Source organism: Enterobacter cloacae complex sp. SYL001 (assembly GCF_049237025.1).
GTDB classification, from domain to species: domain Bacteria; phylum Pseudomonadota; class Gammaproteobacteria; order Enterobacterales; family Enterobacteriaceae; genus Enterobacter; species Enterobacter intestinihominis.
In genome coordinates, this window is record NZ_JBMKJI010000008.1 from 57,672 (window position 1) to 112,879 (window position 55,208).

At 56.8% G+C, this 55,208-nt stretch carries 57 protein-coding genes, 5 tRNA genes and 1 riboswitch (2 of these 63 cut by a window edge); of the genes, 39 read left to right on the forward strand and 23 right to left on the reverse strand.

What is annotated here, in order from left to right; all coding sequences use genetic code 11:
- From cydX to pnuC, 16 genes are all read left to right on the forward strand, one after another.
- Window positions 1–36, forward strand: the final stretch of a protein-coding gene (gene cydX, locus ACOTZP_RS10240; RefSeq protein WP_014169181.1) for a cytochrome bd-I oxidase subunit CydX. Its footprint begins 78 nt before the window's first position; the window shows 36 of its 114 coding nt (coding positions 79–114); its start codon lies off the left edge, out of view; it ends in the stop codon at window positions 34–36.
- Entirely contained in the window at window positions 36–326 is a 291-nt protein-coding gene (gene ybgE, locus ACOTZP_RS10245) for a cyd operon protein YbgE (protein WP_003858596.1), read from the forward strand. The genes cydX and ybgE overlap by 1 nt, the downstream gene beginning before the upstream one ends.
- A 148-nt stretch (window positions 327–474) precedes the next feature.
- On the forward strand, window positions 475–879 hold the full coding sequence (ybgC, locus tag ACOTZP_RS10250) for a tol-pal system-associated acyl-CoA thioesterase (RefSeq protein ID WP_003858593.1): 405 nt from the start codon (window positions 475–477) through the stop codon (window positions 877–879).
- On the forward strand, window positions 876–1,568 hold the full coding sequence (gene tolQ / locus ACOTZP_RS10255; protein ID WP_022647470.1) for a Tol-Pal system protein TolQ: 693 nt from the start codon (window positions 876–878) through the stop codon (window positions 1,566–1,568). Before ybgC ends, tolQ begins: the two co-directional genes overlap by 4 nt.
- A gap of 3 nt (window positions 1,569–1,571) precedes the next feature.
- Complete coding sequence (gene tolR, locus ACOTZP_RS10260) at window positions 1,572–2,000, forward strand: colicin uptake protein TolR (protein WP_003858589.1); 429 nt, start codon at window positions 1,572–1,574, stop codon at window positions 1,998–2,000.
- 28 nt (window positions 2,001–2,028) lie between these two features.
- Window positions 2,029–3,378, forward strand: coding sequence for a cell envelope integrity protein TolA (gene tolA / locus ACOTZP_RS10265; RefSeq protein WP_421633704.1), 1,350 nt, complete (start codon window positions 2,029–2,031; stop codon window positions 3,376–3,378).
- 129 nt (window positions 3,379–3,507) lie between these two features.
- Window positions 3,508–4,800, forward strand: coding sequence for a Tol-Pal system beta propeller repeat protein TolB (gene tolB, locus ACOTZP_RS10270; protein ID WP_022647472.1), 1,293 nt, complete (start codon window positions 3,508–3,510; stop codon window positions 4,798–4,800).
- Between the two features lie 34 nt (window positions 4,801–4,834).
- Window positions 4,835–5,356 (forward strand): peptidoglycan-associated lipoprotein Pal, encoded by a 522-nt coding sequence (gene pal / locus ACOTZP_RS10275; RefSeq protein WP_003858578.1) that lies wholly within the window; start codon window positions 4,835–4,837, stop codon window positions 5,354–5,356.
- A 9-nt stretch (window positions 5,357–5,365) separates the two neighbouring features.
- Window positions 5,366–6,154, forward strand: coding sequence for a cell division protein CpoB (gene cpoB, locus ACOTZP_RS10280; RefSeq protein ID WP_271075268.1), 789 nt, complete (start codon window positions 5,366–5,368; stop codon window positions 6,152–6,154).
- 161 nt (window positions 6,155–6,315) lie between these two features.
- Window positions 6,316–6,391, forward strand: a tRNA-Lys gene (locus ACOTZP_RS10285).
- Between the two features lie 27 nt (window positions 6,392–6,418).
- A tRNA-Val gene (locus ACOTZP_RS10290) sits at window positions 6,419–6,494 on the forward strand.
- A gap of 3 nt (window positions 6,495–6,497) precedes the next feature.
- Window positions 6,498–6,573: transfer RNA gene (locus ACOTZP_RS10295), tRNA-Lys, on the forward strand.
- Between the two features lie 41 nt (window positions 6,574–6,614).
- Window positions 6,615–6,690, forward strand: a tRNA-Lys gene (locus tag ACOTZP_RS10300).
- Window positions 6,691–6,721: 31 nt separating this feature from the next.
- A tRNA-Lys gene (locus ACOTZP_RS10305) sits at window positions 6,722–6,797 on the forward strand.
- A 330-nt stretch (window positions 6,798–7,127) separates the two neighbouring features.
- The gene (nadA, locus tag ACOTZP_RS10310) at window positions 7,128–8,171 is read left to right on the forward strand and encodes a quinolinate synthase NadA (RefSeq protein WP_032676358.1); all 1,044 of its coding nucleotides are present in this window, start codon (window positions 7,128–7,130) and stop codon (window positions 8,169–8,171) included.
- Between the two features lie 22 nt (window positions 8,172–8,193).
- Window positions 8,194–8,913 (forward strand): nicotinamide riboside transporter PnuC, encoded by a 720-nt coding sequence (gene pnuC / locus ACOTZP_RS10315; RefSeq protein WP_022647475.1) that lies wholly within the window; start codon window positions 8,194–8,196, stop codon window positions 8,911–8,913.
- Here the strand turns inward: pnuC and zitB are convergent.
- Together zitB and ACOTZP_RS10325 are read right to left on the reverse strand one after the other, a co-directional pair.
- Window positions 8,910–9,848 carry a CDF family zinc transporter ZitB gene (gene zitB, locus ACOTZP_RS10320; protein WP_271075267.1) on the reverse strand — a complete coding sequence of 313 codons (939 nt, stop codon included), beginning with the start codon at window positions 9,846–9,848 and terminating at the stop codon, window positions 8,910–8,912. The genes pnuC and zitB overlap by 4 nt on opposite strands.
- 100 nt (window positions 9,849–9,948) lie before the next feature.
- A complete protein-coding gene (locus ACOTZP_RS10325) occupies window positions 9,949–10,308 on the reverse strand; it encodes a protein YbgS (RefSeq protein ID WP_022647477.1) in 360 nt (119 codons plus the stop codon).
- 304 nt (window positions 10,309–10,612) lie between these two features.
- Here ACOTZP_RS10325 and aroG point away from each other — a divergent pair, with 304 nt between their 5' ends.
- Window positions 10,613–11,665: a 3-deoxy-7-phosphoheptulonate synthase AroG gene (gene aroG / locus ACOTZP_RS10330; protein WP_022647478.1), complete on the forward strand. Its 1,053-nt coding sequence runs from the start codon at window positions 10,613–10,615 to the stop codon at window positions 11,663–11,665.
- A gap of 61 nt (window positions 11,666–11,726) precedes the next feature.
- Here aroG and gpmA read toward each other — a convergent pair whose 3' ends face one another.
- The 7 genes from gpmA to modE form a co-directional block, all read right to left on the reverse strand.
- On the reverse strand, window positions 11,727–12,479 hold the full coding sequence (gene gpmA / locus ACOTZP_RS10335) for a 2,3-diphosphoglycerate-dependent phosphoglycerate mutase (RefSeq protein WP_003858562.1): 753 nt from the start codon (window positions 12,477–12,479) through the stop codon (window positions 11,727–11,729).
- Between the two features lie 273 nt (window positions 12,480–12,752).
- Complete coding sequence (galM, locus tag ACOTZP_RS10340; protein ID WP_271075266.1) at window positions 12,753–13,796, reverse strand: galactose-1-epimerase; 1,044 nt, start codon at window positions 13,794–13,796, stop codon at window positions 12,753–12,755.
- A complete protein-coding gene (gene galK, locus ACOTZP_RS10345) occupies window positions 13,790–14,938 on the reverse strand; it encodes a galactokinase (protein ID WP_045309135.1) in 1,149 nt (382 codons plus the stop codon). The genes galM and galK overlap by 7 nt, the downstream gene beginning before the upstream one ends.
- Window positions 14,939–14,940: 2 nt before the next feature.
- Window positions 14,941–15,987 (reverse strand): galactose-1-phosphate uridylyltransferase, encoded by a 1,047-nt coding sequence (gene galT / locus ACOTZP_RS10350; RefSeq protein WP_271075265.1) that lies wholly within the window; start codon window positions 15,985–15,987, stop codon window positions 14,941–14,943.
- A gap of 9 nt (window positions 15,988–15,996) precedes the next feature.
- The gene (gene galE, locus ACOTZP_RS10355; RefSeq protein WP_022647482.1) at window positions 15,997–17,013 is read right to left on the reverse strand and encodes a UDP-glucose 4-epimerase GalE; all 1,017 of its coding nucleotides are present in this window, start codon (window positions 17,011–17,013) and stop codon (window positions 15,997–15,999) included.
- Between the two features lie 201 nt (window positions 17,014–17,214).
- Window positions 17,215–18,687 (reverse strand): molybdate ABC transporter ATP-binding protein ModF, encoded by a 1,473-nt coding sequence (modF, locus tag ACOTZP_RS10360; RefSeq protein WP_271075264.1) that lies wholly within the window; start codon window positions 18,685–18,687, stop codon window positions 17,215–17,217.
- A 67-nt stretch (window positions 18,688–18,754) separates the two neighbouring features.
- The gene (modE, locus tag ACOTZP_RS10365; protein ID WP_022647484.1) at window positions 18,755–19,543 is read right to left on the reverse strand and encodes a molybdenum-dependent transcriptional regulator; all 789 of its coding nucleotides are present in this window, start codon (window positions 19,541–19,543) and stop codon (window positions 18,755–18,757) included.
- Between the two features lie 127 nt (window positions 19,544–19,670).
- On the opposite strand from modE, the gene ACOTZP_RS10370 reads away from it, so the two are divergent.
- From ACOTZP_RS10370 to modC, 4 genes are all read left to right on the forward strand, one after another.
- Window positions 19,671–19,823 carry an AcrZ family multidrug efflux pump-associated protein gene (locus tag ACOTZP_RS10370; protein WP_003858549.1) on the forward strand — a complete coding sequence of 51 codons (153 nt, stop codon included), beginning with the start codon at window positions 19,671–19,673 and terminating at the stop codon, window positions 19,821–19,823.
- A 178-nt stretch (window positions 19,824–20,001) separates the two neighbouring features.
- Entirely contained in the window at window positions 20,002–20,778 is a 777-nt protein-coding gene (modA, locus tag ACOTZP_RS10375; protein WP_271075263.1) for a molybdate ABC transporter substrate-binding protein, read from the forward strand.
- Entirely contained in the window at window positions 20,775–21,467 is a 693-nt protein-coding gene (gene modB, locus ACOTZP_RS10380) for a molybdate ABC transporter permease subunit (protein WP_271075262.1), read from the forward strand. Before modA ends, modB begins: the two co-directional genes overlap by 4 nt.
- The gene (gene modC / locus ACOTZP_RS10385; protein WP_017384950.1) at window positions 21,467–22,525 is read left to right on the forward strand and encodes a molybdenum ABC transporter ATP-binding protein ModC; all 1,059 of its coding nucleotides are present in this window, start codon (window positions 21,467–21,469) and stop codon (window positions 22,523–22,525) included. The genes modB and modC overlap by 1 nt, the downstream gene beginning before the upstream one ends.
- On the opposite strand, the gene ACOTZP_RS10390 is transcribed toward modC, so the two are convergent.
- A complete protein-coding gene (locus tag ACOTZP_RS10390; RefSeq protein ID WP_022647486.1) occupies window positions 22,526–23,344 on the reverse strand; it encodes a pyridoxal phosphatase in 819 nt (272 codons plus the stop codon). It abuts the gene before it with no gap.
- 119 nt (window positions 23,345–23,463) lie between these two features.
- Between ACOTZP_RS10390 and pgl the strand changes: the two genes are divergently transcribed.
- Window positions 23,464–24,459 (forward strand): 6-phosphogluconolactonase, encoded by a 996-nt coding sequence (gene pgl / locus ACOTZP_RS10395; RefSeq protein ID WP_022647487.1) that lies wholly within the window; start codon window positions 23,464–23,466, stop codon window positions 24,457–24,459.
- A gap of 103 nt (window positions 24,460–24,562) precedes the next feature.
- On the opposite strand, the gene ACOTZP_RS10400 is transcribed toward pgl, so the two are convergent.
- On the reverse strand, window positions 24,563–25,846 hold the full coding sequence (locus tag ACOTZP_RS10400; RefSeq protein ID WP_017384948.1) for a putative acyl-CoA thioester hydrolase: 1,284 nt from the start codon (window positions 25,844–25,846) through the stop codon (window positions 24,563–24,565).
- 223 nt (window positions 25,847–26,069) lie between these two features.
- Between ACOTZP_RS10400 and hutI the strand changes: the two genes are divergently transcribed.
- The 5 genes from hutI (at window position 26,070) to hutH (ending at window position 32,315) form a co-directional block, all read left to right on the forward strand.
- Entirely contained in the window at window positions 26,070–27,293 is a 1,224-nt protein-coding gene (gene hutI, locus ACOTZP_RS10405) for an imidazolonepropionase (RefSeq protein ID WP_271086604.1), read from the forward strand.
- On the forward strand, window positions 27,290–28,228 hold the full coding sequence (gene hutG / locus ACOTZP_RS10410) for a formimidoylglutamase (protein ID WP_063150796.1): 939 nt from the start codon (window positions 27,290–27,292) through the stop codon (window positions 28,226–28,228). The genes hutI and hutG overlap by 4 nt, the downstream gene beginning before the upstream one ends.
- Before the next feature lie 19 nt (window positions 28,229–28,247).
- Complete coding sequence (locus tag ACOTZP_RS10415) at window positions 28,248–28,982, forward strand: histidine utilization repressor (RefSeq protein ID WP_271075259.1); 735 nt, start codon at window positions 28,248–28,250, stop codon at window positions 28,980–28,982.
- Window positions 28,983–29,109: 127 nt separating this feature from the next.
- The gene (hutU, locus tag ACOTZP_RS10420; RefSeq protein ID WP_271075258.1) at window positions 29,110–30,798 is read left to right on the forward strand and encodes a urocanate hydratase; all 1,689 of its coding nucleotides are present in this window, start codon (window positions 29,110–29,112) and stop codon (window positions 30,796–30,798) included.
- Window positions 30,795–32,315 (forward strand): histidine ammonia-lyase, encoded by a 1,521-nt coding sequence (hutH, locus tag ACOTZP_RS10425; RefSeq protein ID WP_199159609.1) that lies wholly within the window; start codon window positions 30,795–30,797, stop codon window positions 32,313–32,315. Before hutU ends, hutH begins: the two co-directional genes overlap by 4 nt.
- A 91-nt stretch (window positions 32,316–32,406) precedes the next feature.
- Here the strand turns inward: hutH and ACOTZP_RS10430 are convergent, their stop codons facing one another.
- Both ACOTZP_RS10430 and bioA read right to left on the reverse strand, forming a co-directional pair.
- Window positions 32,407–32,883: a kinase inhibitor gene (locus tag ACOTZP_RS10430; RefSeq protein ID WP_003858531.1), complete on the reverse strand. Its 477-nt coding sequence runs from the start codon at window positions 32,881–32,883 to the stop codon at window positions 32,407–32,409.
- Between the two features lie 47 nt (window positions 32,884–32,930).
- Complete coding sequence (gene bioA, locus ACOTZP_RS10435) at window positions 32,931–34,220, reverse strand: adenosylmethionine--8-amino-7-oxononanoate transaminase (protein ID WP_074134790.1); 1,290 nt, start codon at window positions 34,218–34,220, stop codon at window positions 32,931–32,933.
- Window positions 34,221–34,306: 86 nt separating this feature from the next.
- Between bioA and bioB the strand changes: the two genes are divergently transcribed.
- Genes bioB through bioD form a run of 4 tightly spaced genes read left to right on the forward strand, consistent with a single transcriptional unit; the run spans window position 34,307 to window position 37,934 of the window.
- On the forward strand, window positions 34,307–35,347 hold the full coding sequence (gene bioB / locus ACOTZP_RS10440; protein WP_199008377.1) for a biotin synthase BioB: 1,041 nt from the start codon (window positions 34,307–34,309) through the stop codon (window positions 35,345–35,347).
- The gene (bioF, locus tag ACOTZP_RS10445) at window positions 35,344–36,501 is read left to right on the forward strand and encodes an 8-amino-7-oxononanoate synthase (RefSeq protein ID WP_069596375.1); all 1,158 of its coding nucleotides are present in this window, start codon (window positions 35,344–35,346) and stop codon (window positions 36,499–36,501) included. The genes bioB and bioF overlap by 4 nt, the downstream gene beginning before the upstream one ends.
- A complete protein-coding gene (gene bioC / locus ACOTZP_RS10450) occupies window positions 36,485–37,240 on the forward strand; it encodes a malonyl-ACP O-methyltransferase BioC (RefSeq protein WP_023299633.1) in 756 nt (251 codons plus the stop codon). The genes bioF and bioC overlap by 17 nt, the downstream gene beginning before the upstream one ends.
- A complete protein-coding gene (bioD, locus tag ACOTZP_RS10455; protein WP_169819291.1) occupies window positions 37,233–37,934 on the forward strand; it encodes a dethiobiotin synthase in 702 nt (233 codons plus the stop codon). Before bioC ends, bioD begins: the two co-directional genes overlap by 8 nt.
- On the opposite strand, the gene ACOTZP_RS10460 is transcribed toward bioD, so the two are convergent.
- Window positions 37,897–38,619 carry an ABC transporter ATP-binding protein gene (locus ACOTZP_RS10460; protein ID WP_022647498.1) on the reverse strand — a complete coding sequence of 241 codons (723 nt, stop codon included), beginning with the start codon at window positions 38,617–38,619 and terminating at the stop codon, window positions 37,897–37,899. The genes bioD and ACOTZP_RS10460 overlap by 38 nt on opposite strands.
- 748 nt (window positions 38,620–39,367) lie before the next feature.
- On the opposite strand from ACOTZP_RS10460, the gene uvrB reads away from it, so the two are divergent.
- Complete coding sequence (gene uvrB / locus ACOTZP_RS10465) at window positions 39,368–41,383, forward strand: excinuclease ABC subunit UvrB (protein ID WP_003858519.1); 2,016 nt, start codon at window positions 39,368–39,370, stop codon at window positions 41,381–41,383.
- Between the two features lie 78 nt (window positions 41,384–41,461).
- Here the strand turns inward: uvrB and yvcK are convergent, their stop codons facing one another.
- A complete protein-coding gene (yvcK, locus tag ACOTZP_RS10470; RefSeq protein ID WP_023299636.1) occupies window positions 41,462–42,370 on the reverse strand; it encodes a uridine diphosphate-N-acetylglucosamine-binding protein YvcK in 909 nt (302 codons plus the stop codon).
- A gap of 226 nt (window positions 42,371–42,596) precedes the next feature.
- Window positions 42,597–42,730: riboswitch (molybdenum cofactor riboswitch) on the forward strand.
- On the opposite strand from yvcK, the gene moaA reads away from it, so the two are divergent.
- From moaA to ACOTZP_RS10500, 6 genes are all read left to right on the forward strand, one after another.
- Window positions 42,718–43,707: a GTP 3',8-cyclase MoaA gene (moaA, locus tag ACOTZP_RS10475; protein ID WP_165716002.1), complete on the forward strand. Its 990-nt coding sequence runs from the start codon at window positions 42,718–42,720 to the stop codon at window positions 43,705–43,707. (Overlaps the previous riboswitch by 13 nt.)
- A 24-nt stretch (window positions 43,708–43,731) precedes the next feature.
- Window positions 43,732–44,244: a molybdenum cofactor biosynthesis protein B gene (moaB, locus tag ACOTZP_RS10480; protein WP_022647501.1), complete on the forward strand. Its 513-nt coding sequence runs from the start codon at window positions 43,732–43,734 to the stop codon at window positions 44,242–44,244.
- A 3-nt stretch (window positions 44,245–44,247) separates the two neighbouring features.
- Window positions 44,248–44,733 (forward strand): cyclic pyranopterin monophosphate synthase MoaC, encoded by a 486-nt coding sequence (gene moaC, locus ACOTZP_RS10485; protein ID WP_006809528.1) that lies wholly within the window; start codon window positions 44,248–44,250, stop codon window positions 44,731–44,733.
- Window positions 44,726–44,971 (forward strand): molybdopterin synthase sulfur carrier subunit, encoded by a 246-nt coding sequence (gene moaD, locus ACOTZP_RS10490; protein ID WP_022647502.1) that lies wholly within the window; start codon window positions 44,726–44,728, stop codon window positions 44,969–44,971. The genes moaC and moaD overlap by 8 nt, the downstream gene beginning before the upstream one ends.
- 1 nt (window position 44,972) lies before the next feature.
- Window positions 44,973–45,425, forward strand: coding sequence for a molybdopterin synthase catalytic subunit MoaE (moaE, locus tag ACOTZP_RS10495; RefSeq protein ID WP_022647503.1), 453 nt, complete (start codon window positions 44,973–44,975; stop codon window positions 45,423–45,425).
- Between the two features lie 58 nt (window positions 45,426–45,483).
- On the forward strand, window positions 45,484–46,191 hold the full coding sequence (locus ACOTZP_RS10500; RefSeq protein ID WP_015571081.1) for a Bax inhibitor-1/YccA family protein: 708 nt from the start codon (window positions 45,484–45,486) through the stop codon (window positions 46,189–46,191).
- Window positions 46,192–46,722: 531 nt separating this feature from the next.
- Here the strand turns inward: ACOTZP_RS10500 and ACOTZP_RS10505 are convergent.
- The 3 genes from ACOTZP_RS10505 to ACOTZP_RS10515 are packed head-to-tail and all read right to left on the reverse strand — an operon-like array spanning window position 46,723 to window position 49,681.
- The gene (locus ACOTZP_RS10505; protein ID WP_023299637.1) at window positions 46,723–47,685 is read right to left on the reverse strand and encodes a lysylphosphatidylglycerol synthase domain-containing protein; all 963 of its coding nucleotides are present in this window, start codon (window positions 47,683–47,685) and stop codon (window positions 46,723–46,725) included.
- Entirely contained in the window at window positions 47,685–48,923 is a 1,239-nt protein-coding gene (clsB, locus tag ACOTZP_RS10510) for a cardiolipin synthase ClsB (protein WP_022647504.1), read from the reverse strand. The genes ACOTZP_RS10505 and clsB overlap by 1 nt, the downstream gene beginning before the upstream one ends.
- Window positions 48,920–49,681, reverse strand: a complete 762-nt coding sequence (locus ACOTZP_RS10515; protein WP_232934294.1) for an endonuclease/exonuclease/phosphatase family protein — start codon at window positions 49,679–49,681, stop codon at window positions 48,920–48,922. The genes clsB and ACOTZP_RS10515 overlap by 4 nt, the downstream gene beginning before the upstream one ends.
- Window positions 49,682–49,814: 133 nt before the next feature.
- Here ACOTZP_RS10515 and ACOTZP_RS10520 point away from each other — a divergent pair, with 133 nt between their 5' ends.
- On the forward strand, window positions 49,815–50,225 hold the full coding sequence (locus ACOTZP_RS10520; protein WP_003858499.1) for a YbhQ family protein: 411 nt from the start codon (window positions 49,815–49,817) through the stop codon (window positions 50,223–50,225).
- On the opposite strand, the gene ACOTZP_RS10525 is transcribed toward ACOTZP_RS10520, so the two are convergent.
- The 5 genes in view from ACOTZP_RS10525 to cecR are tightly spaced (at most 57 nt apart) and all read right to left on the reverse strand, a layout consistent with a single transcriptional unit that may run on beyond the window.
- Window positions 50,187–51,293 (reverse strand): ABC transporter permease, encoded by a 1,107-nt coding sequence (locus ACOTZP_RS10525; RefSeq protein WP_022647506.1) that lies wholly within the window; start codon window positions 51,291–51,293, stop codon window positions 50,187–50,189. The two genes, ACOTZP_RS10520 and ACOTZP_RS10525, sit on opposite strands and share 39 nt — an antisense overlap.
- Window positions 51,294–51,350: 57 nt before the next feature.
- Window positions 51,351–52,484, reverse strand: a complete 1,134-nt coding sequence (locus tag ACOTZP_RS10530) for an ABC transporter permease (RefSeq protein WP_022647507.1) — start codon at window positions 52,482–52,484, stop codon at window positions 51,351–51,353.
- Window positions 52,474–54,213, reverse strand: coding sequence for an ATP-binding cassette domain-containing protein (locus ACOTZP_RS10535; RefSeq protein ID WP_022647508.1), 1,740 nt, complete (start codon window positions 54,211–54,213; stop codon window positions 52,474–52,476). The genes ACOTZP_RS10530 and ACOTZP_RS10535 overlap by 11 nt, the downstream gene beginning before the upstream one ends.
- The gene (gene hlyD / locus ACOTZP_RS10540; RefSeq protein WP_038415716.1) at window positions 54,206–55,201 is read right to left on the reverse strand and encodes a secretion protein HlyD; all 996 of its coding nucleotides are present in this window, start codon (window positions 55,199–55,201) and stop codon (window positions 54,206–54,208) included. The genes ACOTZP_RS10535 and hlyD overlap by 8 nt, the downstream gene beginning before the upstream one ends.
- On the reverse strand, window positions 55,198–55,208 hold the end of the coding sequence (gene cecR, locus ACOTZP_RS10545) for a transcriptional regulator CecR (RefSeq protein WP_271074928.1). 667 nt of this gene lie beyond the right edge of the window; only the last 11 of its 678 coding nucleotides appear in the window; the start codon falls outside the window, past its right edge; the stop codon is at window positions 55,198–55,200. The genes hlyD and cecR overlap by 4 nt, the downstream gene beginning before the upstream one ends.

The window sequence follows — 55,208 nt, forward strand, 5'->3', positions numbered from 1 at the left end:
GTAGAAGCGTCTAAAGCAGGTGAAGATAAGCACTAATGAATATTATCGCAACGTTATATGCGGTAATGGACAAGCGCCCCCTGCGGGCGCTTTCCCTCATTATGGCATTACTGCTGGCGGGCTGTATCTTCTGGGACCCGTCGCGCTTCGCGGCTAAAACCAGCGAGCTTGAGATCTGGCACGGCTTCCTGATTATGTGGGCGGTGTGTGCAGGTGTGATTCACGGTGTCGGCTTTCGTCCGAAAGCGCTTCACTGGCAGGGCATCTTCTGCCCGCTGATTGCCGATCTGGTTCTTCTCGCCGGTTTGATTTTCTTCTTCTTCTGAATAAGAAATGTCCGTTAATGATATGGGCTTACCCGAGCCCATAAAAATTTACTCTCCGTTTACTTTCCCCCATTCCAAACCATCATTCCCGCGCGTATAGTAGCGAAGTTTGAAAGCTCCAACTTTTCTTGTATTACCGGGATGTAAAGTGAATACAACGCTGTTTCGATGGCCGGTACGTGTCTATTACGAAGATACCGATGCCGGTGGTGTGGTCTACCACGCCAGCTACGTTGCTTTTTATGAACGGGCACGCACAGAGATGCTGCGCCATCATCACTTTAGTCAACAGGTGCTGTTGGCTGAGCGAGTTGCCTTCGTGGTACGCAAGATGACGCTTGAGTATTTTGCGCCTGCCAGACTCGACGATATGCTCGAAGTCCAAACAGAAATTACATCAATGCGCGGAACTTCACTGGTTTTCACGCAGCGGATAGTCAATGCAGAGAACACGGTACTGAACTCAGCTGAAGTCCTGATTGTCTGTGTTGATCCAACCATAATGAAGCCTCGTGCGCTTCCTAAGTCTATTGTCGCGGAGTTTAAGCAGTGACTGACATGAATATCCTTGATTTGTTCCTGAAGGCAAGCCTTCTGGTTAAACTTATCATGTTGATTTTGATTGGTTTTTCAATCGCATCCTGGGCCATCATCATCCAGAGAACGCGTATCCTCAATGCCGCTGGCCGCGAAGCCGAAGCGTTTGAAGATAAGTTCTGGTCGGGTATAGAGCTTTCTCGTCTCTATCAGGAAAGCCAGGGACGCCGTGATAACCTTTCAGGCTCCGAACAAATTTTTTATAGTGGTTTCAAAGAGTTCGCTCGCTTACACCGTGCTAACAACCATGCGCCGGAAGCCGTGGTAGAAGGTGCGTCGCGTGCGATGCGCATTTCCATGAATCGCGAACTGGAAAATCTTGAAACGCATATTCCTTTCCTCGGAACCGTTGGCTCCATCAGCCCGTATATCGGCCTGTTTGGTACGGTGTGGGGGATCATGCACGCCTTTATCGCCCTGGGGGCGGTGAAGCAGGCAACCTTGCAGATGGTGGCACCGGGTATCGCAGAAGCACTGATCGCGACCGCAATCGGTCTGTTCGCGGCAATTCCGGCGGTAATGGCGTACAACCGTCTGAACCAGCGCGTGAATAAACTGGAACTGAACTACGACAACTTTATGGAAGAGTTCACCGCGATTCTGCATCGTCAGGCGTTTACCAGCACCGAGAGCAACAAGGGGTAAACCATGGCCAGATCGCGTGGACGAGGTCGTCGCGAGCTCAAGTCCGAAATCAATATCGTTCCGTTACTGGACGTGCTGCTGGTGCTGCTGCTGATCTTTATGGCGACAGCGCCCATCATCACCCAGAGCGTAGAAGTTGATCTGCCGGATGCGACAGAATCACAGGCGGTAAGCACCAATGACGATCCTCCGGTCATCATTGAGGTTTCCGGCGTAGGGCAGTACAGCGTGGTGGTCGAGAAGGATCGTATGGATCAGCTCCCCCCAGAGCAGGTTATTGCTGAAGCGCAACGACGCCTGGAGTCAAATCCGAAGACGGTCTTCTTAATCGGTGGTGCGAAAGACGTACCATATGATGAAATTATCAAAGCGCTGAACTTGCTACATAGCGCGGGCGTTAAGTCAGTTGGCTTAATGACTCAGCCTATTTGATCATCTGCGTAGTTTTTGGGAACCGATAGTGTCAAAGGCAACCGAACAGAACGACAAGCTTAAGCGAGCGATAATCGTCTCCGCAGTGCTGCACGTGATTCTTTTTGCAGCGCTGATCTGGAGTTCGTTCGATGAGCACATTGATGCATCGGGCGGTGGTGGAGGCTCATCCATCGACGCCGTCATGGTAGATCCCGGTGCGGTAGTGCAGAACTATAATCGTCAGCAACAGCAGCAGGCGAGCGCAAAACGCGCTGAAGAGCAGCGTGAAAAACAGGCGCAACAGCAGGCGGAAGAGCTGCGTGAAAAGCAGGCCGCCGAGCAGGAACGTTTGAAGCAGCTTGAGAAAGAGCGTTTGCAGGCGCAGGAAGCCGCGAAAGAGCAGGCGGAGCAGCAGAAACAGGCTGAAGCCGCAGCGAAGAAAGCGCAGGAACAGCAGAAGCAGGCGGAGGAGGCGGCAGCCAAAGCCGCAGCAGACGCTAAGGCGCAGGCAGATGCTCAGGCGAAAGTAGCCGCAGAAGCAGCGAAAAAAGCCGCTGCTGACGCGCAGAAGAAGGCCGAAGCAGAAGCCGCGAAGAAAGCCGCTGCTGATGCGAAGAAGAAAGCGGAAGCCGAAGCCGCGAAAAAAGCCGCTGCTGACGCACAGAAGAAAGCCGAAGCAGAAGCCGCGAAGAAAGCCGCTGCTGATGCGAAGAAGAAAGCGGAAGCCGAAGCCGCGAAAAAAGCCGCTGCTGACGCACAGAAGAAAGCCGAAGCAGAAGCCGCGAAGAAAGCCGCCCAGGAAGCAGAGAAAAAAGCGGCCGCCGAAGCGGCGAAGAAAGCGGCTGCCGCTGAGAAAGCTGCGGCAGAAAAAGCCGCCGCTGCGGAAAAAGCCGCTGCTGATAAAAAAGCTGCAGCTGAGAAAGCCGCTGCCGATAAGAAAGCAGCAGCCGAAAAAGCCGCTGCTAAAAAGGCCGCTGCCGCTGAGAAAGCTGCTGCAGCCGCAGGAGTTGACGATCTGCTGGGCGACCTGAGTTCCGGTAAGAATGCACCGAAAACGGGCGGTGGGGCGAAAGGAAATGGACAGCCGTCAAAAGACAGCGGTACCTCCGGAGCCAACGGTGGGGCAACAGGTGCAGATATCAGTGCTTATGCCAAACAGATCCAGGTTGCGATTCAGAGCCGACTCTTTGATGCAGGCCTGTATCAGGGCAAGCAATGCGTACTGCACATCAATCTTGCGCCAGACGGCAGGTTGAAAAGCGTGACGTCTGAAGGGGGCGATCCTGCGCTCTGTCAGGCTGCGCTGGCCGCAGCCAGATCGGCGAACATTCCTAAACCGCCTAGCGAGGCTGTTTATGAAAGGATAAAAGATGCCAAACTGGACTTTAAGCTGTAATCAACTCTTCTAACGGAAGTATGAAAAACAGTCTATGGTCGTAAACAGGATAAGTAGTTTTGTCTATTTGGGTTTGTTAACATTCTGCTAAATTATCGTGGGTAAGGTTACCCAGATAAGGGAGATATGATGAAGCAGGCATTACGTGTAGCAGTTAGTTTTTTAATGCTGTGGGCAGCTGTACTGCACGCAGAAGTACGTATCGAAATCACCCAAGGGGTGGACTCGGCGCGTCCGATTGGTGTCGTTCCGTTCCAGTGGGCAGGCCCGGGCGCTGCGCCTGAAGATATTGGCGGCATCGTTGCCGCTGACCTGCGTAACAGCGGTAAATTTAACCCATTAGATCGTTCCCGCCTGCCTCAGCAGCCGGGTACTGCGCAGGACGTTCAGCCTGCTGCATGGTCTGCGCTGGGTATTGATGCGGTAGTTGTCGGTCAGGTTACGCCTGCACCAGACGGCGGCTATAACGTTGCGTATCAGCTGGTTGATACCGGCGGTGCGCCGGGTACCGTTCTGGCTCAAAACACCTATAAAGTGAACAAGCAGTGGCTGCGCTACGCTGGCCATACGGCGAGTGACGAAGTGTTTGAGAAGCTGACCGGTATTAAAGGTGCGTTCCGTACCCGTATCGCGTACGTGGTACAGACCAACGGCGGCCAGTTCCCTTATGAGCTGCGCGTCTCTGACTACGATGGTTACAACCAGTTCACCGTACACCGTTCACCGCAGCCGCTGATGTCTCCGGCATGGTCTCCGGACGGCTCTAAGCTGGCGTATGTCACCTTCGAAAGCGGCCGCTCCGCGCTGGTCATCCAGACGCTCTCTAACGGTGCTGTTCGTCAGGTTGCGTCATTCCCACGTCACAACGGTGCACCTGCGTTCTCTCCGGACGGTACCAAACTGGCGTTTGCCCTGTCTAAAACCGGTAGCCTGAACCTGTACGTAATGGATATTGGTTCTGGTCAGATCCGTCAGGTCACGGATGGTCGTAGCAATAACACTGAGCCAACCTGGTTCCCGGACAGCCAGAATCTGGCCTTTACGTCCGACCAGGCAGGTCGTCCACAAGTTTATAAAGTGAATATCAACGGCGGAGCAGCGCAGCGTATTACCTGGGAAGGTTCTCAGAACCAGGATGCTGACGTCAGTGCCGATGGTAAAACAATGGTAATGGTCAGCACTGCGGGTGGTCAGCAGCACATTGCCAAACAAGATCTGGTAACGGGAGGCGTACAAATACTGTCGTCAACGTTCCTGGATGAAACGCCAAGTCTGGCACCTAACGGCACCATGGTAATCTACAGCTCTTCTCAGGGGATGGGATCCGTGCTGAATCTGGTTTCTACAGATGGGCGTTTCAAAGCGCGTCTTCCGGCAACTGATGGACAGGTAAAATCACCTGCCTGGTCGCCGTATCTGTAATAATAATTAATTGATTACTAAAGGAATCTTAGAAATGCAACTGAACAAAGTGCTGAAGGGGCTGATGATCGCTCTGCCTGTTATGGCAATCGCAGCGTGTTCTTCTAACAAGAACGCAAGCAATGACCAGAGCGGCGAAGGCATGATGGGTGCCGGCACCGGTATGGACGCTAACGGCAATGGCAATATGTCTTCTGAAGAGCAAGCGCGTCTTCAGATGCAGCAGTTACAGCAGAACAACATCGTTTACTTCGATCTGGATAAATACGACATCCGTTCTGACTTCGCTGCGATGCTGGATGCGCACGCAAACTTCCTGCGTAGCAACCCGTCTTACAAAGTCACCGTAGAAGGTCACGCGGACGAACGTGGTACTCCGGAGTACAACATCTCCCTGGGTGAACGTCGTGCAAACGCTGTTAAAATGTATTTGCAGGGTAAAGGCGTTTCTGCTGACCAGATCTCCATCGTTTCTTACGGTAAAGAAAAACCAGCAGTACTGGGTCACGACGAAGCAGCTTACTCCAAAAACCGTCGTGCCGTACTCGTTTACTAAGAGAATTGCATGAGCAGTAACTTCAGACATCATCTGATGAGTCTGTCGTTACTGGTTGGAATAGCGGCCCCCTGGGCCGCTTTTGCTCAGGCACCAATCAGTAGTGTCGGCTCAGGCTCGGTAGAAGACCGGGTTACACAACTCGAGCGTATTTCTAACGCTCACAGCCAACTTTTAACTCAACTCCAGCAGCAGCTTTCCGATAACCAGAATGATATTGATTCCCTTCGTGGTCAGATTCAGGAGAGCCAGTATCAGCTTAATCAGGTTGTGGAGCGCCAGAAGCAAATTTTGTTGCAGATGGATAGCCTGAACAGCGGCGGAGCAACAGCACAGCCAGCAGCAGGCGATCAAAGCGGTGCGGCGACGCCTGCACCTGCGGCAGATGCCTCCGCGTCGTCTGGAGCGCCTGTACAAAGCGGTGACGCGAATACGGACTATAACGCGGCCATTGCCCTGGTACAGGACAAATCGCGCCAGGACGATGCTATCGTTGCGTTTCAGAACTTCGTTAAGAAGTACCCTGATTCTACTTACCAGCCAAATGCGAACTACTGGCTGGGTCAGTTGAATTACAACAAGGGTAAAAAGGATGATGCGGCGTTTTATTTTGCCTCTGTGGTGAAAAATTACCCGAAATCACCGAAAGCGCCGGATGCGATGTATAAAGTCGGCGTGATCATGCAGGACAAAGGCGACACTGCAAAAGCCAAAGCGGTTTATCAGCAGGTGGTTGCGAAATTCCCGGGTACAGACGGCGCCAAACAAGCGCAAAAACGTTTGAGTTCGATGGGTTGATTATCGCATGACCAGAAATCGCGTTATTTCTGGTCGTGCAGCATGATTCCTAAGCAGTTAAGTGATCTTCATCGAAATTTTTGTTGCGCAGAATTCTTAAATCAGTAATATATGCCGCCGTTGCCACGGGATATCAAACAACGTGAAAGCAGCGCAAAAGTGGGTCGTTAGCTCAGTTGGTAGAGCAGTTGACTTTTAATCAATTGGTCGCAGGTTCGAATCCTGCACGACCCACCACTTAAAGCAGTTCCGGCAGTACAGAGTGGGTGATTAGCTCAGTTGGTAGAGCATCTCCTTTACACGGAGGGGGTCGGCGGTTCGAGCCCGTCATCACCCACCACTCGGGTCGTTAGCTCAGTTGGTAGAGCAGTTGACTTTTAATCAATTGGTCGCAGGTTCGAATCCTGCACGACCCACCAATTTTATTGGTTCCGAGTGATAATTCAGGCAACACCCGAATGGGTCGTTAGCTCAGTTGGTAGAGCAGTTGACTTTTAATCAATTGGTCGCAGGTTCGAATCCTGCACGACCCACCAGCCTGAATAGATTTGAAGTACATCCCGCAAGGGGTCGTTAGCTCAGTTGGTAGAGCAGTTGACTTTTAATCAATTGGTCGCAGGTTCGAATCCTGCACGACCCACCAATTTTAATGTCTTACTCAGATATTACACGTGAAGGATAACGTTGCTTTAGCAACGGCCCGAAGGGCGAGGCGAAGCCGAGTCATCCTGCACGACCCACCAGTGTAGAAAGGCGCCCTAAAGGCGCCTTTTTGCTATCTGTCGTTCGCCAGTGCCTTGTAGGTCGGGTAAGGCGAAGCCACCAGCCGACAAATGCTACCGGCATCAATTCCCGATGACATTCCCCCTCAAATTCGCTATCTTGTTTAGTATATAAAACACCATTGCCTCATTTTTGTTATCTCATGCAAAACAAAGGCAATATTGTTAAGCCAGTAAAACGAGAAGCCATAATGAGTGTAATGTTTGATCCCGAAACCGCAATCTATCCCTTCCCGCCGAAGCCAGCTCCGCTAAGCCGGGATGAGAAGCAGTTCTATCGTGAAAAAATCAAGCGCCTCCTTAAAGAGCGTGATGCGGTGATGGTGGCGCATTACTACACCGACCCTGAAATTCAGCAGCTGGCGGAAGAGACGGGTGGTTGTATCTCAGACTCCCTGGAGATGGCGCGTTTCGGTGCTAAGCATTCAGCCTCCACGCTGCTGGTCGCGGGGGTTCGTTTTATGGGTGAAACGGCAAAAATCCTCAGCCCGGAAAAAACGATTCTGATGCCTACGCTGAATGCCGAATGTTCTCTTGACCTCGGTTGCCCGATTGATGAGTTCACCGCCTTCTGTGATGCCCACCCTGACCGTACCGTGGTGGTCTATGCCAATACGTCTGCGGCGGTGAAAGCCCGGGCAGACTGGGTAGTAACGTCCAGTATTGCCGTTGAGCTGATTGAACATCTGGACAGCCTGGGGGAGAAAATCATCTGGGCGCCCGATCGTCACCTGGGAAACTACGTACAAAAACAGACCGGTGCGGATGTGCTGTGCTGGCAGGGCGCCTGTATCGTTCACGACGAGTTTAAGACCCAGGCACTGACCAGGATGAAACGCTTATACCCGCAGGCCGCAATTCTGGTGCATCCGGAGTCGCCGCAGTCGATTGTTGAGATGGCGGACGCAGTCGGCTCAACCAGCCAGTTGATAAACGCGGCAAAAACCCTGCCGCACAAGCAGCTCATCGTGGCGACCGATCGCGGTATCTTCTATAAAATGCAGCAGGCCGTACCAGAAAAAGAGCTGCTCGAAGCGCCAACCGCCGGAGAAGGGGCGACCTGTCGAAGCTGCGCGCACTGCCCGTGGATGGCGATGAATGGACTTAAGGCGATAGCGGAGGGGCTGGAGATCGGTGGCGCAGCGCATGAGATCCACGTAGACGCCGCCCTGCGCGAAGGCGCGTTAATTCCGCTTAACCGTATGCTGGATTTTGCGGCTACACTACGTACTTAACTTATTACGCCCCGGAGAAAAAATGGATTTTTTTAGCACACAGAACATCCTGGTTCATATCCCGATTGGTGCGGGCGGCTATGACCTGTCGTGGATTGAAGCGGTAGGTACGCTGGCCGGTTTACTCTGTATCTGGCTGGCCAGCCTTGAGAAGATCAGTAACTATGCGTTCGGGCTGATAAACGTCACGCTGTTTGCGATCATCTTCTTCCAGATCCAGCTCTACGCCAGCCTGCTTCTGCAGCTGTTCTTCTTCGCGGCCAATATCTATGGCTGGTACGCCTGGTCGCGGCAAAACAGTCAGCAGGAGGCGGAGCTGCAAATCCGCTGGCTGCCGTTGCCAAAAGCCATTGCCTGGCTCGCGGCCTGCGTGGTGGCAATCGGCTTTATGACCGTCTTTATTGACCCGGTATTTGCCTTCCTGACGCGCGTGGCGGTCTCGGTCATGTCGGGTCTGGGATTAAACGTGACGATGCCTGAGCTTCAGCCTGATGCCTTCCCGTTCTGGGATTCCTGCATGATGGTGCTGTCGATTGCCGCAATGATCCTGATGACCCGTAAATACGTTGAAAACTGGCTGCTGTGGGTGGTCATCAACGTGATTAGCGTGGTGATTTTTGCCCGTCAGGGCGTTTATGCCATGTCGCTGGAGTATATGCTGCTGACCGTCATTGCCCTGAACGGTAGCCGCATGTGGATCAACAGCGCGCGTGAGCGTGGCTCTCGCGCGCTTTCCCGCTAATGATGATGCTCGTGTGAGTGGCCGGACTGCGCCTCGTTCAGGTGACAGTCTGGCCCGTTACAGGGCTGATACTCCATCTGGATGGTGGAGTGCGCAATTTCGTAGTGATGCTCAAGGAAGTGCCGAATACGTTCAAGCAACGCATCGTGATCGTGGGGCGGAATAACCTGAACGTGCAGCGTCATAAGCGGTTTCTCACCCACCAGCCAGACGTGAACGTGGTGAACGTTACGGACTTCAGGAATGGAACGACACAGATTGCGTTTTAGCTCGCCAATATCCAGCGAAGTGGGAGCGCCTTCCAGCAGTTCATTCACGCTCTCTTTCAACAGCCGCCAGGCACTGCGTAATACAAGGCACGATACCAGCACGGAAAGAATCGGGTCGATGGGGGTCCAGCCCGTACCCATAATGATCAGCGCGGCGACGATGGCACCTACGGAACCCAGCAGATCGCCCAGCACGTGAAGCGCCGCGGCCCGTACGTTCAGATTTTTTTCGCTGCTGCCGCGGTGCAATATCCAGAATGCCAGAATATTGGCGACCAACCCGGCAATAGCAATCACCATCATCGTCGTTCCGGCTACCGGTTGTGGATGACGAAAGCGCTGAAACGCCTCCCAGACGATTAGAATGGTAATAACCACCAGTGCAATCGCATTCACGAACGCAGCAAGTGTGGTGAGTCTGAGCCAGCCAAAGGTGTGGCGGGCATTGGGAGGGCGACGGGCAAACTGCACGGCCAGCAGAGCAAACAGGAGCGCGGCAGCGTCGGTCAGCATATGCCCGGCATCGGCCAGCAGCGCCAGCGATCCGGAGATCAGTCCGCCTGTCACCTCAATAATCATAAAGGTGGCAGTGATGCCAAAAGCCAGCAGAAGCCGTTTGGCATTTTCATCGCCAGTGGAGTGGGAATGGGAGTGGGAGTGCGCCATGGTATCGTTCCTGATTTATTATTATTTTTAGTGTAGCGTTTTTAAGAGCTTAAATAAAAAAAGGAGAGCATTCGCTCTCCCTCTTTTACCTTACGGAAGGTTACTGGGTAGTACCGTCCGTTTTGGTATTGGCATCGCTGCCCACTTTGTCATTCGGGTCCGGGCATTTCCCGTCTTTACACATTGAGTTTTTGTGAACTTCGTCAGTGCTCATACCGTCATGGTTCATCGTGCCGGTATTCGTACCGCCGGTGTTGGTATTGCCCGTGTTGATATTACTGTTATCAACATTATTTGGCGCGATATTCTGTTTTGCATCCGGCGCAACCTGGCCCGCTTCGGCAGCGGCATTCGCGTCGCCGTTGCTGCCGGAGGAGCCTGTATCGGCTGCCAGTACGCTACCGCTTGCCAGGGTAAGGGTTGCCGTCAGGAAAAGCGTAGTCAGTTTCGTCATTTTCATCATGGTGCTCCTGTTCTTATCGTTACGCTGGATAACATTCTCCAACAGTGCATCTTGTTCAGTGGCGAAAGATCCCAGATTCCTGAATTATGTCAGGATGGAATCGCGTATAAATATTTAAAAACAGTCGTTACAAGTAAAAAGCTTAGGCGAGATCTCATTTTTCGCTATTTTGTTGCGTATTTTAGGCGAATTCCAGGAATTATCTGCGCGAAGTGTAAAAGCCCGTTTACACTTCGTGACCGACAAGTTAGATTGAAAGCATTGCTTTCATTACTAAAGATATGGCAGAGCCGGAAAGAAGATGAATTATCAGAACGACGATTTACGCATTAAAGAGATCAATGAGTTATTACCTCCCGTAGCGCTCCTTGAAAAATTCCCCGCCACCGAAAATGCCGCCAACACGGTGTCTCATGCCCGCAAGGCGATCCACAAGATCCTGAAAGGTAGCGACGATCGTCTTCTGGTGGTCATCGGACCGTGCTCCATTCACGATCCTGCTGCGGCCAAAGAGTACGCGTCACGTCTGCTCACCCTGCGCGAAGAGCTGAAGGGCGAACTGGAAATTGTGATGCGCGTTTATTTCGAAAAACCGCGTACCACCGTGGGCTGGAAAGGGTTGATCAACGATCCGCACATGGACAACAGTTTCCAGATCAACGACGGCCTGCGTATTGCGCGTAAGCTGCTGCTGGAGATTAACGACAGCGGGCTGCCTGCTGCCGGAGAATTCCTCGATATGATCACCCCGCAGTATCTGGCTGACCTGATGAGCTGGGGCGCTATTGGTGCGCGTACGACTGAATCGCAGGTTCACCGTGAGCTGGCGTCTGGCCTGTCATGCCCGGTGGGTTTCAAAAACGGCACTGATGGCACCATCAAAGTCGCTATTGATGCCATCAATGCGGCTGGCGCGCCGCACTGCTTCCTGTCGGTGACTAAGTGGGGCCACTCGGCTATCGTGAATACCAGCGGTAATGGCGATTGCCATATCATTCTGCGCGGCGGTAAAGAGCCTAACTACAGCGCAAAACACGTGGCGGAAGTGAAGGCGGGTCTGGAGAAAGCGGGACTGGCGCCGCAGATCATGATCGATTTCAGCCATGCGAACTCAAGCAAACAGTTCAAAAAGCAGATGGAAGTTGGTGCAGACGTTTGTCAGCAAATCGCCAACGGTGAACGCGCAGTGATTGGGGTGATGATTGAGAGCCATCTGGTGGAAGGCAATCAGAACCTGGAGGGCAGCGAGCCGCTGGTCTACGGTAAGAGCGTGACGGATGCCTGCATTGGCTGGGATGATACCGATGCGATCCTGCGTCAGCTGGCGGATGCGGTAAAAGCGCGTCGCGGTTAAGTTTATCGCGGGCAATAAAAAAGCGTGGATTGCTCCACGCTTTTTTTATGTCCGGCGAAAATTACTTCGCTTTACCCTGGTTCGCCACGGCCGCCGCTTTTGCAGCGATTTCGTCGGCGTTACCCAGGTAGTAATGTTTAACTGGCTTGAAGTTTTCGTCGAACTCGTACACCAGCGGCACGCCGGTAGGGATGTTCAGCTCGAGAATTTCATCTTCACCCATGTTGTCCAGGTATTTCACCAGCGCACGCAGGGAGTTACCGTGAGCAGCGATAATGACACGCTCGCCGCTTTTCAGGCGTGGCAGAATGGTTTCGTTCCAGTAAGGCACAACACGGTCGATGGTCAGCGCCAGGCTTTCGGTCTGCGGCAGTTCAGCCTCAGTCAGCTTCGCGTAACGCGGATCGTGGCCCGGGTAGCGCTCGTCATCTTTGCTCAGCTCTGGAGGCGTGACCGCAAAACCACGACGCCACTGCTTAACCTGCTCGTCACCGTATTTTTCTGCGGTTTCTGCTTTGTTCAGACCTTGCAGCGCACCGTAGTGACGCTCGTTCAGTTTCCAGGATTTCTCAACCGGCAGCCAGGCCTGATCCAGCTCGTCCAGAATGTTCCACAGGGTATGGATGGCACGTTTCAGCACAGAGGTGTAAGCAAAGTCAAAGGTGAAGCCTTCTTCTTTCAGCAGCTTACCTGCCGCTTTTGCTTCGCTCACGCCTTTCTCGGACAGATCAACGTCATACCAACCGGTGAAGCGGTTTTCGTTGTTCCACTGGCTTTCGCCGTGGCGCACCAGGACAAGCTTAGTATTAGCCATTTCTTACTCCTCAAGCATTTTGAATGATAACAATTCTCATTATATTGCCGTGACTGTGCCAGCAGCAACGCTTAACCCTAACCATAGCGAAAATAGTTCGAGAGTGTAAGATGCATGTGAATCCAGGGTTATGATTTTGTCTGCGATCGCCGCTATTTTCAGCAAGCTGAGCGGAAAAAAGCCCTCGCGGTGAAGGCCAGGCTTTTTGCCGGATGGCGCTTCGCTTATCCGGCCTACATTCGTAGGCCCGTGCACGCGTAGCGCCGCCGGACATTATGCGCGCGGAATGAAATGATACTCTGTGACGCTTACGTACTCTTCACCCGGACGCAGCACGCAGTCAGGCTGCGGCCATTCAGGATGGTTAGGACTGTCCGGCAGGAACTCGCTCTCCAGCGCCAGACCTTGCCAGGCGGCGTAGTCGTTATGTTCACGCGCCGTGGTCCCCTCCAGGTAGTTACCGGAGTAGAACTGCAGGGCAGGGGCGGTGGTGTAGACCGTCATCTGTAACTTCTCATCCGCAGACCAGACCTGTGCGGCAGGTTGAGAAAGATCGCCTTTCGCCTGCAACAGGAAAGCGTGGTCGTAGCCTTTCACCTTGCGCTGATCGTCATCACTCAGGAAATCCTGGGCGATGGTTTTCGGCTGACGGAAATCAAAGCTATTTCCGCTTACCGGTTTCAGCCCCTGATAAGGGATACCCATCTCATCGACCGGGAGATACTCGTCCGCCAGGATCTGGAGTTTGTGGCTGCGGACATCGGTCTGATTACCGTCAAGGTTGAAATAGGCGTGGTTAGTCAGGTTGACCGGGCACGACTTATCGACGGTCGCGCGATACTCAATGGCGATGCGATTATCTTCGGTCAGGGTGAAGCGCGCGGTTGCGGTGAGATTGCCCGGGAAGCCCTGGTCTCCATCGAGGGAGTCCAGAGAGAACCAGACCTCACCGTCATTTTGCTGCACAATCTTCCAGCGACGTTTATCAAACCCTTCCGGGCCGCCGTGTAGCTGATTTTCGCCCTGGCTGGCAAGCAGGGAATACGTTACGCCGTCCAGCGTAAACTGGCTTCTGGCGATGCGGTTAGCGTAGCGGCCTATGGATGCGCCCAGAAAAGCGGTCTGCTCGATATACTGCTCCGGCGATGCGCAGCCAAGCAGGGTTTCGCGCACGCTGCCGTCAGGCATCGGTACGCGGGCAGAAAGTAACGTTGCGCCCCAGTCCATCAGCGTAACCACCATCCCGGCACTGTTGCGCAGGGTTAACAGGCGATACGGCAGACCATCCGGTGCGAGTGTTGGTGTTTCGTTTAGCACTGTCCGGCTCCTTGTGATGCTTTGCAGACATAGAAAGTTTCTTTGATGCCCGTTTTGGCTTCGTACTGTTTAGCCACCGCGTCCTGAATGGCAGGGACCAGCTCTTCCGGCACCAGGGCGACGACGCACCCGCCGAATCCGCCGCCGGTCATACGCACGCCGCCTTTGTCGCCAATCGTGGCTTTCACGATTTCAACCAGGGTGTCGATTTGCGGCACGGTGATTTCGAAATCGTCACGCATGGAGGCATGCGATTCGGCCATCAGCTCGCCCATCCGCTTCAGGTCACCTTTTGCCAGCGCGGAGGCGGCTTCTACGGTACGGGCATTTTCCGTCAGCACGTGACGCACGCGCTTCGTGACAACCGGATCCAGTTCGTGGGCAACCTTGTTAAATTCGTCAAGTGAGACATCACGTAGGGCTGGCTGCTGGAAGAAGCGCGCGCCGGTTTCACACTGCTCGCGGCGGGTGTTGTACTCGCTCCCCACCAGGGTGCGTTTGAAGTTGCTGTTGATGATCACCACAGCCGCACCTTTTGGCAGTGGAACCGCTTTGGTCCCGAGGGAGCGGCAGTCAATCAGCAAAGCATGTTCTTTCTTGCCCAGCGCGGAAATCAGCTGATCCATAATGCCGCAGTTGCAGCCCACGAACTGGTTTTCCGCTTCCTGACCGTTGAGGGCGATCTGCGCCCCGTCCAGCGGCAGATGATAAAGCTGCTGGAACACGGTGCCGACCGCCACTTCCAGCGATGCGGAAGAGCTTAATCCCGCCCCTTGCGGCACGTTGCCGCTGATCACCAGATCGGCCCCGCCGAAATTCTTGTTACGCTTCAGAAGATGCTTCACCACGCCGCGAACATAGTTCGACCACTGCTGGCTGTCGTGGGTCACGATCGGCGCATCAAGGGAAAATTCGTCAATTTCGTTGCCGTAATCCGCGGCGATCACTCGCACGTTACGATCTGAACGTTTCGTGCAGGCGATCACCGTCTGGTAGTCGATGGCACACGGCAGGACAAAACCGTCGTTATAGTCGGTGTGCTCGCCGATCAGATTAACGCGGCCTGGCGCCTGGATAATATGGGTGGCAGGGTAGCCAAATTTTTCAGCAAACAGGGATTGTGTTTTATCTTTCAGACTCATTTTTAGACTCCTGATTCGCGGTAATGGACGTCGCTAACGGCACGCAGGCGTTCTGCCGCCTGTTCCGCCGTCAGGTCGCGCTGGGTTTCCGCCAGCATTTCATAGCCCACCATGAATTTACGTACCGTCGCAGAACGCAGCAGCGGCGGATAGAAGTGTGCATGTAACTGCCAGTGTTGATTCTCTTCGCCGTTAAACGGCGCACCGTGCCAGCCCATGGAGTAGGGGAAGGAACACTGGAACAGGTTGTCGTAGCGGCTGGTCAGTTTTTTCAGCGCCAGGGCAAGGTCGTCTCGCTGGGCGTCGCTGAGGTCCGTAATACGCTGAACATGGGCCTTTGGCAGCAGCAGCGTTTCAAACGGCCACGCCGCCCAGTAAGGGACTACCGCAAGCCAGTGCTCGGTTTCCACCACAGTGCGGCTGCCGTCCGCCAGTTCACGCTGGGTGTAATCCACCAGCATCGGCGAACCGTTCTGTGCGAAATAGGCTTTTTGCAGCCGGTCTTCACGTTCGGCTTCGTTCGGCAGGAAGCTGTTCGCCCAGATCTGGCCGTGCGGATGCGGGTTAGAGCAGCCCATCGCCGCGCCTTTATTTTCAAATACCTGCACCCACGGATAGGTCTGGCCCAGCTCCGCCGTTTGCGCCTGCCAGGTGCTGACCACCTCTTTCAGCGCCTCAACGCTCAGCTCCGGCAGCGTTTTGCTGTGATCGGGAGAGAAGCAGATCACGCGGCTGGTGCCGCGGGCGCTTTCACAGCGCATCAGCGTGTCGTGGTTTTCCGGCGCGTCCGGCGTGTCGGTCATCAGCGCCGCAAAATCGTTAGTGAAAACGAAGGTGCCCTTGTAGTTCGGGTTTGTATCGCCCGTCACGCGCGTGTTGCCCGGACAGAGGAAGCAGTCCGGATCGTGCTGCGGCAGCGACTGTTTGGCAGGCGTCTCTTGCGCCCCCTGCCAGGGGCGCTTGGCGCGATGCGGTGAAACTAAAATCCATTGCCCGCTGAGCGGGTTAAAACGACGATGCGGGTGATCGACGGGATTGAATTGCGTCATGACAAATCCTTAATCCGGATAACCCTGCGGATGGCGTGACTGCCAGTGCCAGGTATCCTGTGCCATTTCATCAAGCGTGCGGGTAACACGCCAGTTAAGCTCTTTATCCGCTTTGGTGGCATCGGCCCAGTAAGCCGGGAGGTCGCCATCACGACGCGGCGCGAAGTGATACTTCACTGGCTTGCCGCAGGCTTTACTGAAGGCATTCACCACATCCAGCACGCTGCTGCCGACGCCGGCGCCGAGGTTGTAAATATGCACGCCCGGTTTATCCGCCAGCTGCTGCATCGCCGCCACGTGGCCGTCGGCCAGATCCATCACGTGAATGTAATCGCGCACGCCGGTGCCGTCTTCGGTGGGATAATCGTTACCAAAAATCGCCAGGGAGTCGCGACGCCCTACGGCAACCTGCGCGATATACGGCATCAGGTTATTTGGGATGCCCTGCGGATCTTCACCCATGTCGCCTGACGGATGCGCGCCAACCGGGTTGAAGTAGCGCAGCAGCGCGATGCTCCACTCAGGCTGGGCTTTTTGCAGGTCGGTCAGGATCTGCTCTACCATCAGCTTGCTTTTGCCATACGGGCTTTGCGGCGTACCGGTCGGGAAGCTTTCAACGTAAGGAATTTTTGGCTGATCGCCGTAGACGGTCGCGGAAGAGCTGAAGATAAAGTTTTTAACGTTCGCCGCACGCATGGCGGAGATCAGACGCAGGGTACCGTTGACGTTGTTGTCGTAGTACTCAAGCGGTTTTGCTACCGATTCGCCCACCGCTTTCAGGCCCGCGAAGTGGATAACGGTTTCAATCGCGTGATCGTGAAGGATTTCAGTCATCAATGCTTCATTGCGGATATCGCCTTCCACGAAAGTCGGCTGTTTACCCGCAAGGCGTTCAATGACCGGCAGCACGCTGCGCTTACTGTTGCACAGGTTATCAAGAATGACGACATCGTGGCCGCTTTGCAGAAGTTGTACGCAGGTATGACTTCCTATGTAACCGCTACCACCTGTTACCAGAACTCGCATATTTCGCTCCATTAGGCTTATGGTATGAATTAACCATAGCATATCAGAGACGCGAAAAGTGTGACATGGGATAAAATAGTGGTATCGTTTACACTGGTTTTCACAGGCGCTTTTTCACAGACTGAGTGCATTGTAGATCAAAGAGATAGAGATGTATTGTTGCAGGTTGTCTGAAAAGCGGAGGGCAGCGCCCTCCACGCGTTAATCGATTTTGCTCAGCAGGTAGCGGTAATGCTCGCCGTCAGGCACAAATTCCAGCCGATGGGTGATGCAGGACGGGGCATCCTCAGCATGGTGGGAGACAAACAGCAGCTGGGTTTCACCTTCGCTAATCAGGACATCCACAAAGCGGCGGATCAGCTGACGGTTGAGGGGATCCAGCCCCTGCAACGGTTCATCCAGAATCAGCAGCGTAGGATGCTTAACCAGCGCGCGGACGATCAATGCCAGCCGCTGCTGCCCCCACGACAGGCTGTGGAATGGCGCATCGGCTACCCGGTTGTCCATACCCAGAATATCCAGCCACTGCTGCGCCAGCTTGTGCTGCTTGTCGGATACCGCCTGATAAATACCAATGGAGTCGAAGAAGCCAGAGAGGATCACGTTTCGCACCGTAGTGCTCACCCGGTAGTCCAGATGCAGGCTGCTGCTGACATAACCGATATGCTTTTTGATATCCCAGATGGTTTCCCCGCTGCCGCGGCGGCGGCCGAAGAGGGTCAAATCGTTGCTGTAACCCTGCGGGTGATCGCCAGTGATCAGGCTTAGCAGCGTGGATTTACCCGCCCCGTTGGGGCCGACGATCTGCCAGTGCTCACCAGGATTAACCGTCCAGCTGAGATGATTCAGAATAGGGCGATCGTCGTAAGCAACCACCCCATCGCGCAGCACAATGCGCGGCTGGTCAGGATCCAGCCCGTGGCGTGCCGAAGGGGCATCCGGCTCCGGCAGCGCAATACCGTCCAGTTTCTCGCTGTGGGCCAGCTGTGCAATTAGCGCCTGCCGGAGCAGTACGGCTTTCTCGCCGGTTTTGGTCAGGCTACAGTCCGCCAGCACGCCCGCGTAATGTACGAAATCCGGGATCTCATCAAAGCGGTTAAGGACCAGCACAAGGGTGTATCCCTGCTGGTTAAGCGACGCCAGCAACGCTGCCAGCTGCGCGCGGGACTGCACATCCAGTCCGTCAAACGGTTCATCCAGAATCAGGAGTTCCGGCTCGCTCATCAGCGCCTGACACAGCAGCGTTTTGCGCGTCTCGCCGGTAGAGAGATATTTAAAGCGGAGGTTAAGCAGGGCGGTAATGCCAAATTGCTCCGCCAGCTGCTGACAGCGGGCAGGATCTTTTATCTCATCCTGGATAATGTCCGCCGTCGTGCGGCCGGTATCTTCTTCGCCGGGGCTGAGCAAATCGGTATTGTTACGCTGCCACTCATCGCTGACCAGCTTTTGCAGCTGTTCGAAGGAAAGGCGCGTCAGCCGGGTAAAGGTGCACTGTCGCTCACCCTTCAGCTGGGTTAATTCGCCTGCCAGAGCGCGGGCCAGCGCGGATTTTCCGCTGCCATTCGTGCCCACAAACGCCCAGCTTTCTCCGGCGCGAAGGGTTAACTCTGGCAGCGATAAGGTACGGGTATCGCTAAGACGAAACGTGCCTTGCGAAATATGCAATGATGACATGTGTTATCCCATTTTTTGCAGCAACAGATGTCAGGGATACTCAGTGTTGGTGGGGTTGTCAATGCGCTTAGCACAATGTGGCGATAATTACCCGGTCTGCATTGAAATATGCGGTCACCACAGCACCTTCATCTAATTCGGTCGCGTCGTTCACCGGAACGGTGGCGCAGAGCGACTGTCCATCCGGCAGGGTCATCAGCACTTCACACTGTTCTGCGCCGCGCTCGATGTGGCTGATACGCCCGCGTAGCTGGTTGTCGGCCTCGGCGGCCTGCTCAGGGTTAAGCGTGATGCTGATCCAGGGCGCTTTGAGTAACACCAGCACCTCCTGACCTTCGTTCAGCCCAAGGCGTTGACCGCTTTGCGCGGTGATGGCGGCTTTCAGGCGCGTTGTGCCGTCCGCGAGCAGGATCTCAATATGCTCCTGCACCTGCGAATGATCGCGCCCCGTCACCGTACCAAACCATTGGTTGCGGGCGCTGGTCTGCAAAGAGAAGCGGGAGATGGCGCCCAGCAGGCTGTCCAGCGGCAGGTTGTCGTCATCGCTCAGCACATCAAATGCTTTTTGCTGGATCTGCGCCAGTAAGTCATAGAGCTGGATCAGGCGTTGCCCGTAACGCGTCAACACGGCGCCGCCGCCGCCTTTTCCGCCGGTGGCGCGCTCTACCAGCGTTTGTTCGCTCAGGGTGTTCATGTCGTTAATCGCATCCCAGGCGCTTTTATAGCTGATGCCGGCGTTTTTGGCTCCCTGGCTAATCGAGCCAGTTTGTTCTATTTGTTTTAACAGGGCGATGCGTCGCGGATCGGCGAAAAGCTTCTGCTGAAGTCGTAGGGTGAGGAGAATTTCGGCCTGCATAACAATGTCCCGGCAAAAAGGTTATTGTGACCCAAATGTCCGGGTGCGGAAAGCGCACCGCACAAAAGGGGATGTTTTTCTTACTTTTCAGGGTAGAATAAGCCGTTCACAAGATCTGGAGAAAACCATGTTAGAGTTGTTGAAAAGTCTGGTATTCGCGGTAATCATGGTGCCAGTAGTGATGGCTATCATCCTCGGTGCCATCTACGGCCTGGGTGAAGTGTTCAACGTCTTTTCGAACATTGGTCATCGTCGTGACCAGCCTAAAAAGCAGCAATGATTTCCTCCAAAACGCCCGGCCAGCCCGGGCGTTTTGCTCTCAAGTTTATTCCTCTCCCGCCGATATCTTTTACAACGTTCCTTGAGTTTACGCATTAATGGGTACGATTTAGCGCTAGGAACGCCTGCGATATGTCGTTATATTTGTTTGTATATAACGATACGCACAGGAGCTTCAAATGGCACGTTCATGGGTACGCCTTTTCGCAGGGGCAACGCTGACTCTCTCACTCACCGGCCACGCGCTGGCGGATGAAGGAAAAATCACGGTCTTTGCGGCGGCGTCGCTGACTAACGCGATGCAGGATATTGCTGCGGTATACAAAAAAGAGAAAAACGTCGAGGTCGTTTCGTCGTTTGCCTCCTCGTCGACGCTGGCCCGCCAGATCGAAGCGGGGGCTCCGGCTGATCTGTTCATCTCTGCCGATCAGAAATGGATGGACTACGCGGTGGAGAAAAAATCTGTTGATACGGCTAGCCGCGAAACCCTGCTGGGAAATAGCCTGGTGGTGGTCGCGCCCGCAAACAGCAAGCAGGGCGACATCGCCATCAACAAACAGACGGACTGGACCAGTCTGCTCAACGGTGGCCGTCTGGCGGTGGGCGATCCGGAGCATGTTCCTGCCGGGATTTATGCGAAAGAAGCGCTGCAAAAACTGGGCGCATGGGAGACCTTATCACCGAAGCTGGCTCCCGCAGAAGATGTGCGCGGCGCGCTGGCGCTGGTAGAGCGTAACGAAGCCCCACTCGGGATCGTTTACGGCTCCGATGCCGTCGCCAGTAAAGGTGTGAAGGTGGTCGGTACCTTCCCGGAAGACTCGCATAAGAAAGTAGAATATCCTGTTGCGATAGTTGATGGACATAAAAATGCGACCGTGACGGCCTTCGTTGACTACCTGAAGGGGCCTGAAGCGTCCGCTATCTTTAAACGTTACGGATTTACGACTCACGAATGATATTGACCGAACCTGAATGGCAGGCCGTGCTGCTGAGCCTGAAAGTCTCTTCCCTGGCGGTTGCGCTGAGTTTGCCCTTTGGGGTGTTCTTTGCCTGGTTACTGGTTCGCGTGAAGTTTCCAGGCAAAGCCCTGCTCGACAGTGTTCTCCATCTTCCGCTCGTGTTACCGCCTGTGGTGGTCGGCTATCTGCTGCTGATCTCCATGGGGCGACGCGGTTTTATCGGCGAATGGCTGTACGAGTGGTTCGGCCTGACCTTTGCTTTCAGCTGGCGCGGCGCGGTTCTGGCCGCGGCAGTAATGTCCTTCCCGCTAATGGTGCGCGCTATCCGCCTGGCGCTGGAAGGGGTGGATATCCGGCTAGAGCAGGCCGCCCGCACGCTGGGCGCAGGCCGCTGGCGGGTATTCCTGACCATTACGCTTCCGCTCACCTTACCGGGCATTATCGTCGGTACGGTGTTAGCCTTCGCCCGCTCACTGGGTGAGTTCGGCGCGACCATCACCTTTGTGTCCAACATTCCCGGCGAGACGCGGACCATCCCGTCGGCCATGTATACCCTGATTCAAACCCCGGGTGGCGAAAGTGCGGCGTCCCGGCTGTGTATTATTTCGATTGTACTCGCCCTGGTCTCGCTGCTGGTGTCTGAATGGCTGGCGCGCCTCAGCCGTGAACGGATGGGGAAACCGTGATGCTGGAACTCAACTTTACGCAAACCCTGGGCAGCCACACTCTGACGCTTAACGAAACGCTGCCTGCCAGCGGTATCACCGCCATTTTTGGCGTTTCCGGGGCAGGGAAAACGTCGCTGATTAATGCGATTAGCGGCCTGACGCGTCCCCAGTCTGGCAGAATTGTGTTAAATAACCGCGTCTTAAACGACGCGGAGAAGAAGGTCTGCCTGTCACCGGATAAGCGCCGCATCGGCTATGTGTTTCAGGATGCGCGCCTGTTTCCGCACTACAGCGTGCGCGGAAATCTGCGCTATGGCATGGCAAAAAGCATGGCCGGACAGTTCGATAAGCTGGTGGCGCTGCTGGGCATCGAACCGCTGCTCGATCGTCTCCCGTCTTCGCTGTCGGGTGGTGAAAAACAGCGCGTGGCGATTGGCCGCGCCCTGTTAACCGCGCCGGAATTGTTGCTGCTGGATGAGCCGCTGGCCTCGCTGGATATTCCGCGCAAGCGCGAGTTGCTGCCGTATCTGCAACGTCTGGCGCGGGAAATCAACGTGCCCATGCTGTACGTCAGCCATTCGCTGGATGAGATCTTACATCTGGCCGACAAAGTGCTGGTGCTGGAGGCGGGCAGGGTGAAGGCATTCGGCAATCTGGAAGAGGTATGGGGCAGCAGCGTTATGCATCCGTGGCTGCCAAAGGAGCAGCAGAGCAGCATTCTGAAGGTGAGCGTGCTGGAGCACCATCCACATTATGCGATGACCGCGCTGGCGCTGGGTGACCAGCATTTGTGGGTGAATAAAATCGATACGCCGATTCAGTCCACGTTACGGATCCGCATTCAGGCGTCGGATGTCTCCCTGGTGCTGCAACCGCCGCTGCAAACCAGTATCCGCAATATTTTGCGCGCAAAAGTGGCGCAGTGTTTTGATGATAACGGCCAGGTGGAAGTGCAACTGGAAGTGGGCAACAGAACGCTGTGGGCGCGCATCAGCCCGTGGGCCAGGGATGAGTTAGGCATCAAGCCTGGCCTGTGGCTTTACGCGCAAATCAAGAGCGTCTCTATCACCGCCTGATTACAGCAGGTGGGTATAAATATACTGCGCGATGCTGTCGGTGGTGTTATCGCCAATCACCACGTTAGCACGCGCTTTCACCGCATCATCGGCGTTGCCCATCGCCACGCCCGTTCCGGCCGCTTCCAGCATGCTGATGTCGTTATAGTTATCGCCGAAGGCAATCACGTCCTGCATTGACCAGCCCTGTGACTCAACGAACTGGGTCAGACGCTTTCCTTTGCTGTTGCCTTTGCGGGCGATATCCACCTGATCGTGCCAGGACCATTCACATTCCAGACCCAGCGTATGCTCGACATGTTTTGCGAAGGTGTTCAGTTTGGCGGTGTCTTCATCGGTCAGGGCAAATTTCCAGATTGCCTGGACGTCTTCCGCCGCCTGGCGCAGGGAGGAAACCTGAGTGAACACCGGACGCTGCGCTTCCGGCAGAGACAGGGCCCAGTTGCTGGTGCGGATCACATGGCCGGTAGGGCGTTCATACAGCATGGCGTTATCCACATACATCAGGCCGTGAATCGCGTGCTCATCCAGTAAATCAATCAATTGCAGCGCCTGCGGAACGGGAAGCGGATCAGAGGTTAAAACCTTTTTTGCCTGATAATCATACAAATAAGTGCCATTACAACAAATTGCAGGTGTATCTAAGCCCAGTGCCTGATAAAAAGGATGAATGGCTACGTGATGTCGACCCGTTACGATGAGAAGTTGATACCCCGCTTCCCGGGCTCGTTTGAGGGCCTCAAGAGAAGAGGGGAGCAGAGTTTTCTGAGGGGTAAGCAGTGTTCCGTCTAAATCCAGGGCAATCACTCGCGAGGTCATTTTTTCTTCCGGGTTAATGTTGAATTTAAGGTCTGTCGGGATGGTACACCGAGAGCGGAACCCTGCAAAATCCCGGACTACAATTCAGCATTCACCGTTAAAAATAATCAGGAGTATTCATGAAACAAACCGTTTATACCGCCAGTCCTGAAAGTCAGCAGATCCATGTCTGGCGTTTGAATACAGAAGGTTCGCTTACGCTGGTTCAGGTTGTTGATGTGCCAGGCCAGGTGCAGCCGATGGTCGTCAGCCCGGATAAACGTTTTCTTTATGTCGGGGTACGCCCGGAATTCCGCGTACTCGCATACCGTATCTCCCCGGATGACGGCGCGCTGACCTATACCGCAGAAGCGCCGCTGCCGGGCAGCCCGACCCATATTTCTACCGACCATAAAGGCAACTTTATCTTCAGCGGCTCCTACAATGCAGGCTGCGTGAGCGTCACCCGCCTGGAAGACGGTATTCCCGTTGAAACCGTCGACGTGGTAGAAGGGCTTGAGGGTTGCCACTCCGCCAACATTTCGCCGGATAACCGCACGCTGTGGGTGCCAGCGCTGAAGCAGGATCGCATCTGCCTGTTTACCCTGAGCGATGACGGTCATCTGGTCGCGCAGAGCCCGGCGGAAGTCACCACCGTGGAAGGCGCAGGCCCGCGCCATATGGTCTTCCACCCGAATCAGCAGTATGCCTATGTCGTTAACGAGCTGAACAGCTCGGTAGATGTCTGGGAGCTGAACGATCCTAACGGGCAGATCGAGTGCGTACAGACGCTGGACATGATGCCAGCTGATTTCTCCGACACACGCTGGGCGGCAGACATTCACATCACGCCGGATGGCCGCCACCTGTATGCCTGTGACCGTACCTCCAGTCTGATCACAATCTTCAGCGTCTCTGAAGACGGCAGCGTTCTGGCAGTTGAGGGCTTCCAGCCGACAGAAACCCAGCCGCGCGGCTTTAATGTCGACCACAGCGGCAAATACCTGATTGCGGCGGGGCAGAAATCCCACCACATCGCGCTCTATGAAATCAAAGGCGTGCAGGGTCTACTGGAAGAGAAAGGACGCTATGCGGTCGGACAAGGGCCGATGTGGGTTGTGATTAACGCTCACTGATCCGTAGAGGAAAAAAAACCTCGCACATGCGAGGTTTTTTTATGCGTGGTTAATGCATGAGGTAGGCCGGGTAAGGCGTAGCCGCCACCCGGCAGCAGGCATTTTACTGCTTCGGTTCAGCAACCACTTTGCTACCCAGACCGCGGTTGTTGTATTCCCACATGCGGTTGAAGTTAGCGTCGTTCAGGTTACGCTGCACGTTGTCTTTATCATCCACCGTGCCGGTGTTGCCGGAGAAAGGACGTTTCGAGATCGCCGCATCCGCCCACGGTTTCGCCATGTTAAAGCCTTCGTTAATCACGCTGTCGCGGATCACGACCTGGCCGTTAGTGGCGGAGTCCACGTCCAGAGAGCGGCCAAGCTGCGCCACGCCATCGCCAGCAGCAGTAAAGCGGCTATTCACGGCCAGGAAGCCATAGAACAGATTGGACTGCGTGGCCGGGGCAAAGACGTAACCTTCCTGCTGCGTACGTGAATTCACCACGCGGAAGTCGGTGTTATCAAACACCACCGCGCCGCGACCGGAGACCATATCCACGTCGCCTTCAATGTAGCTGTTGGTGACCAGAGTACGCGTCAGACGATTGTTCTGAAGGGTATTCTGCACGCCGCTGTTGGTCACGAAGAAGGTATTCTGGCGGCCCAGGATATTGACGTTGTTAATCTGTACCTTGTCGCCATCGCTACGCAGCGCCACGGCCTGGTGATTACCTGCGTCAACGCTGTCGCCCAGGGTGTTTTGAATGGTCAGGTTCTGCAATTGCAGGCCGTTGTTCTGTGACCAGAATACTGCCGAGCACATCACGCCAATGGTGGCGGCACGTTTGCGCTGGCAGTTATCAAACATATACCACGCCGGTTTACCTGGCATGTATTTACCGGCCGGGTTCACCAGATGGCGCCAGGTGGTGCTGTCGATCTCTGAATCAATCGCCAGGCCAATTTTCACGTCGACCGCTTTTTCGCCAAGTCCGTAAAGCGTAATGCTTCCCGGTGCCGCTGGAACATAAACGGTTCCTTCGTATTCACCCGGCAGGATGGCAATGTACTGACGAGATGCGCTGTGTTTGGTGATTGCGGCATCAACAGCTGCCTGAATTGAGGTGTGCGTAACGCCCTCTGCCCCGGCCGGGCCGACAACGAAGTCTGGCTGTTTCGGCAGGTTAATAGAAGAAGGCGTCCATGGGGCTGCATTGGGATCCATCGCCGAGAAATAGTGCGCACGGGTGAAGTTCTTCGCTTCAGCCGCTGACAGGATCGGACGGGAAGCGGTGCCCGGAGCAACCTGCTCAGAAGGTTGCTGATCCGGTGGTGTTGAACTGCAAGCGGATAAAGTCACGCCAAAGGCGAGTGCCAACGCCAGACGGGAAATCCTGGAAATATTCAAGGTAATGCTCCTGGGTATGCAAGTCTTATCTGAATAGACGAAATAGCCTGCTTTTTTATACTAAGTTGAGCGAAACGGGAAGATAAAAACGGGAAAAGTTGCATTTTTGCCCGCAGGCGACGGGAAAGTCATCACAAATAAATAACATTTTCCTGCAATGCGGTTGACAGCAGGTGACAGATGAAAATAAATGACTATACAACCCATGACAAGCGGAAGGCACATGCAGCAGCTTCATCCCGATGATGTGATATGGCGAAATGCGCGACTGGCGACCCTGGCGACAGGTGAGCCGGAACCCTACGGCCTGAAAGAACAACATGCCCTCGTCGTGCGCGGCCAGACGATTGCGGCCGTTATTCCTGAAGCCGAGATCCCCTCCGGGCATCGTCAGTGTGTCGATCTCGACGGGCGTCTGGTTACTCCCGGCCTGATCGATTGCCACACCCATCTGGTGTTCGGCGGCGATCGCGCAGCGGAATGGGAGCAACGGCTTAACGGCGTGTCGTATCAGACCATTAGCGCGCAGGGCGGCGGTATTAACGCCACGGTCACGGCGACCCACAACAGTTCGCCGGAAATGCTCCTGACGGTGGCACAGCAGCGGCTCCAGCGGCTGATGAATGAAGGCGTAACGACCATTGAAATCAAATCGGGATACGGACTGAACGTCCAGGCCGAAGAGAAAATGCTGCTGGTTGCCCGCCAGCTCAGCCTGAACAATCTGGTCGATATCAGCCCGACGCTGCTGGCCGCGCACGCCGTTCCTGCCGAGTACCGACAGGATCCGGATGCCTATCTCACGCTGGTCTGTGAGCAGATCATGCCCACGCTGTGGCAAAAAGAGTTATTTGAAGCGGTGGACGTATTTTGTGAAAACGTCGGCTTTACCCCGGCGCAAACCGAGCGCCTGTTCCAGGCCGCCGCCGCGCTCGGGATACCGGTTAAAGGGCATGTAGAGCAACTGTCGAATCTGGGCGGCGCGGCGCTGGTCAGCCAGTATAAGGGGCTGTCGGCCGATCATATTGAGTATCTCGATGATGCAGGTATTCAGGCGATGGCGCAAAGCGGCACGGTGGCGGTATTGCTCCCCGGCGCGTTCTATTTTCTTCAGGAGCGCCAGCGTCCACCGGTGGCGCAGCTCAGAGAGCAGGGCGTGCCGATGGCGGTGGCTACCGACTACAACCCGGGCACCAGCCCGTTTGCCAGCCTGCATCTGGCAATGAACATGGCCTGCGTCCAGTTTGGCCTCACGCCGGAAGAGGCCTGGGCTGGCGTGACGCGGCATGCGGCGCAGGCGCTAGGACGTGGCGCGACGCACGGGCAGTTAAAGCCCGGTTATGTGGCTGATTTCGTCGTCTGGGAGGCGAATCATCCGGTTGAGATGGTTTACGAGCCGGGGCGGAATCCTTTATATCAACGCGTGTTTCGGGGGCAGGTAGCATGAAATTGTGGCATCCCGTTTCCCCGCAGGTCTGGCAGGGTCGTGACGACAGCGCCGAATCCAGCACCGCGAAACGTCTCTTCCAGACCATACAGCAGCGCGAACACTTTGCACCCGTGCCGTCAGGCATCGCCCTGCTGGGCTTTGAATGTGATGAAGGGGTTAAGCGTAACCAGGGCAGGCCCGGTGCTGCACAGGCTCCCGATGTGCTGCGCGGCGCGCTGGCGAATATGGCGAGCCATCAGGGGCATGCGCGCCTCGTGGATATGGGCTCCATTTTTGTTGAAGGCAATGCGCTGGAGGCGGCACAGCAGGCGCTGAGCGAGGCCATTACCGCGTGCCAGCAATCCGGGATGCGTACTCTGGTTTTCGGCGGTGGACATGAAACCGCCTGGGCGCACGGGCGCGGCGTGCTGGATGCCTTTCCGAACGATCGCATTGCGGTGATCAACCTGGATGCGCACCTCGATTTACGTAAGGCTGAACGGGCTACGTCCGGCACGCCGTTCCGCCAGCTGGCGCACTACTGCGCGTCGCAGTCGCGGGCGTTTCACTATGCCTGCCTGGGGGTAAGCCGTGCGGCGAATACCCAGGCGCTGTGGGAGGAAGCTGAACGGTTGAACGTGATGCTGGTTGAAGATCTCGATTTTCGCCGGGATGCGCTATCCGCGCTGGATAGCGTGCTTGCGCAGGCAGACCGGGTTTATCTCACCATTGACCTTGATGTGCTGCCCGCCGCAGAAATGCCCGCCGTATCCGCCCCTGCGGCGTTGGGGATCCCGGCGCTGGATCTGTTCCCGGTGATTGAGCGTATCTGCCGAAGCGGTAAACTACAGGCGGCGGATCTGGTGGAATATAATCCGCACTACGACCGGGACGGTCAGGGGGCGAAGCTTGCCGCCCGACTGGCCTGGCAAATTGCTCACTGGTGGGCATAACCACATTACAGGAGTCAGCATGTTTTCACGCTCACCGCAGCAACCCTCCAGCCCACCCGCACCTTTTTATGAGAAGGTGAAAAAGGCGATCAGCGAAAAAATTGCTGCCGGCGTCTGGCGTCCGCACGACCGTATTCCCTCCGAAGCTGAACTGGTCGCGCAGTATGGCTTTAGTCGAATGACCATTAACCGGGCGCTGCGGGAACTGACCGATGAAGGGTTGCTGGTGCGTTTGCAGGGTGTCGGAACCTTTGTCGCCGAGCCAAAAGGACAGTCGGCGCTGTTTGAAATCCGCAGCATTGCCGATGAAATTGCCGCCCGCAACCATCAGCACCACTGCGAAGTGCTGGTGCTTGAAGAGACGCAGGCCAGCGCCGAACAGGCCATCGAGCTGAACGTTAAAGAGGGCACCCGGATCTTCCATTCGGTGATGGTGCATTATGAGAACGATATTCCGGTCCAGATTGAAGATCGCTGCGTCAACGCGGAGCGGATCCTGGACTACCTGAACCAGGATTACACCCAAACCACACCGCATGCGTATCTCTCGCTCGTCGCCCCGCTGACGGAAGGGGAGCATATCGTGGAGGCCGTGCGCGCCACGCCTCAGGAGTGCGAGTTGTTGCGTATTAAAGAGCACGAACCCTGCCTGCTGATCCGCCGTCGTACCTGGTCATCCTCGCAGATCGTGTCGCATGCGAAGCTGCTGTTCCCGGGGAATCGTTACCGGTTGCAGGGCCACTTTATGTCATAAGTTTTATAAGCGTGATCGCTAACGCAATATAGCAAAATTGTATCTTTTTTGTTAAATCCGACCTTGTGTGTGCTTGTCTATACAAGTATATCTAAATGCATCACCTGTCCCTTGTGAGGAACACACAATGTCGTCAGATAAATACCGCAAGCAGGATGTCCGCGCTGCGCGCGGCACCACGCTCACCGCAAAAAGCTGGCTCACCGAAGCACCGCTGCGCATGTTAATGAATAACCTTGATCCTGAGGTAGCAGAGAATCCCCATGAGCTGGTGGTCTACGGCGGCATTGGCCGCGCCGCGCGCAACTGGGCGTGCTATGACGCGATTGTTGAGTCTTTGACGAATCTCGAAAACGACGAAACGCTGCTGGTGCAATCCGGCAAACCGGTTGGCGTATTCAAAACCCATAAAAATGCGCCCCGTGTGCTGATTGCCAACTCCAACCTGGTGCCGCATTGGGCGACGTGGGAACACTTCAACGAGCTGGACGCAAAAGGGCTGGCCATGTACGGCCAGATGACCGCGGGTAGCTGGATCTACATCGGCAGCCAGGGGATTGTGCAGGGCACGTATGAAACCTTCGTGGAAGCGGGCCGTCAGCACTATAACGGATCACTGAAAGGCCGCTGGGTGCTCACCGCCGGACTGGGCGGCATGGGCGGCGCGCAGCCGCTGGCCGCGACGCTGGCGGGCGCGTGCTCCCTGAACATTGAGTGCCAGCAGAGCCGCATCGATTTCCGTCTGCGTACCCGCTATGTTGATGAACAGGCCGACAACCTCGATGACGCGCTGGCGCGCATCAAAAAGTACACCGCTGAAGGCAAAGCCGTGTCGGTTGCCCTGTGCGGCAACGCGGCGGATATTCTGCCGGAACTGGTGGCGCGCGGCGTGCGTCCGGATCTGGTCACCGACCAGACCAGCGCTCACGATCCGCTCCACGGCTATCTGCCAAAAGGCTGGACGTGGGAAGACTACCAGCAAAAAGCGGAAACCGATCCTGAGGGCACGGTACTGGCGGCTAAACGCGCCATGGCGGAACACGTCTCCGCGATGGTGGCCTTCAGTAAGATGGGGATTCCGACCTTTGATTACGGGAATAACATCCGCCAGATGGCGAAAGAGATGGGGGTGAATAACGCCTTTGACTTCCCCGGCTTCGTGCCCGCCTATATTCGTCCGCTGTTCTGCCGCGGCATCGGGCCGTTCCGCTGGGTTGCCCTGTCCGGCGACCCGGAGGATATCTACAAAACCGACGCCAGAGTGAAGGAAATTGTCGCCGACGACGAGCACCTGCACCGCTGGCTGGACATGGCGCGCGAGCGCATTAATTTCCAGGGCCTGCCAGCGCGTATCTGCTGGGTCGGGCTGGAGTGGCGGCAAAAACTCGGCCTCGCCTTTAACGAAATGGTGCGCAGCGGCGAAGTCTCCGCGCCGATCGTCATTGGCCGCGACCACCTGGACTCCGGCTCTGTCGCCAGTCCGAACCGTGAAACCGAAGCCATGCGCGACGGCTCGGATGCGGTCTCCGACTGGCCGCTGCTGAATGCCCTGCTGAACACCGCCAGCGGCGCAACCTGGGTGTCGCTGCACCACGGCGGCGGCGTCGGGATGGGCTTCTCCCAGCACTCCGGGATGGTCATCGTCTGTGACGGTACCGACGAAGCGGCGGCACGTATTGCTCGCGTGCTGCATAACGACCCGGCAACCGGCGTGATGCGCCACGCGGATGCGGGTTACGAGATTGCCATTGATTGTGCCAAAGAGCAGGGCCTGAACCTGCCGATGATCCCCGCCACACAAGGAAAGCCTGCATGAACGCGTTAACACTTACTCCCGGCTCTTTGTCGCTCAAACAGCTGCGTCACGTCTGGCGTCAGCCGGTGACACTCGCCCTTGATGAAAGCGCCCACCGTGCCATTAACGACAGCGTGGCCTGCGTGGAGGCGATTGTAGCGGAGGGGCGCACCGCCTACGGCATCAATACCGGGTTTGGCCTGCTGGCACAGACCCGCATTGCCACGCACGATCTGGAGAATTTACAACGTTCGCTGGTGTTGTCGCACGCGGCGGGGGTTGGCCAGCCGCTGGACGATGAGATCGTCCGCCTGATGATGGTGTTGAAAATCAACAGCCTGGCGCGTGGGTTTTCCGGCATTCGTCTGAGCGTGATCCAGGCGCTGATGGCGCTGGTCAATGCGGAAGTTTATCCGTGGATACCGGCAAAAGGCTCCGTTGGAGCTTCCGGCGATCTGGCGCCGCTGGCGCATATGTCACTGCTCCTGCTGGGTGAAGGCCAGGCGCGCTGGCAAGGGGAGTGGCTGCCTGCGAAAGAGGCGCTAAAAAAAGCCGGCTTAGCGCCGATTACTCTTGCAGCAAAAGAAGGGCTGGCGCTGCTCAACGGCACGCAGGCGTCGACGGCCTTTGCGCTGCGCGGCCTGTTTGAAGCGGAAGATCTGTTCGCCTCCGCGGTGGTGTGTGGTGCGCTGACCACTGAAGCGGTGCTCGGCTCGCGTCGTCCGTTCGATGCCCGCATCCACGAGGTGCGCGGCCAGCGTGGTCAGATTGATGCCGCAGCCATGTACCGCCACGTACTTACCGATACCAGCGACATTGCCGATTCGCATCACAACTGCGAGAAGGTGCAGGATCCGTATTCTCTGCGCTGCCAGCCGCAGGTGATGGGCGCATGCCTGACACAGCTTCGCCAGGCGGCAGAAGTGCTGCTGGTGGAGGCCAATGCGGTGTCCGACAACCCACTGGTGTTTGCTCAGGAAAACGAGGTGGTCTCCGGCGGCAACTTCCACGCCGAGCCGGTGGCGATGGCCGCAGATAATATCGCGCTGGCGATTGCCGAAATCGGAGCCTTGTCCGAGCGTCGAATCGCACTAATGATGGATAAACACATGTCCCAGCTGCCGCCATTCCTGGTGCGCAACGGCGGCGTGAACTCGGGCTTTATGATCGCCCAGGTCACCGCCGCAGCACTGGCAAGCGAAAACAAAGCCCTGTCGCATCCGCACAGCGTGGACAGCCTGCCAACGTCAGCAAATCAGGAAGATCACGTTTCGATGGCCCCGGCTGCCGGGCGTCGACTGTGGGAGATGGCCTCCAACACCCGCGGCGTGCTGGCGGTGGAATGGCTGGCGGCGTGTCAGGGTATTGATTTGCGCGAAGGGCTAAAATCCAGCCCGCTGCTGGAGCAGGCGCGTCATACGCTGCGCGAGCACGTTACGCACTACGATGAGGACCGCTTCTTTGCGCCGGATATTGATAAGGCGATACAGCTTCTGGAAGAAGAAACCCTTGCAGGACTGCTACCTTCCGTGCTGTGATTTTTACCCTCTCCCACAGGGAGAGGGAATTGTTAGGTTTTCTCCCTCTCCCTGTGGGAGAGGGCCGGGGTGAGGGCATCAGCCCGCACGATTATGAATACATCGCCGTAATCGACGCGCTGCCCAGCGAATGGAAATGGACGTTAAAGCCTACCATTGCCCCGCTCGCCCCTTCGTCAACCTCAATCTTGTCCACATCCAGCGCGTGCACCGTGAAGATATAGCGGTGCGTTTCCCCTTTTGGCGGCGCCGCGCCGCCGTAGCCCGCTTTGCCAAAGTCCGTGCGGGTCTGAATCGCACCGTCGGGCAGGGCAACCAGATCGGAACCGGAACCCTGCGGCAGCACGCGGGTGTCGGCGGGCAGGTTTGCCACGATCCAGTGCCACCAGCCCGAGCCGGTTGGCGCATCCGGATCGTAGCAGGTTACGACAAAACTTTTAGTTCCCGCGGGTACATCGTCCCACGCCAGATGGGGAGAGATATTATCTCCCTGATAACCCATCCCGTTAAACACGTGACGTTCCGGCAGCTTTTCGCCGTCGCGCAAATCTTTACTGATGATTTTCATCCTATTTCCCTCGTTACTCACTCATTCAGAAAGTGTAACGCATGGGGTTAAATCGTGAAATGCGCTGATATGTTAACGGCTTTAACCACTGCCCCGGTCAGCTTGTGGAGCTGATCCGGAGAAATGCTGTACGGCGGCATGAGGTAAATCAGCTTACCGAAAGGTCGCACCCAAACGCCCTGGTCAACGAAGAAGCGCTGCAACGCGGCCATGTTCACCGGATGCGTTGTCTCGATCACCCCGATGGCGCCCAGCACGCGGACGTCCGCGACGTATTCCGCATCCGCCGCCGCGCTTAGCTGCTGCTTCAGCTGCGCCTCAATCGCCGCCACCTGCGTCTGCCACTCGCCGCTCTCCAGAATGGCGAGGCTTTCGCTTGCCACAGCGCAGGCCAGCGGGTTGCCCATAAACGTCGGGCCGTGCATAAAGCAGCCCGCGTCGCCGTCGCTGATGGTGTCGGCAACCTGGCGGGTGGTGAGCGTGGCGGAGAGCGTCATGGTGCCGCCGGTGAGCGCTTTCCCCAGGCACAGAATATCCGGCGCGATCCCCGCATGCTCGCAGGCAAACAGCTTCCCGGTACGGCCAAAGCCGGTGGCGATCTCATCGGCAATCAGCAAAATCCCTTCGCGGTCGCACATCTTCCGAATGCGCTTCAGCCACTCGGGGTGATACATCCGCATTCCGCCCGCGCCCTGCACAATCGGTTCGAGAATAACGGCGGCAATCTCGTGGCGATGGGCCGCCATCAACCGCGCGAAGCCCACCATGTCCATCTCGTCCCATTCGCCGTCGAAGCGGCTCTGCGGGGCTGGCGCAAACAGGTTTTCCGGCAGGTAGCCTTTCCACAGGCTGTGCATGGAGTTGTCCGGATCGCACACCGACATCGCCCCGAAGGTGTCGCCGTGATAGCCGTTGCGGAAGGTGAGGAACCGCTGGCGCGTTTCGCCCTTCGCATGCCAGTACTGCAACGCCATTTTCATCGCCACTTCCACGGCCACCGAGCCGGAATCAGCCAGGAAAACACACTCCAGCGATTCAGGCGTCATCGCTACCAGGCGACGGCATAAATCCACCGCGGGCTGATGCGTGATCCCGCCAAACATCACGTGTGACATCTGGTCAATCTGCGCTTTCATCGCCGCGTTCAGACGCGGGTGGTTGTAGCCATGGATCGCCGCCCACCAGGAGGACATCCCGTCAACAAGCCGCTCGCCGCTGGCGAGATGCAGCTCGCAGCCGTGGGCCGAGGCTACCGGATAGACGGGAAGGGGGCGGGTCGTGGAGGTGTAAGGGTGCCAAATATGCTGCTTGTCGAAGGCGAGATCGTCCTGGGTCATAATCGACTTGTAAACCATTTTGAAAAGTTTTAGGTTTACAAGTATAAACCGAACCGACAATTAACAAAACCCTTTGGAGAAGCCCGATGGCTCACCACGCACGCTGGACGATGTCGCAAGTCACTGAATTATTCAACAAACCTTTCCTGGATCTGATGTTTGAGGCGCAACAGGTGCACCGCCAGCACTTCGATCCGCGTCATGTTCAGGTCAGCACGCTGCTGTCGATTAAAACCGGGGCTTGCCCGGAAGACTGCAAATATTGCCCGCAAAGCGCGCGCTATAAAACCGGTCTCGAATCCGAGCGCCTGATGGAAGTCGAGCAGGTGCTCGACTCCGCGCGCAAGGCCAAAAACGCTGGCTCAACCCGCTTCTGCATGGGCGCGGCGTGGAAAAACCCCCATGACCGCGACATGCCCTATCTGGAGCAGATGGTGAAGGGCGTGAAGGAGATGGGGCTTGAAGCCTGCATGACCCTGGGTACGCTTAACGAGGAGCAGGCGCAGCGCCTCTCGGCGGCAGGGCTGGATTACTACAATCACAACCTCGATACCTCGCCGGAATTCTACGGCAACATCATCACCACGCGCACCTATCAGGAGCGTCTGGATACGCTGGATAAAGTGCGTGATGCGGGGATCAAGGTCTGTTCCGGCGGGATCGTGGGACTGGGCGAAACGGTAAAAGATCGTGCCGGCCTGCTGTTACAGCTGGCGAACCTGCCGACCCCTCCGGAAAGCGTGCCCATCAACATGCTGGTGAAGGTAAAAGGTACGCCGCTGGCGGATAATGAGGACGTGGATGCCTTCGATTTCATCCGCACCATCGCGGTGGCGCGCATCATGATGCCAACCTCTTACGTTCGCCTCTCTGCCGGTCGCGAGCAGATGAGCGAGCAGACTCAGGCGATGTGCTTTATGGCCGGGGCCAACTCCATCTTCTACGGTTGCAAACTGCTGACCACACCAAACCCGGAAGAGGACAAAGACGTTCAGCTGTTCCGCAAGCTGGGGCTGAACCCACACCAGACCGGGGTACAGGCGGGGGATAACGAGCAACAGCAGCAGCTGGAGCAGCAGATTTTCAACGCCGACACTGACCAGTTCTACAACGCGGCAGCCGTATGACCTGGCAGGCACGTATCAGGACCGCGCTCGACGAGCGGCGGGCGGCGGATGCGTTTCGGGTACGCAGGGTAGTGGAAAACGGTGCAGGCCGTTTTCTCACCCGGGAAGGAGAGCGGTTCTGTAATTTCTCCAGCAACGATTATCTGGGCCTGAGCCAGCACCCGCAAATCGTTCGTGCCTGGCAGCAGGGCGCGGATCGTTACGGCGTGGGCAGCGGTGGCTCCGGGCACGTCAGCGGCTACACCACGGCGCATCAGGCGCTGGAGGAAGCGTTGGCCGACTGGCTGGGCTACCCGCGGGCGCTGTTGTTTATCTCCGGTTTTGCCGCGAATCAGGCGGTGATTGCCGCCCTGATGGGCAAAGACGACCGCATCATCGCGGACCGCCTGAGCCACGCCTCCCTGCTTGAAGCCGCCAGTCTCAGCCCGGCACAGCTGCGGCGTTTTGCCCATAACGATGCCTCTCAGCTGAACGTCCTGCTGGGTAAACCCTGTTCAGGGCTTCAGCTGGCGGTCACGGAAGGGGTATTTAGCATGGACGGCGACAGCGCGCCCCTGGCCGCGTTGCACGACGCCGCAAAACAGCAAAACGCATGGCTGCTGGTCGACGATGCCCACGGCATTGGCGTCACCGGCGAGGAGGGGCGCGGAAGCGCTTATCAGCAGGGCGTCAGGCCGGAACTGCTGGTGGTCACCTTCGGCAAAGGCTTCGGCGTCAGCGGTGCCGCGGTGTTGTGCAGCGAGCCGGTGGCCGACTACCTGGTGCAGTTCGCCCGGCACCTGATCTACAGCACCAGCATGCCCCCGGCGCAGGCCGTGGCACTCTCTGCGTCGCTTGCGGTGATCCGCGGCGAAGACGGCGCTGAACGCCGGGCTCGCCTGGCCGACCATATTCAGCGTTTTCGCCGGGGGGTAAGCGAACTGCCTTACCGGCTTACCGACTCCCGCAGCGCCATTCAGCCCGTGATTGTGGGTGAAAACCATCGGGCGCTGATGCTGGCACAGGCTCTACGAGAACGCGGGCAGTGGGTCACGGCGATCCGCCCACCCACCGTGCCGCCAGGCACCGCGCGCTTGCGTCTGACGCTTACGGCAGCGCACGAGCCGCAGGATATCGATACGCTTCTGGAGGCACTGTATGTCTCCCGTCAATAAACAGGCCGTTGCCGCCGCGTTTGGCCGGGCAGCGCAAAGCTATTCACAGCACGATGAGCTGCAACGCCTGAGCGCGCGCGGGCTGCTGGCCGCGCTCGGTGAGGGGCATTTTATGCAGGTGCTGGACGCGGGCTGCGGGCCAGGCGGCAATAGCCGCTACTGGCGCGCAACGGGCAGCCACGTCACGGCGCTGGATTTATCCGCGCAGATGCTGGATGAAGCCCGCCAGCAGCAGTCAGCAGAGCGCTATCTGGTGGCCGATATCGAGGCCATCCCGCTGGAGGATGCGCTGTTTGACCTCGTCTGGAGCCATCTTGCGGTGCAGTGGTGCACCAGCCTGTCGCAGGCGCTACGCGAGCTTTACCGCGTGGCACGGCCCGGCGGAGCGGTGGCCTTTACCACCCTGCTGGAAAGTTCGTTGCCGGAGCTGAATCAGGCGTGGAGGGCGGTGGATGCGCAGCCGCACGCCAACAGGTTTCTCTCGCACGAACAGGTCACTCAGGCGCTGGCAGGCTGGCGTTATCGCAGCGAGGTCCAGACCGTCACCCTCGAATTTAGCGATGCGTTAAGCGCCATGCGCTCTCTTAAGGGCATAGGCGCGACGCACCTGCACGCCGGTCGGGAGAAGAAACCCCTTACCCGCGGACAACTCCAGCGTCTCGGGCTGGCCTGGCCGCAGGATCGGGGCCGGTTCCCGCTCTCTTATCATCTTTTTCATGGGATTATTGAACGTGACTGAACGTTATTTTGTTACCGGTACGGACACCGAAGTCGGTAAAACGGTTGCCAGCGCCGCGCTGTTGCAGGCGGCGCGTCTGCTGGGGAAAACAACGGCCGGGTATAAGCCCGTAGCCTCCGGCAGCGAGATGACGCCGGAAGGCTTACGCAATACTGATGCGCTGGCGCTACAGCGTAACAGCAGCCTTGCGCTGGCCTATTCTGCGGTGAACCCCTATACCTTTGCTGAACCCACCTCGCCGCACATCGTCAGCGCCGATGAAGATCGTTCGATTGATTTTTCGGTGCTCTCTTCCGGATTACGCAACCTGGAAACGCAGGCCGACTGGGTGCTGGTGGAGGGGGCTGGCGGCTGGTTTACCCCGCTGTCCGACGAGCAGACATTTGCTGACTGGGTGCAGGCCGAACAGCTTCCGGTCATTCTGGTGGTGGGGGTGAAGCTTGGCTGTATCAATCACGCCATGCTGACCGCTCAGGCCGTGCAGCAGGCCGGGTTGCGTCTGGCAGGGTGGATTGCCAATGACGTGGTTGCGCCGGGTAAACGTCATGCTGAGTATCTGGCGACGCTGAAGCGGGTGCTGCCTGCGCCGTTTCTCGGCGAGATCCCGTGGCTTGCCGACGGCGCAGAGCAGGCGGAAACCGGACGCTATCTTGACCTCAGCGCCTTATGTCCCGAGCCATCCAGTGCGCAATAAGGTCGTCATCCAGCTCGTTAACGTGGCCCTGTGCCACGTTACGCCCGCGATAGAGCATGCAGAAACGATCCGCTACCCGGCGGATAAACGACAGCTGTTGCTCCGCTAACAGCACCGTCATTCCCAGCTCCCGATTCAACCGTACCAGCAGTTGACCCAGCCTGCGGGCGAAGCCTTGCCCTGCGCCATACATGGGCTCATCCAGAATCAACACGCGCGGGCGATTAACCAGAGCACTGGCGAGGGCCAGCTGATACTGGTCGTCGGGGGACAGCGCAGAGGCACGGCTCTGTCGCAGCGGATAGAGCTCCGGAAACAGGGCGTACACGTCATTTTTTGATGTCGGGTCGGATTTCCCCGTCGCCCGCATAGCGATATGCAGATTTTCATCGACGGTCAGCTGGGAAAATATCCGCCGATCCTGCGGGACGTAGCCTATCGTTGGCGGCGCCGTGAATGCTGACGCAGGGCTGAGCAAATTACGCGGCGGCGCGCCAGCTTCATGCCATATGATGGTGCCGCTCTCAACGGGCACCTTTCCGGTAATGCAGTTCATGAGCGTGGATTTACCCATGCCAGGCAGGCCAACAATGCCCGTACAGATGCCTTGCGGGAAATCGATATTCACGTTCCATAGCGTATGTTGGCTTCCGTAAAACTGATTTACAGCACGCAGACTCAACATCTTTCTCTCCTTAAAAATGTGTGGGGTAATGCTCAGGCTGATATCTGCAAAACGCCTGCCAGAAACAAAATAATGATTAAAAAAGAGTCATTTTTAGGAATAACCCACTGCTAAAAGCTTAACGTTTGTTCGAATTGCACGCTCCCGGTGCCGTGCGTGTCGAATCGTGGTGCAGGGAAAATGACGGAATTGTGATTAAGATCTCGCCGGTTACTTATGAAAAAATGAACGTTTTCCAGGCAAAAAAGAGTGATAAAAATTTTTTACTGCCGCTTCGTGGGAAAAACCGGGAATTTGCTGGAGTGCATGCTGTACGGGCTGGAGGCAGTTATCCACTATTCCTGTGGATAACCTTGTGCATTAGAGTTAGAAAACACGCGATAAGCGAGAGAACACGCGGGTTACGCCCAAATTGATGCGAAACGCGGCTTTAGGAAATAGTCTATATTTTTTAACGAATTAGATAAAAGCAATTCCCTCAGCGCCAGCGACACCTGTTGCCATAAAACTTTCATAACCGCCCTTGACAAATGTTAAAAAAGTAATAGTTCTGGGGATAACCCCCTGAGGCTGGTGTTTTATATTGTCACAGTTGAAATTTAGCTCGCGAACGCACTAATCCTCTCTGCGCTACGCTAAATATCCTGACACGCTACTGGTTTTCCATCCAGTGTTTTTTACTGGCAATCCTGGCCACAACGAGTAAAATTACTCACCTGCCGCTTATTCTGTCATCAGGTCGTCGCCCATGAGTAAACCGTTCAAATTGAATTCTGCTTTCCGTCCTTCCGGGGATCAGCCCGAGGCCATTCGTCGCCTGGAAGAGGGGCTGGAAGACGGGCTGGCGCACCAGACCCTGCTGGGGGTAACCGGTTCGGGTAAAACCTTCACTATTGCCAACGTCATTGCCGATCTTCAGCGTCCTACGATGGTTCTTGCGCCGAACAAAACGCTGGCGGCGCAGCTGTATGGTGAGATGAAAGAGTTCTTCCCGGAAAACGCGGTGGAGTATTTCGTCTCCTACTACGACTACTACCAGCCGGAAGCCTACGTTCCCAGCTCCGACACGTTTATCGAGAAAGATGCCTCGGTGAACGAACATATCGAGCAGATGCGTTTGTCGGCGACCAAGGCGCTGCTGGAGCGTCGTGATGTGGTGGTGGTGGCCTCGGTGTCGGCGATCTACGGCCTGGGCGATCCGGATCTCTATCTCAAGATGATGCTGCACCTGACGCAGGGGATGATCATCGATCAGCGGGCGATTTTGCGCCGTCTGGCGGAGCTGCAGTACACCCGTAACGATCAGGCGTTCCAGCGCGGGACCTTCCGCGTACGTGGTGAGGTGATTGATATCTTCCCGGCGGAATCGGACGACATGGCGCTGCGCGTGGAGCTGTTCGATGAAGAGGTTGAACGCCTGTCGCTGTTCGACCCGCTGACCGGTCATGTGGAGTCGGTGATCCAGCGCTTCACCATCTACCCGAAAACGCACTACGTGACGCCACGCGAGCGTATCGTACAGGCGATGGAAGAGATTAAAATTGAGCTGGCAGACCGCCGCAAGGTGCTGCTGGCGAACAACAAGCTGCTGGAAGAGCAGCGCCTGAGCCAGCGTACCCAGTTCGATCTGGAGATGATGAACGAGCTGGGATACTGCTCCGGCATTGAAAACTACTCACGCTACCTCTCCGGGCGCGGACCGGGCGAAGCGCCGCCGACGCTGTTTGACTACCTTCCGGCGGACGGCCTGCTGGTGATCGACGAATCCCACGTTACGATCCCCCAGATCGGCGGGATGTACCGCGGTGACCGCGCGCGTAAAGAGACGTTGGTGGAGTACGGATTCCGGCTGCCGTCAGCGCTGGACAACCGTCCGATGAAGTTTGAAGAATTTGAGGCGCTTGCTCCGCAGACCATCTACGTATCGGCGACGCCGGGCAACTACGAGCTGGAGAAATCCGGTGATGACGTGGTGGACCAGGTTGTGCGTCCGACCGGGCTGCTGGATCCGATTATCGAGGTGCGTCCGGTGGCGACGCAGGTGGACGATCTGCTCTCGGAAATACGTGCCCGTTCCGCCATCAACGAGCGTGTACTGGTGACCACGCTCACCAAACGTATGGCGGAGGATTTGACGGAGTATCTGGAAGAACACGGCGAGAAGGTGCGGTATCTGCACTCGGATATTGATACCGTGGAGCGTATGGAGATCATCCGCGACCTGCGCCTGGGCGAGTTCGACGTGCTGGTGGGTATCAACCTTCTGCGAGAAGGTCTGGATATGCCGGAAGTGTCGCTGGTGGCGATTCTGGACGCGGACAAAGAGGGCTTCCTGCGTTCCGAGCGCTCGCTGATCCAGACCATTGGCCGCGCCGCGCGTAACGTCAACGGGAAGGCGATTCTGTACGGGGATAAAATCACCCCGTCGATGGCCAAAGCGATTGGCGAAACGGAACGTCGTCGCGAGAAGCAGCAGCGCTATAACGAAGAGCACGGCATCACGCCGCAGGGGCTGAACAAGAAGGTGGTGGATATCCTGGCGCTGGGTCAGAACATTGCGAAGACCAAAGCGAAAGGCCGCGGCAAGGCCCGTTCAGTGGTGGAAGAGGATACCGTCGCGCTGACCCCGAAAGCGTTGCAGCAAAAGATCCACGAGCTGGAAGGGCAGATGATGCAGCACGCGCAGAATCTGGAGTTCGAAGAGGCTGCGCAAATCCGCGATCAGCTGCATCAGCTGCGGGATCTGTTTATTGCGGCATCGTAGTTTTTTGCCCGGTGGCGTTTTCTCCCTCTCCCTGTGGGAGAGGGCCGGGGTGAGGGCATCAGGCCGCACAAAACGAACCTAACCTAATGCCTGAATCGCCTTCTCCAGCGCCTCGCGCAGCAAATGGCGGTCGTGGCGATATTTAATATCGCTGGCTTCCAGCGGCTCCTGCACCACCACGCGATCGCCAATCCCCGACACATCTACTTTTGGCCCGACCACGACACCATCGATAATTTTCTTACCAACATACTGTTCCATCAGGTCCAGCTTATCCGCCAGCGACAGGCTTGCCGCGGCCGGACTGAGTTCGCGGCCTAAATTACCGATATAGACCATGGGCGCAGGCGTCCTGCGCAGCGCCTGCGCCAGCTCTTTCACCAGCAGGATCGGCATCAGGCTGGTATAAAAACTCCCCGGCCCAATCAGGATCAGATCGGCCTCGCCAATCGCTTCAACCGCTTCACGCGTTGCGGGTACGCTGGGGTAGGTCATCAGCTCTTTTGGCGGAAGAAGAAGCTGGTCGATATTCACTTCACCATACACTTCGTGATCGTCAGCATCGATCGCCATCAAATCTACCGGCTGTTCGGACATCGGGATCAGGAACGCATCCACTTTTAGCAGGTTACGAATTAAATTGATCGCTTCCAGAGGGCGCACGCTCAGGTGATCCAGCGCCTTTAACATCAGATTTCCAAGGTTATGGCCTGAAAGTTCGCCATTTCCCCCAAAACGGTACTCAAACATCGCCGAGGCCACGCTTGGCTCAGTAATGAGCTGGTTGAGGCAGTTGCGCATATCACCCCAGGCTATCCCGCCTTCAGCACGTCGGATCCGCCCGGTTGAGCCGCCGTTGTCCGTTGTTGTCACGATGCCCGTCAGGCGTGAGCCCAGTGACGATAACGACGACATAACCCGTCCCAGACCGTGACCTCCTCCAAGAGCGACCACGCGGTCCAGATCCGCAAAAGTGCGATTGCGCATACCTATTCCTTATCCTGTTAAGCTTGCGTCACAGTAACGCAACTACTCCTAAAAGACGATGCCTCTCACAAACCATAATGACGTATATCAATGCGAAAGCGCTGTTTTTGCGTATTCTGTAGTGAAAATGCACGATAACATCGTTATGTATAAATTTATATAGCGAAAAGCGACAATGGCGAAGTGGCGATTTCCACGCTACTATCGCCATAACCACGTTTTCAAAACTGAAAACATACACTCTAGCCCTGGCGCCTGTGTCGAGAGATATGGCGCCCTGGCCGTGGCGGATTTGCCACCAGGGTACAGAAAGAAATGACTGTGCCTCCCGATCTGGAAAGGTGTACATGGCTTCACAACTTACTGATGCTTTCGCGCGTAAGTTTTTCTACTTACGTTTGTCGATTACCGACGTGTGTAACTTCCGTTGCACCTACTGCCTGCCCGATGGCTACAAGCCGGGCAGCGTCACCAATAATGGCTTTCTCTCCGTGGAAGAAGTACGCCGCATCACGCGCGCGTTCTCTGAACTCGGTACGGAAAAAGTGCGTCTTACCGGGGGAGAGCCCTCCCTGCGCCGTGATTTCCCTGACATCATTGCCGCCGTGCGTGAAAACGAACGTATCCGCCAGATAGCGGTGACCACCAACGGTTACCGCATGGCGCGTGACGTGGCGAACTGGCGCGATGCGGGGCTGACGGCGATCAACGTCAGCGTCGATAGCCTGGACGCCCGTCAGTTCCACGCCATTACCGGCCAGGATAAGTTCCAGCAGGTAATGGACGGCATCGATGCCGCGTTCACCGCCGGTTTCGACAAGGTCAAAGTCAATACCGTGTTGATGCGTGATGTGAACCACCATCAGCTGGACACCTTTCTGGCGTGGATCAAACCGCGCCGCATTCAACTGCGTTTTATTGAGCTGATGGAGACCGGGGAGGGCAGCGAGCTGTTCCGTCGCCATCACATCTCCGGCATGGTCCTGCGTGACGAACTGCTGAAACGCGGCTGGATCCACCAGATCCGCCAGCGCAGCGATGGCCCGGCGCAGGTCTTTTGTCATCCGGATTATGAAGGCGAAATCGGCCTGATCATGCCCTATGAAAAAGACTTCTGTGCCAGCTGCAACCGCCTGCGCGTCTCCTCTGTTGGCAAGCTGCACCTCTGCCTGTTCGGGGATGGCGGCGTCGATCTGCGCGATTTGCTGGAAGACGACGCCCAACAGGACGCGCTTGAAGCACGCATTTCCGAGGCGCTGACGCACAAAAAGCAGACCCATTTCCTGCATCAGGGCAACACCGGCATTACTCAGAACCTGTCCTATATCGGCGGGTAATCAGGCTTTAGAAGGAACCAGAAGATGAGTCAGGTAAGCGCGGAATTTATCCCGACACGCATTGCTATTCTTACCGTTTCCGAACGTCGTGGTGAAGAGGATGATACCTCCGGCCACTGGCTGCGCGAGGCGGCACACGAAGCCGGGCACCAGATTGTTGATAAAGCGATCGTCAAAGAGAACCGTTACGCCATTCGCGCTCAGGTTTCACAGTGGATTGCGAGTGATGACGTCCAGGTTGTACTGATCACTGGCGGCACCGGCTTTACCGCAGGCGACCAGGCGCCGGAAGCGCTGCTTCCGCTGTTCGATCGCGAAGTAGAAGGCTTCGGCGAAGTGTTCCGCATGCTCTCATTTGAAGAGATTGGCACCTCTACGCTCCAGTCCCGTGCCGTCGCGGGGGTAGCGAACAAGACGCTGATCTTCGCCATGCCTGGCTCGACCAAAGCCTGCCGCACCGCGTGGGAAAACATTATTGCCCCGCAGCTGGATGCCCGTACCCGTCCGTGTAATTTCCATCCCCATTTAAAGAAATAAGCTATGTCACAACTGACCCACATAAACGCCGCTGGCGAAGCGCATATGGTGGATGTCTCCGCCAAAGCCGAAACGGTGCGCGAGGCGCGTGCTGAAGCGTTCGTCACCATGCTGCCGGAGACGCTGGCGATGATTATCGACGGTAGCCATCACAAGGGTGATGTGTTTGCCACCGCCCGCATCGCCGGTATTCAGGCCGCTAAACGTACCTGGGACCTCATCCCGCTCTGCCATCCGCTGATGCTTAGCAAAGTGGAGGTAAATTTGCAGGCGCAGCCGGAGCATAACCGCGTGCGTATCGAGTCCCTGTGCCGCTTAACTGGGAAAACCGGCGTGGAGATGGAGGCGTTGACGGCAGCCTCCGTGGCGGCGCTGACCATCTACGACATGTGTAAAGCGGTGCAGAAAGATATGGTGATTGGCCCGGTGCGTCTGCTGGCAAAAAGCGGCGGCAAATCCGGTGATTTTAAGGTGGAAAGCCATGATTAAGGTGCTCTTTTTTGCCCAGGTCCGTGAGCTGATCAATACCGACAGCCTGACGCTGGACGGCTCTTTCGAAAACGTCGCCGCCCTGCGTGCGCATCTGGCGGCGCAAAGCGACCGCTGGGCGCTGGCGCTGGATGAAGGCAAATTGCTGGCCGCCGTGAATCAGACGCTGGTGGAGTTGACCCACCCGCTGGCTGATGGAGATGAAGTGGCCTTCTTCCCGCCGGTCACAGGGGGTTGAGATGACGGAAACCCGAATTCTGGTTGGCCATGAGCGTTTTAACGTGGGCACGGAATATGACTGGCTGGCCGGGCGCGACGAAGACGGCGCGGTCGTGACCTTTACCGGGAAAGTGCGTAATCATAATCTCGGCGACAGCGTAAAAGCGCTGACGCTGGAGCACTATCCGGGAATGACCGAAAAATCGCTGGCGGCCATTGTCGAAGAGGCGCGAGGCCGCTGGCCGCTGGGGCGCGTTACGGTTATCCATCGCATCGGCGAAATGTGGCCCGGCGAAGAAATTGTGTTTGTCGGCGTCACCAGCGCCCATCGCGGGAGTGCTTTTGCGGCGGGGGAGTTCATCATGGATTACCTCAAAACTAAAGCGCCGTTCTGGAAGCGTGAAGCGACGCCGGAAGGTGAGCGCTGGGTGGAATCGCGGGACAGCGACAAACAGGCTGCCAGCCGCTGGTAACAGGTTTACGTGGATGTGTTAGTCTTAACGTGTGTGTTTACTTAATCAGGAGTGAATCATGGACCGATTTCCGCGTTCCGATTCGATAGTTCAGCAGACCCGTAGCGGGCTGCAAACCTACATGGCTCAGGTATATGGCTGGATGACGGTTGGCCTGCTGCTTACCGCGTTTATCGCGTGGTATGCGGCAAACACGCCTGAACTGATGATGTTTATCTTCTCCAGCAAAATCACCTTCTTTGGGCTGATTATTGCGCAACTGGCGCTGGTATTCGTGCTCTCCGGGCTGGTGCACAAGCTCAGTGCGGGCATGGCGACCACGCTGTTTATGCTCTATTCGGCGCTGACCGGGCTGACGCTCTCCAGTATTTTCATCGTTTACACCTACTCCTCCATCGCCAGCACCTTTGTGGTGACCGGCGGGATGTTCGGTGTGATGAGCCTGTACGGTTACACCACCAAACGTGACCTGAGCGGCTTCGGCAACATGCTGTTTATGGGGCTGATAGGGATTGTGCTGGCGTCGCTGGTGAACCTGTGGTTGAAGAGTGACGCGCTGATGTGGGCGGTGACCTATATCGGGGTGGTGATCTTCGTGGGCTTAACCGCCTACGACACCCAGAAACTGAAAAACATCGGTGAACAAATTGATGTTCGCGACAGTTCAAACCTGCGCAAATACTCGATTCTGGGCGCGCTGACGCTGTATCTGGACTTCATCAACCTGTTCCTGATGCTGCTGCGTATTTTTGGCAACCGGCGTTAGTGAGGGTGGCGCTGTCTGATGCCCTCACCCTGACCCTCTCCCTGTGGGCTGAGGGTTCCCCACAAATTAATGCGAGCACTGAGCAATCCCCTCGCCCCTCCGGGGAGAGGGTTAGGGTGAGGGGAACATACGGCGGTGGTGGTCATTCCGTTCACTTTATGTTCCTTGCTACTCTGTAACGACATGACCGGTGAACGTGCCAGGGTGGCTCAGTCGCCACCACCCTGGCGACCCGGGCTCCCGGCGGTAATCGCCGCTTCGCGGTGCCCTCGGCTTATTCCTTCCGGCTTATCGGGTACGGGCGGAGGCAACGTCCCTGTAAAGCCGCCCTCTCGGCGCATCCCTGCGCCTCGCCCCGGCCGGAAGGCAAACGCCTCAGCGATTTACAGCCGGACCAGAGCATCGCTGACAGCCCTCAGTCATTTAGAAAGCAACTTTATTGCTTCTGCATAAAAAAATTACTGGGGATCCCTCAGCCCACAGGGAGAGGGAACAAACCCTAAAAACGGCAACGAAGTTGCCGTTTTGCTTTTATTTTGCCATCGCCTTCTCGTTCTTCGCGCGCAGCTTCTTCGCCCGACTCTCCAGCACCAGATAACAGATCGTTGCCAGCGCCAGCGGCAGGAAATAGTAGATCATGCGGTACGCGAGCAGGGCAGCGATAATCGTCCCGTGAGACACATGCTCCCCTGCAAGCAGCGCGATAAACACCGCTTCCAGTACGCCGATCCCCGCTGGAATATGCACAATCACCCCGGCAATACTGCTTACCAGCAGCACGCCCAGCACGAAGAAGTAATTCACATCTTCGCCAATCAGCAGCCAGATAATGGCCCCCATCGCCATCCAGTTGGCGCTGGAAACCACCATTTGCAGGACGGCAAACTTCCATGACGGCAGCACCAGCTTCTGCCCTTTAATGGTCATATGACGACGTTTGGCAAAGGCGCAGGCCCAAAGGTAGGCGGCGATGATCAGCAGCAGTACGATGCCCAGAATGCGCAGGGTGGCCTCATCGATGTACCAGTGCGCAGGCAGCTGCACCACGCCAATGGTGAAGATCACCCCGCCGAGCAGGATATACCCCAGCCAGTTGGTGGTGATACTCAGCGAGAAAATACGCGTGATGGTGCCGCCCGGTAAGCCAAGGCGGGAGTACAGGCGATAGCGCATTCCAATCCCGCCCACCCAGGTGCTCAGCGTCAGGTTAAAGGCGTAGCAGATGAATGACACCAGCATAACCTGCCGTTTGGCAAGCTTATGCCCGCAGTAGGCGCGTCCCAACAGGTCATAGCAGCCGTACATCAGGTAGCTCACAATCACCAGGCCAACCGCCCCCAGCAGGACTGTCCGGTTGTAGTTGCGAATAACCTTCCACACCTCTTCCCAGTCCACCTTTTGGGCATACACCACCAGCAGGACCGCAACGGCAATGAAGAACAGCCAGGTCAGGATTTTTTTCGCCAGCCGCCAGCGAGGATGAGATTTCGACATCAGGTTTTCCCTCCATCTTCCGCCTCTACGCGGTCCTGGGTTTCCATTTCGGGTTGCACTGGCGGATCCACCAGCGCCAGTTTCGGCGTATGCGCGGGCAGCCAGCCCACCATGGCCGGGAAGTGGCGCAGGAAGTGGAACACCACCACACCGATGCCAACGTTCCACCAGCTGCGTTTCGGCACCATGGACTCATCCACACGCACGCAGTCTTTATTGATCAGACCCTGAAGGTTATCGCGCAGGGTCTGATTAAACTGGCGATCGTGGATGATCAGGTTCGCTTCCAGATTGAGCGATAAGCTCAGCGGATCGAGGTTGCTTGAGCCAACGGTCGCCCAGTGGTCATCCATCACGGCCACTTTGCCGTGCAGCGGGCGGCGGCGATATTCATAGATTTGCACGCCGCTTTTGACCAGATAGCGATAGAGCAGACGCGCGCCCACCTTCACAATCGGCATATCGGGCTCACCCTGGACGATGAGCTTCACGCTCACGCCGCGTCGGGCCGCGTTGCGCATGGCGTGCAAAATCCGGTAACCGGGGAAGAAATAGGCGTTGGCGATAATCACCTCGCGCTTCGCGTTCGCCAGCATCTTCAGGTAGTGACGTTCGATATCGTCCCGGTGCTCCTCGTTATCCCGCCAGACGAACAGCGCCTGCGCCTCGCCGGGCTTGCGGTTCTCTTCCGGGCGATGGCGGCGTCGCCACCAGCGGCGTGCGGCCTCTTTGCCGGGTAAGTTTTCCAGCACGAACAGCTGGATGTCCTGTACCACCGGTCCCTCAATGCGGATCGCGTAGTCCTGTTTCGCTTCGGGACCATAATCCGACATATGCTCGGCGGAGTAGTTAATGCCGCCCACGAAGGCCACCGTTTCGTCCACCACCACAATTTTGCGGTGCATTCGGCGGAACAGGTTGGTGCGCATCCCGAACAGACGCGGGCCGGGATCGTAATAGCGGAATACCACCCCTGCGGCGGTGAGCTCGTTAACAAATTCGTCGCTGAGATCCGGCGAACCATATCCGTCGAGCAGGACCTCGATTTTTATACCGCGACGAGCGGCTTGCAGCAGCGCGCTGTGCAACTGCCTGCCCACGTCGTCTTCAAACCAGATAAACGTTTCCAGAAAGACTTTCTGCTGTGCGTGGCTAATCGCCTCAAAGACCGCCGGATAAAAGTTATCGCCATTTTCCAGCAGCGTAATACGGTTACCTTCCTGCCATGTGCATTTCATAAGTGGATCTCCGCGCTGAGTGGGGCATGGTCGGAGAGATGTCGCCAGTTGAGTAAAGCCAGCGCCGTCGGGCTGCTGGCGTGGGCATTTTTTACGTAGATGCGGTCAAGGCGCAGCAGGGGGAAGCGCACCGGAAACGTCCGCGCGGGACGACCGCGTGAGCGGGTAAAAATCTCCTCCAGCCCCGCATTCACCTTCAGCGGATGGTTGGCCCGCTGTAGCCAGTCGTTAAAATCACCGGCCACTACCACGGGCTCGCCCTCCGGCAGCGCATTGGTCCAGTCTGCCAGCATCTGTAGCTGAGCCTGACGGTGGGCCTCACGCAGGCCAAGATGAACGCAGCCCACATGAATGGGAAAATCGAGCGCCGGTGGCGTGATGCGGCAGTATAACAACCCGCGTTTTTCGCTCTCGCCAACGGAGACGTCCCGGTTCTCATAATGCTCGATAGGAAAACGCGACAGCACTGCGTTACCGTGATGCCCCTCCGGGTAGACCGCATTGCGCCCGTAGGCGTAATCGCTCCACATGGTATCCGCCAGAAACTCGTAATGGGGCGTGTCGGGCCAGTTTTCGAAATGCATCGGGTGCACTTCGTGCGCGCCCATGACCTCCTGGAGGCAGACAATATCGGCGCTGACGGTGCGTACCGCGTCGCGCAGCTCCGGTAAAATGAAGCGGCGGTTAAATGCTGTGAAGCCCTTATGAATATTTATCGTCAGCACCTTAAGCGAGAAATGCTGCGTTCTTTTGCTCATAAACACCTTCCTGGGTGACTATCCCGATGAAAATAAAGTGTAGTAGGCGTCACAAAAAGATGCGGCGTTACGGAATTTTCCGTAAAGTGCGGTAGTCTGAATTAGCAGAGAAAAATCCTTCAGGAGAGAAGCCATGAAGTGGCAACAACGCGTTCGTGTCGCAACCGGTTTAAGTTGCTGGCAGATAATGTTGCATTTACTGGTCGTGGCCGTACTGGTGATGGGCTGGATGAGCGGCACGCTGGTGCGTGTCGGCTTAGGGTTATGTGTGGTTTACGGCGTGACCGTGCTGTCGATGCTGTTTTTACAGCGTCACCACGACGCGCGCTGGCGTGAAGTGGGTGATGTGCTCGAAGAGCTCACCACCACCTGGTATTTTGGTGCGGCAATGATCGTCCTGTGGCTGTTGTCACGCGTGCTGCAAAACAACCTGCTGCTGGCCCTGGCGGGTCTGGCTATCCTCGCAGGGCCTGCGGTGGTGTCGTTGCTCACCAAAGAGAAAAAGCTACGCGATGTTTCGTCTAAACATCGCATAGGCCACTGAGCCCGTTGTGGCCGCGATGACCAGTAGCGGCCACAAACTTCCCCACACAATATCCAGACTCGCATCCTTCAGATAGATTTGCTTGGTGATATCCGTGAAGTGACGAATTGGGTTTATCCATGTCAGATCCTGTAACCACACCGGCATGTTCTCCACTGGCGACACGTACCCTGAAAGCAAAATCGCCGGCATCATAAAGACAAACACCCCGATAAACGCCTGCTGCTGCGTTGAGCAGAGCGCGGAAATCAGCAGCCCAAACCCCACCAGCGACAGGCCGTAAATCACCATCGTGAAGTAAAACAGCGCCAGCGATCCGGCAAACGGGATCTGGTACGCCCATATTCCCACCCCCAGCACGATGGTGGCCTGGAACGTCGCGACAATCAGTGCCGGCACCGCCTTGCCGACAAATATCTGCCATGTAGCGAGCGGCGAGACAAGCAGCTGATCCAGCGTACCTTGCTCACGTTCGCGTGCCACGGACAGCGAGGTGACAATCATCACGCCAATAGTGGTGATCATGGCGATTAACGACGGCACCACAAACCACTTGTAGTCCAGATTCGGGTTGTACCAGTTGCGCACCACCAGCTCGCTGTTGTTGGGTTTGGGTTTGCCCGCCATCAGCTCCTGCTGGTAGTCCTTCACTACCTGCTGCAAATAGTTCGCCGCTATCTGGGCGCTGTTGGAGTTACGCCCGTCGAGGATCAGCTGCATCGGCGCGGTCTGGAAGGTGTCCAGATTGCGGGAGAAATCCGCCGGGAAGCGCACCAGCAATAATGCTTTCTGCGTGTCGATGGTGGGCTGGATCGCCTGCGGGCTTTGCAGCAGCAGGACATGGGTAAAGGCTTTGGCGCGGGCGAAACGCTGCGTCAGCTCGACGGAATGCTTGCCATTGTCTTCGTTGTAAATGGCGATGGTGGCGTTGGTGACCTCCAGCGTGGCGGCAAACGGAAACAGTACAACCTGAAGCAGCACCGGCAGCACCAGAATGGCGCGGGTCTGCGGCTCGCGCAGCAAGGATTGCAGCTCTTTGCGGATCAATGTCCATAAACGGTGAAACATCGCGTCGTCCTCCTGTCGGGTGGCGCTTGCGCTTACCCGACCTACAAAATCCGATGGCTAATCTAATCTTCTTTTCGTTTTCATCCACGTCAGCCCGATAAACATCACCGCCGACGCCAGCAAAAACAGGGTGTTGATAATCAGCACTACCGGGATGTTCCCCGCCAGAAACAGGCTTTGCAGGGTGCTCACAAAGTAGCGTGCCGGAATGATGTAGGTCACGGCACGGATCACCGCCGGCATACTGTCAATCTGGAAGATAAAGCCGGAGAGCATAATCGACGGCAGGAAGGCGGCATTAAGCGCCACCTGCGCGGCGTTAAACTGGTTGCGGGTGATGGTGGAGATCAGCAGCCCCATTCCCAGCGTGCTGAGTAAAAACAGGCTGGTAATAAAGAACAGCACCACCAGCGAACCGCGGTACGGCACGCCAAGAATAAATACCGAGACCAGCATACAGAGCAGCATCGCCAGCATGCCGAGGAAGTAGTAGGGGATCAGCTTGCAGAGCAAAAGCTCGACGCGCGTCACTTCGGTGGAGAGCAGCGCCTCCATGGTGCCGCGCTCCCATTCGCGGGCGATCACCAGCGAGGTGAGGATCGCGCCAATCACCGTCATGATGATAGTGACTGCACCCGGGATAATAAAATGCTGGCTGATGGCGGCGGGGTTAAACCAGTAGCGCGTCTGCACGTCAATCAGCGGTTCAAACTTCTCCCCCCGGTCTTCGGCGCGCTGCATCTGCCAGAGCTGCCAGATCCCCTCCGCATAGCCCTGCACGAAGTTGGCGGTGTTCGGTTCGCTGCCGTCGGTGATCACCTGAATTGGCGCATCGGCGCCCGGGCGTGCCATGTTGGCGGCGAAATCGACCGGGATGACGATCAGACCGCGAATTTTACCGGCCTGCATTTTCTGGATCAGTTCCTGCCGGTTGTCGCTGATGGTGGCATCGATGTAGGGCGAGCCGGTCATGGCGTGGGTGAAGTCCAGCGCCTCTTCGCTCTGCTGCTCCAGCAGGATCCCAACCCGCAGCTTGCTGGAATCGAGGTTAATCCCGTAGCCAAAAATAAACAGCAGCAGCAGGGGGATCACCACCGCAATCAGCCAGCTGCTGGGGTCACGCACAATCTGCCGCGTCTCTTTGACGCACAGGGCGCGCACCCGGCGCCAGGAGAGGGCGTTACTGCGCATGAGGATTCTCCTTATCCCAGTCGTGGATGAGGGTGATAAACGCCTGCTCCATGGTTGGGTCCGGCTGTGCGTCGTCGGCGGCCTGCGCTTTCAGGTCGTCCGGCGTGCCGTGGGCAATCAGCTTGCCGCGATAGACCAGCCCGATGCGGTCGCAGTACTCTGCCTCGTCCATAAAGTGGGTGGTGACCATCACGGTCACGCCTTTTTCCACCATGCTATTGATATGCAACCAGAATTCACGGCGGGTGAGGGGGTCCACGCCTGACGTAGGTTCATCAAGAAAGAGGATGTCGGGCTCGTGCATCAACGAACAGGCCAGCGCCAGCCGCTGTTTGAAGCCAAGCGGCAGCGCGTCGGTAGCGTGTGAGGCGATATCGGTCAGGCCAAAGGCGTCGCACATGCGGCCGATCTTCTCGTTCTGCGCCCGTCCCCGCAGGCCGTAGACGCCGGAGAAAAATCGCAGATTTTGCTCCACCGTCAGGTTGCCGTAGAGCGAAAACTTCTGCGCCATATAGCCCAGGTGCTGGCGCGCCTTGCCGGAGCTGACTTTGAGATCCATGTTCAGCACCAGCGCTTTGCCTGAGGTCGGTACCAGCAGGCCGCACATCATTTTAAAGGTGGTGGATTTCCCCGCACCGTTCGGCCCGAGCAGGCCAAATATCTCGCCGCGCTTCACGGCAAAATTGACGTTATCGGTGGCGGCGAAATCGCCAAATTTTTTGGTGAGCGATTTCGCTTCAATGACCGTTTCGCCCGGCGTGCCTTCCACCGTGTGCAGAATGGCGCCAAGCGGTGATTCTGAGGTTCCCGCCCCGCCCAGCAGATCGATAAACGCATCTTCAAAGCGCGGCGCGGTCTCTGTCATGTCGATTTCAGGCATCCCCTGCGCACGCCGGATATCGTCGGCGGTGGCCTCTTTTTTGAGGATCACGCGCACCGAACGGCCCTGAATCATCCCGTCGCTCACCTGGGGCAGCTTCAGCACCCGTTGCAGCAGCTTGCGGTTGGATTCCTGCGCGCTGTGTAGCAGAAAACTGCGCCCGGCCATGGTTTGCGTCAGCTCGGTGGGTTCGCCCTGATAGAGCAGTTCGCCTTCATTCATCAGCAGCACGTCGCGGCACTGCTCTGCTTCATCAAGGTAAGAGGTACTCCAGAGGATCAACATGCCGTCACCCGCCAGCTCGTGCACCATCTGCCACAGCTCGCGGCGGGAAATCGGGTCCACGCCGACGCCGGGTTCATCCAGCAATAGCACCTTCGGTTCGCCCACCAGCGTGCAGGCCAGCCCCAGCTTCTGCTTCATCCCGCCGGAAAGTTTGCCCGCCAGCCGATCGGTGAACGGGCCGAGGGAGGTAAACGCCAGCAGACGCTCGAAGGTTTTCTGCCGGGTTTCGCCGGTAACGCTGCGCAGATCGGCATACAGGTTGAGGTTTTCCATTACCGTCAGATCTTCATACAGACCAAACTTCTGCGGCATATAGCCGAGTATGCCGTGGAGCGCCGCGTCGTCTTTGATGGGATCGAGGCCAAGCACGCTGGCGCTGCCTTCATCCGGCTTCAGCAATCCCGCCAGCATCCGCATCAGCGTGGTTTTACCCGCGCCGTCCGGCCCCACCAGCCCGGTCACATAGCCTTTCTGAATCGTACAGTTCAGCGGCGCGACCGCCGGTTTAGCCATTCCCGGGAAGCGTTTGACCAGATTATTGAGCTGGATAACCGCATCATTCATGTTGTTCCCCGTCGTTTAAGGTCACGGTAACAGGCATGCCCTGACGCAGCGCGTTGTCCGCATCGGTGACGATGATGCGCAGGCGATACACCAGGTCGGTACGCAGATCCGGGGTTTCAACGGTTTTTGGCGTGAACTCGGCCGTTGGGGAGACGAAGCCCACTTTGCCGTGATACGGCTTGTCCGGGCGACCATCGGTGTAGAGCAGCAGTTCGCGGCCCGGCTGCATCTGGCCAAGATTCGGCTCATCAATGTAAGCGCGCACCCACACCGGACGGGTTAAGGAGAGCGTTAACACGGTGCTGCCCGCGCTGAGCATGCTGCCCGGCTCCACGGCGCGGGTCATCAGCGTACCGTCAGACGGGGCGATTAACGTGGTGTCGTGCAGATCCAGCTCCGCCTGGGCTAACTGCGCCTGCGCCTGCTCAAGGCTGGCCTTCGCTTGGGCAATGTCCTGCGCGCGGTTACCGGTGCGGTACTGGCTTAACTTATCCTGGGCAGATTTCAGCGTCGCCTGCGCCTGGTCGCGGGATGAGCGCGCATTTTCCAGGTCGTTGGCGGAAATAGTGCGGCTTTTCCATAAGCCTTGCTGACGGTTATAGAAATTCTGCGCATAGTCATAGGCGGCTTTTGCCTGCTTAACGGCAGCGGCCGCCTGGGCGATCTCTTCATCACGATAGCCCGCCAGCATCAGGTCGTACTGCGCCTGTGCGACGGCGACGCCCGCTTTTGCCTGCATCAACGCGTTTTCAAACGGGGCTTTGTCCAGCATCCCCAGCGTCTGCCCGGTTTTGATGGCATCGCCTTCGTCAACGCTCAGCGAGGCCAGCCGTCCGCCGACGCGGAAGCTCATGTTCACGGTGCGGATATCCACGTTGCCGTACAGCGTCAGGCCACGATCCTGCTGGCTCTGATACCACAGCCAGCCGCCTGTTCCCGCAGCAAGCAAGACAACAACCACCAGAATAATGGCGACAGGTTTTTTCATGACTTCT

Excerpts from the sequence above, each read along its gene's own strand:
- pnuC (WP_022647475.1), top strand. The coding sequence starts at position 8,194 with ATGGATTTTTTTAGCACACAGAACATCCTGGTTCATATCCCGATTGGT.
- yvcK (WP_023299636.1), bottom strand. The coding sequence starts at position 42,370 with ATGCGCAATCGCACTTTTGCGGATCTGGACCGCGTGGTCGCTCTTGGA.
- aroG (WP_022647478.1), top strand. The coding sequence starts at position 10,613 with ATGAATTATCAGAACGACGATTTACGCATTAAAGAGATCAATGAGTTA.
- bioA (WP_074134790.1), bottom strand. The coding sequence starts at position 34,220 with ATGACCCAGGACGATCTCGCCTTCGACAAGCAGCATATTTGGCACCCT.
- bioB (WP_199008377.1), top strand. The coding sequence starts at position 34,307 with ATGGCTCACCACGCACGCTGGACGATGTCGCAAGTCACTGAATTATTC.
- hutI (WP_271086604.1), top strand. The coding sequence starts at position 26,070 with ATGCAGCAGCTTCATCCCGATGATGTGATATGGCGAAATGCGCGACTG.
- ACOTZP_RS10415 (WP_271075259.1), top strand. The coding sequence starts at position 28,248 with ATGTTTTCACGCTCACCGCAGCAACCCTCCAGCCCACCCGCACCTTTT.
- galE (WP_022647482.1), bottom strand. The coding sequence starts at position 17,013 with ATGCGAGTTCTGGTAACAGGTGGTAGCGGTTACATAGGAAGTCATACC.
- modB (WP_271075262.1), top strand. The coding sequence starts at position 20,775 with ATGATATTGACCGAACCTGAATGGCAGGCCGTGCTGCTGAGCCTGAAA.
- galK (WP_045309135.1), bottom strand. The coding sequence starts at position 14,938 with ATGAGTCTGAAAGATAAAACACAATCCCTGTTTGCTGAAAAATTTGGC.
- pgl (WP_022647487.1), top strand. The coding sequence starts at position 23,464 with ATGAAACAAACCGTTTATACCGCCAGTCCTGAAAGTCAGCAGATCCAT.
- moaD (WP_022647502.1), top strand. The coding sequence starts at position 44,726 with ATGATTAAGGTGCTCTTTTTTGCCCAGGTCCGTGAGCTGATCAATACC.
- pal (WP_003858578.1), top strand. The coding sequence starts at position 4,835 with ATGCAACTGAACAAAGTGCTGAAGGGGCTGATGATCGCTCTGCCTGTT.
- ACOTZP_RS10505 (WP_023299637.1), bottom strand. The coding sequence starts at position 47,685 with ATGTCGAAATCTCATCCTCGCTGGCGGCTGGCGAAAAAAATCCTGACC.
- cpoB (WP_271075268.1), top strand. The coding sequence starts at position 5,366 with ATGAGCAGTAACTTCAGACATCATCTGATGAGTCTGTCGTTACTGGTT.
- moaE (WP_022647503.1), top strand. The coding sequence starts at position 44,973 with ATGACGGAAACCCGAATTCTGGTTGGCCATGAGCGTTTTAACGTGGGC.
- moaC (WP_006809528.1), top strand. The coding sequence starts at position 44,248 with ATGTCACAACTGACCCACATAAACGCCGCTGGCGAAGCGCATATGGTG.
- ACOTZP_RS10515 (WP_232934294.1), bottom strand. The coding sequence starts at position 49,681 with ATGAGCAAAAGAACGCAGCATTTCTCGCTTAAGGTGCTGACGATAAAT.
- tolR (WP_003858589.1), top strand. The coding sequence starts at position 1,572 with ATGGCCAGATCGCGTGGACGAGGTCGTCGCGAGCTCAAGTCCGAAATC.
- hlyD (WP_038415716.1), bottom strand. The coding sequence starts at position 55,201 with ATGAAAAAACCTGTCGCCATTATTCTGGTGGTTGTTGTCTTGCTTGCT.
- ACOTZP_RS10530 (WP_022647507.1), bottom strand. The coding sequence starts at position 52,484 with ATGCGCAGTAACGCCCTCTCCTGGCGCCGGGTGCGCGCCCTGTGCGTC.
- modF (WP_271075264.1), bottom strand. The coding sequence starts at position 18,687 with ATGTCATCATTGCATATTTCGCAAGGCACGTTTCGTCTTAGCGATACC.
- ACOTZP_RS10430 (WP_003858531.1), bottom strand. The coding sequence starts at position 32,883 with ATGAAAATCATCAGTAAAGATTTGCGCGACGGCGAAAAGCTGCCGGAA.
- modE (WP_022647484.1), bottom strand. The coding sequence starts at position 19,543 with ATGCAGGCCGAAATTCTCCTCACCCTACGACTTCAGCAGAAGCTTTTC.
- hutG (WP_063150796.1), top strand. The coding sequence starts at position 27,290 with ATGAAATTGTGGCATCCCGTTTCCCCGCAGGTCTGGCAGGGTCGTGAC.
- bioC (WP_023299633.1), top strand. The coding sequence starts at position 36,485 with ATGTCTCCCGTCAATAAACAGGCCGTTGCCGCCGCGTTTGGCCGGGCA.
- modC (WP_017384950.1), top strand. The coding sequence starts at position 21,467 with ATGCTGGAACTCAACTTTACGCAAACCCTGGGCAGCCACACTCTGACG.
- ACOTZP_RS10325 (WP_022647477.1), bottom strand. The coding sequence starts at position 10,308 with ATGAAAATGACGAAACTGACTACGCTTTTCCTGACGGCAACCCTTACC.
- clsB (WP_022647504.1), bottom strand. The coding sequence starts at position 48,923 with ATGAAATGCACATGGCAGGAAGGTAACCGTATTACGCTGCTGGAAAAT.
- ybgE (WP_003858596.1), top strand. The coding sequence starts at position 36 with ATGAATATTATCGCAACGTTATATGCGGTAATGGACAAGCGCCCCCTG.
- hutU (WP_271075258.1), top strand. The coding sequence starts at position 29,110 with ATGTCGTCAGATAAATACCGCAAGCAGGATGTCCGCGCTGCGCGCGGC.
- bioF (WP_069596375.1), top strand. The coding sequence starts at position 35,344 with ATGACCTGGCAGGCACGTATCAGGACCGCGCTCGACGAGCGGCGGGCG.
- ACOTZP_RS10390 (WP_022647486.1), bottom strand. The coding sequence starts at position 23,344 with ATGACCTCGCGAGTGATTGCCCTGGATTTAGACGGAACACTGCTTACC.
- gpmA (WP_003858562.1), bottom strand. The coding sequence starts at position 12,479 with ATGGCTAATACTAAGCTTGTCCTGGTGCGCCACGGCGAAAGCCAGTGG.
- zitB (WP_271075267.1), bottom strand. The coding sequence starts at position 9,848 with ATGGCGCACTCCCACTCCCATTCCCACTCCACTGGCGATGAAAATGCC.
- galT (WP_271075265.1), bottom strand. The coding sequence starts at position 15,987 with ATGACGCAATTCAATCCCGTCGATCACCCGCATCGTCGTTTTAACCCG.
- nadA (WP_032676358.1), top strand. The coding sequence starts at position 7,128 with ATGAGTGTAATGTTTGATCCCGAAACCGCAATCTATCCCTTCCCGCCG.
- ACOTZP_RS10460 (WP_022647498.1), bottom strand. The coding sequence starts at position 38,619 with ATGTTGAGTCTGCGTGCTGTAAATCAGTTTTACGGAAGCCAACATACG.
- tolB (WP_022647472.1), top strand. The coding sequence starts at position 3,508 with ATGAAGCAGGCATTACGTGTAGCAGTTAGTTTTTTAATGCTGTGGGCA.
- ACOTZP_RS10535 (WP_022647508.1), bottom strand. The coding sequence starts at position 54,213 with ATGAATGATGCGGTTATCCAGCTCAATAATCTGGTCAAACGCTTCCCG.
- uvrB (WP_003858519.1), top strand. The coding sequence starts at position 39,368 with ATGAGTAAACCGTTCAAATTGAATTCTGCTTTCCGTCCTTCCGGGGAT.
- hutH (WP_199159609.1), top strand. The coding sequence starts at position 30,795 with ATGAACGCGTTAACACTTACTCCCGGCTCTTTGTCGCTCAAACAGCTG.
- modA (WP_271075263.1), top strand. The coding sequence starts at position 20,002 with ATGGCACGTTCATGGGTACGCCTTTTCGCAGGGGCAACGCTGACTCTC.
- ACOTZP_RS10525 (WP_022647506.1), bottom strand. The coding sequence starts at position 51,293 with ATGTTTCACCGTTTATGGACATTGATCCGCAAAGAGCTGCAATCCTTG.
- ACOTZP_RS10370 (WP_003858549.1), top strand. The coding sequence starts at position 19,671 with ATGTTAGAGTTGTTGAAAAGTCTGGTATTCGCGGTAATCATGGTGCCA.
- ACOTZP_RS10500 (WP_015571081.1), top strand. The coding sequence starts at position 45,484 with ATGGACCGATTTCCGCGTTCCGATTCGATAGTTCAGCAGACCCGTAGC.
- ACOTZP_RS10520 (WP_003858499.1), top strand. The coding sequence starts at position 49,815 with ATGAAGTGGCAACAACGCGTTCGTGTCGCAACCGGTTTAAGTTGCTGG.
- moaB (WP_022647501.1), top strand. The coding sequence starts at position 43,732 with ATGAGTCAGGTAAGCGCGGAATTTATCCCGACACGCATTGCTATTCTT.
- moaA (WP_165716002.1), top strand. The coding sequence starts at position 42,718 with ATGGCTTCACAACTTACTGATGCTTTCGCGCGTAAGTTTTTCTACTTA.